Origin of the sequence: Streptomyces sp. NPDC002463 (genome assembly GCF_042889835.1) — a bacterium.
GTDB lineage: Bacteria > Actinomycetota > Actinomycetes > Streptomycetales > Streptomycetaceae > Streptomyces > Streptomyces nymphaeiformis.
Map to the genome: position 1 here is coordinate 222,338 of NZ_JBIARL010000011.1, position 54,736 is coordinate 277,073.

58 protein-coding genes, 1 tRNA gene and 1 pseudogene (2 of these 60 cut by a window edge) are annotated in these 54,736 nt (G+C 71.3%); 17 read left to right on the plus strand and 43 right to left on the minus strand.

The window, feature by feature from the left end:
* The 8 genes from ACFYX3_RS23365 to ACFYX3_RS23400 form a co-directional block, all read right to left on the minus strand.
* A protein-coding gene (locus ACFYX3_RS23365) for a cytochrome P450 (protein WP_376581914.1) crosses the window boundary here: on the minus strand, positions 1 to 1,109 show its 5' portion. Its footprint begins 88 nt before the window's first position; the window shows 1,109 of its 1,197 coding nt (coding positions 1-1,109); it begins with the start codon at positions 1,107 to 1,109; the stop codon falls past the left edge of the window.
* Between the two features lie 48 nt (positions 1,110 to 1,157).
* Complete coding sequence (locus tag ACFYX3_RS23370) at positions 1,158 to 1,817, minus strand: response regulator transcription factor (RefSeq protein WP_352027152.1); 660 nt, start codon at positions 1,815 to 1,817, stop codon at positions 1,158 to 1,160.
* Positions 1,814 to 3,139: a histidine kinase gene (locus tag ACFYX3_RS23375; protein ID WP_389016434.1), complete on the minus strand. Its 1,326-nt coding sequence runs from the start codon at positions 3,137 to 3,139 to the stop codon at positions 1,814 to 1,816. Before ACFYX3_RS23375 ends, ACFYX3_RS23370 begins: the two co-directional genes overlap by 4 nt.
* Positions 3,140 to 3,224: 85 nt before the next feature.
* Positions 3,225 to 5,447: an FG-GAP repeat domain-containing protein gene (locus ACFYX3_RS23380; RefSeq protein WP_389016437.1), complete on the minus strand. Its 2,223-nt coding sequence runs from the start codon at positions 5,445 to 5,447 to the stop codon at positions 3,225 to 3,227.
* Between the two features lie 125 nt (positions 5,448 to 5,572).
* The gene (locus ACFYX3_RS23385; RefSeq protein WP_376581922.1) at positions 5,573 to 6,442 is read right to left on the minus strand and encodes an alpha/beta hydrolase; all 870 of its coding nucleotides are present in this window, start codon (positions 6,440 to 6,442) and stop codon (positions 5,573 to 5,575) included.
* 98 nt (positions 6,443 to 6,540) lie between these two features.
* Complete coding sequence (gene kynU, locus ACFYX3_RS23390) at positions 6,541 to 7,737, minus strand: kynureninase (RefSeq protein ID WP_389016441.1); 1,197 nt, start codon at positions 7,735 to 7,737, stop codon at positions 6,541 to 6,543.
* Positions 7,730 to 8,581, minus strand: a complete 852-nt coding sequence (locus ACFYX3_RS23395) for a tryptophan 2,3-dioxygenase family protein (protein WP_116160197.1) — start codon at positions 8,579 to 8,581, stop codon at positions 7,730 to 7,732. Before ACFYX3_RS23395 ends, kynU begins: the two co-directional genes overlap by 8 nt.
* Before the next feature lie 119 nt (positions 8,582 to 8,700).
* The gene (locus tag ACFYX3_RS23400) at positions 8,701 to 9,477 is read right to left on the minus strand and encodes a DUF3152 domain-containing protein (RefSeq protein WP_389016444.1); all 777 of its coding nucleotides are present in this window, start codon (positions 9,475 to 9,477) and stop codon (positions 8,701 to 8,703) included.
* Between the two features lie 168 nt (positions 9,478 to 9,645).
* On the opposite strand from ACFYX3_RS23400, the gene ACFYX3_RS23405 reads away from it, so the two are divergent.
* Positions 9,646 to 10,062 carry a DUF3151 domain-containing protein gene (locus tag ACFYX3_RS23405; RefSeq protein ID WP_389016447.1) on the plus strand — a complete coding sequence of 139 codons (417 nt, stop codon included), beginning with the start codon at positions 9,646 to 9,648 and terminating at the stop codon, positions 10,060 to 10,062.
* Positions 10,063 to 10,113: 51 nt separating this feature from the next.
* On the opposite strand, the gene ACFYX3_RS23410 is transcribed toward ACFYX3_RS23405, so the two are convergent.
* From ACFYX3_RS23410 to ACFYX3_RS23455, 10 genes are all read right to left on the minus strand, one after another.
* The gene (locus ACFYX3_RS23410; protein ID WP_389016450.1) at positions 10,114 to 11,586 is read right to left on the minus strand and encodes an MFS transporter; all 1,473 of its coding nucleotides are present in this window, start codon (positions 11,584 to 11,586) and stop codon (positions 10,114 to 10,116) included.
* An 82-nt stretch (positions 11,587 to 11,668) separates the two neighbouring features.
* Positions 11,669 to 13,645, minus strand: a complete 1,977-nt coding sequence (locus ACFYX3_RS23415) for a YncE family protein (protein WP_389016453.1) — start codon at positions 13,643 to 13,645, stop codon at positions 11,669 to 11,671.
* A gap of 189 nt (positions 13,646 to 13,834) precedes the next feature.
* Positions 13,835 to 14,857: a class II fructose-bisphosphate aldolase gene (gene fbaA, locus ACFYX3_RS23420; RefSeq protein WP_389016456.1), complete on the minus strand. Its 1,023-nt coding sequence runs from the start codon at positions 14,855 to 14,857 to the stop codon at positions 13,835 to 13,837.
* Positions 14,858 to 15,099: 242 nt separating this feature from the next.
* A complete protein-coding gene (gene pyrE, locus ACFYX3_RS23425) occupies positions 15,100 to 15,648 on the minus strand; it encodes an orotate phosphoribosyltransferase (protein ID WP_376581935.1) in 549 nt (182 codons plus the stop codon).
* Positions 15,649 to 15,658: 10 nt separating this feature from the next.
* Positions 15,659 to 16,477 (minus strand): aldose 1-epimerase, encoded by an 819-nt coding sequence (locus ACFYX3_RS23430; RefSeq protein WP_389016709.1) that lies wholly within the window; start codon positions 16,475 to 16,477, stop codon positions 15,659 to 15,661.
* Between the two features lie 35 nt (positions 16,478 to 16,512).
* On the minus strand, positions 16,513 to 17,331 hold the full coding sequence (locus ACFYX3_RS23435; RefSeq protein ID WP_389016461.1) for an SRPBCC family protein: 819 nt from the start codon (positions 17,329 to 17,331) through the stop codon (positions 16,513 to 16,515).
* A gap of 59 nt (positions 17,332 to 17,390) precedes the next feature.
* Positions 17,391 to 19,109, minus strand: coding sequence for a spermidine synthase (locus ACFYX3_RS23440; RefSeq protein WP_389016464.1), 1,719 nt, complete (start codon positions 19,107 to 19,109; stop codon positions 17,391 to 17,393).
* Between the two features lie 75 nt (positions 19,110 to 19,184).
* Entirely contained in the window at positions 19,185 to 19,703 is a 519-nt protein-coding gene (locus ACFYX3_RS23445; RefSeq protein WP_116160188.1) for a DUF2617 family protein, read from the minus strand.
* Positions 19,704 to 19,921: 218 nt separating this feature from the next.
* Positions 19,922 to 20,137: a hypothetical protein gene (locus ACFYX3_RS23450; protein ID WP_389016467.1), complete on the minus strand. Its 216-nt coding sequence runs from the start codon at positions 20,135 to 20,137 to the stop codon at positions 19,922 to 19,924.
* Positions 20,138 to 20,189: 52 nt separating this feature from the next.
* Positions 20,190 to 20,378, minus strand: a complete 189-nt coding sequence (locus ACFYX3_RS23455; RefSeq protein ID WP_389016470.1) for a hypothetical protein — start codon at positions 20,376 to 20,378, stop codon at positions 20,190 to 20,192.
* A gap of 181 nt (positions 20,379 to 20,559) precedes the next feature.
* On the opposite strand from ACFYX3_RS23455, the gene ACFYX3_RS23460 reads away from it, so the two are divergent.
* Entirely contained in the window at positions 20,560 to 21,738 is a 1,179-nt protein-coding gene (locus ACFYX3_RS23460) for a pyridoxal phosphate-dependent aminotransferase (RefSeq protein ID WP_389016473.1), read from the plus strand.
* A gap of 197 nt (positions 21,739 to 21,935) precedes the next feature.
* Positions 21,936 to 23,060 carry a glycosyltransferase family 39 protein gene (locus tag ACFYX3_RS23465; RefSeq protein ID WP_389016712.1) on the plus strand — a complete coding sequence of 375 codons (1,125 nt, stop codon included), beginning with the start codon at positions 21,936 to 21,938 and terminating at the stop codon, positions 23,058 to 23,060.
* 12 nt (positions 23,061 to 23,072) lie between these two features.
* Here ACFYX3_RS23465 and ACFYX3_RS23470 read toward each other — a convergent pair whose 3' ends face one another.
* On the minus strand, positions 23,073 to 23,609 hold the full coding sequence (locus ACFYX3_RS23470; protein ID WP_376581947.1) for a YbjN domain-containing protein: 537 nt from the start codon (positions 23,607 to 23,609) through the stop codon (positions 23,073 to 23,075).
* 117 nt (positions 23,610 to 23,726) lie between these two features.
* Between ACFYX3_RS23470 and ACFYX3_RS23475 the strand changes: the two genes are divergently transcribed.
* Positions 23,727 to 24,155, plus strand: coding sequence for a hypothetical protein (locus tag ACFYX3_RS23475; protein WP_389016477.1), 429 nt, complete (start codon positions 23,727 to 23,729; stop codon positions 24,153 to 24,155).
* On the opposite strand, the gene clpB is transcribed toward ACFYX3_RS23475, so the two are convergent.
* A complete protein-coding gene (gene clpB, locus ACFYX3_RS23480; RefSeq protein WP_389016480.1) occupies positions 24,145 to 26,739 on the minus strand; it encodes an ATP-dependent chaperone ClpB in 2,595 nt (864 codons plus the stop codon). The two genes, ACFYX3_RS23475 and clpB, sit on opposite strands and share 11 nt — an antisense overlap.
* 122 nt (positions 26,740 to 26,861) lie before the next feature.
* On the opposite strand from clpB, the gene ACFYX3_RS23485 reads away from it, so the two are divergent.
* A complete protein-coding gene (locus tag ACFYX3_RS23485; protein WP_116160180.1) occupies positions 26,862 to 27,266 on the plus strand; it encodes a pyridoxamine 5'-phosphate oxidase family protein in 405 nt (134 codons plus the stop codon).
* A gap of 109 nt (positions 27,267 to 27,375) precedes the next feature.
* On the opposite strand, the gene ACFYX3_RS23490 is transcribed toward ACFYX3_RS23485, so the two are convergent.
* Positions 27,376 to 27,693: a (2Fe-2S)-binding protein gene (locus tag ACFYX3_RS23490; protein ID WP_078953989.1), complete on the minus strand. Its 318-nt coding sequence runs from the start codon at positions 27,691 to 27,693 to the stop codon at positions 27,376 to 27,378.
* 8 nt (positions 27,694 to 27,701) lie between these two features.
* Positions 27,702 to 27,914 (minus strand): hypothetical protein, encoded by a 213-nt coding sequence (locus tag ACFYX3_RS23495; protein ID WP_389016483.1) that lies wholly within the window; start codon positions 27,912 to 27,914, stop codon positions 27,702 to 27,704.
* Positions 27,915 to 28,047: 133 nt separating this feature from the next.
* Between ACFYX3_RS23495 and ACFYX3_RS23500 the strand changes: the two genes are divergently transcribed.
* Entirely contained in the window at positions 28,048 to 29,028 is a 981-nt protein-coding gene (locus ACFYX3_RS23500) for a helix-turn-helix transcriptional regulator (protein ID WP_389016486.1), read from the plus strand.
* A gap of 70 nt (positions 29,029 to 29,098) precedes the next feature.
* Here ACFYX3_RS23500 and ACFYX3_RS23505 read toward each other — a convergent pair whose 3' ends face one another.
* Genes ACFYX3_RS23505 through dnaK form a run of 4 tightly spaced genes read right to left on the minus strand, consistent with a single transcriptional unit; the run spans position 29,099 to position 33,219 of the window.
* On the minus strand, positions 29,099 to 29,542 hold the full coding sequence (locus tag ACFYX3_RS23505; RefSeq protein WP_116160178.1) for a heat shock protein transcriptional repressor HspR: 444 nt from the start codon (positions 29,540 to 29,542) through the stop codon (positions 29,099 to 29,101).
* Positions 29,543 to 29,545: 3 nt separating this feature from the next.
* Entirely contained in the window at positions 29,546 to 30,721 is a 1,176-nt protein-coding gene (gene dnaJ / locus ACFYX3_RS23510) for a molecular chaperone DnaJ (RefSeq protein WP_389016490.1), read from the minus strand.
* A 33-nt stretch (positions 30,722 to 30,754) separates the two neighbouring features.
* Positions 30,755 to 31,390 carry a nucleotide exchange factor GrpE gene (grpE, locus tag ACFYX3_RS23515; RefSeq protein ID WP_389016493.1) on the minus strand — a complete coding sequence of 212 codons (636 nt, stop codon included), beginning with the start codon at positions 31,388 to 31,390 and terminating at the stop codon, positions 30,755 to 30,757.
* Positions 31,387 to 33,219: a molecular chaperone DnaK gene (gene dnaK, locus ACFYX3_RS23520; RefSeq protein ID WP_389016496.1), complete on the minus strand. Its 1,833-nt coding sequence runs from the start codon at positions 33,217 to 33,219 to the stop codon at positions 31,387 to 31,389. Before dnaK ends, grpE begins: the two co-directional genes overlap by 4 nt.
* A 212-nt stretch (positions 33,220 to 33,431) precedes the next feature.
* Between dnaK and ACFYX3_RS23525 the strand changes: the two genes are divergently transcribed.
* The 3 genes from ACFYX3_RS23525 (at position 33,432) to ACFYX3_RS23535 (ending at position 37,307) form a co-directional block, all read left to right on the plus strand.
* The gene (locus ACFYX3_RS23525) at positions 33,432 to 33,947 is read left to right on the plus strand and encodes a sugar transferase (protein WP_389016499.1); all 516 of its coding nucleotides are present in this window, start codon (positions 33,432 to 33,434) and stop codon (positions 33,945 to 33,947) included.
* Positions 33,948 to 34,054: 107 nt separating this feature from the next.
* Positions 34,055 to 36,313 (plus strand): (Fe-S)-binding protein, encoded by a 2,259-nt coding sequence (locus ACFYX3_RS23530; RefSeq protein WP_389016502.1) that lies wholly within the window; start codon positions 34,055 to 34,057, stop codon positions 36,311 to 36,313.
* Between the two features lie 145 nt (positions 36,314 to 36,458).
* Complete coding sequence (locus ACFYX3_RS23535) at positions 36,459 to 37,307, plus strand: Yip1 family protein (protein WP_389016505.1); 849 nt, start codon at positions 36,459 to 36,461, stop codon at positions 37,305 to 37,307.
* Between the two features lie 79 nt (positions 37,308 to 37,386).
* Here ACFYX3_RS23535 and ACFYX3_RS23540 read toward each other — a convergent pair whose 3' ends face one another.
* Entirely contained in the window at positions 37,387 to 37,884 is a 498-nt protein-coding gene (locus tag ACFYX3_RS23540; protein ID WP_024755952.1) for a phosphoribosyltransferase, read from the minus strand.
* 13 nt (positions 37,885 to 37,897) lie between these two features.
* Complete coding sequence (dcd, locus tag ACFYX3_RS23545) at positions 37,898 to 38,473, minus strand: dCTP deaminase (protein WP_030690788.1); 576 nt, start codon at positions 38,471 to 38,473, stop codon at positions 37,898 to 37,900.
* A gap of 395 nt (positions 38,474 to 38,868) precedes the next feature.
* On the opposite strand from dcd, the gene ACFYX3_RS23550 reads away from it, so the two are divergent.
* Positions 38,869 to 38,939 (plus strand) — tRNA-Gly (locus ACFYX3_RS23550).
* A gap of 18 nt (positions 38,940 to 38,957) precedes the next feature.
* Here ACFYX3_RS23550 and ACFYX3_RS23555 read toward each other — a convergent pair.
* Positions 38,958 to 39,869, minus strand: a complete 912-nt coding sequence (locus tag ACFYX3_RS23555) for an aldo/keto reductase (protein WP_389016510.1) — start codon at positions 39,867 to 39,869, stop codon at positions 38,958 to 38,960.
* 57 nt (positions 39,870 to 39,926) lie between these two features.
* Here ACFYX3_RS23555 and ACFYX3_RS23560 point away from each other — a divergent pair, with 57 nt between their 5' ends.
* The 5 genes and pseudogenes from ACFYX3_RS23560 to ACFYX3_RS23580 all read left to right on the plus strand — a co-directional run bounded on the left by ACFYX3_RS23560 (position 39,927) and on the right by ACFYX3_RS23580 (position 43,404).
* Positions 39,927 to 40,589 carry a DNA-binding response regulator gene (locus ACFYX3_RS23560; protein WP_389016513.1) on the plus strand — a complete coding sequence of 221 codons (663 nt, stop codon included), beginning with the start codon at positions 39,927 to 39,929 and terminating at the stop codon, positions 40,587 to 40,589.
* A 447-nt stretch (positions 40,590 to 41,036) separates the two neighbouring features.
* Positions 41,037 to 41,384, plus strand: coding sequence for a transcriptional regulator (locus tag ACFYX3_RS23565; protein ID WP_389016516.1), 348 nt, complete (start codon positions 41,037 to 41,039; stop codon positions 41,382 to 41,384).
* A pseudogene (locus tag ACFYX3_RS23570) lies at positions 41,381 to 42,053 on the plus strand (nucleotidyl transferase AbiEii/AbiGii toxin family protein). The gene ACFYX3_RS23565 and the pseudogene ACFYX3_RS23570 overlap by 4 nt, the downstream one beginning before the upstream one ends.
* Positions 42,054 to 42,418: 365 nt before the next feature.
* A complete protein-coding gene (locus tag ACFYX3_RS23575) occupies positions 42,419 to 42,931 on the plus strand; it encodes a hypothetical protein (protein ID WP_389016519.1) in 513 nt (170 codons plus the stop codon).
* A 188-nt stretch (positions 42,932 to 43,119) separates the two neighbouring features.
* On the plus strand, positions 43,120 to 43,404 hold the full coding sequence (locus ACFYX3_RS23580; protein ID WP_389016522.1) for a hypothetical protein: 285 nt from the start codon (positions 43,120 to 43,122) through the stop codon (positions 43,402 to 43,404).
* 122 nt (positions 43,405 to 43,526) lie between these two features.
* On the opposite strand, the gene ACFYX3_RS23585 is transcribed toward ACFYX3_RS23580, so the two are convergent.
* The 13 genes from ACFYX3_RS23585 to ACFYX3_RS23645 form a co-directional block, all read right to left on the minus strand.
* Positions 43,527 to 43,892: a hypothetical protein gene (locus ACFYX3_RS23585; RefSeq protein ID WP_389016525.1), complete on the minus strand. Its 366-nt coding sequence runs from the start codon at positions 43,890 to 43,892 to the stop codon at positions 43,527 to 43,529.
* Positions 43,893 to 43,984: 92 nt separating this feature from the next.
* On the minus strand, positions 43,985 to 44,770 hold the full coding sequence (locus ACFYX3_RS23590) for a GNAT family N-acetyltransferase (protein ID WP_389016528.1): 786 nt from the start codon (positions 44,768 to 44,770) through the stop codon (positions 43,985 to 43,987).
* A 112-nt stretch (positions 44,771 to 44,882) separates the two neighbouring features.
* A complete protein-coding gene (locus tag ACFYX3_RS23595; RefSeq protein WP_389016531.1) occupies positions 44,883 to 45,095 on the minus strand; it encodes a DUF4287 domain-containing protein in 213 nt (70 codons plus the stop codon).
* Between the two features lie 65 nt (positions 45,096 to 45,160).
* The gene (locus tag ACFYX3_RS23600) at positions 45,161 to 45,805 is read right to left on the minus strand and encodes a DUF998 domain-containing protein (protein ID WP_389016534.1); all 645 of its coding nucleotides are present in this window, start codon (positions 45,803 to 45,805) and stop codon (positions 45,161 to 45,163) included.
* Positions 45,806 to 45,920: 115 nt separating this feature from the next.
* On the minus strand, positions 45,921 to 46,463 hold the full coding sequence (locus tag ACFYX3_RS23605; protein ID WP_389016537.1) for a hypothetical protein: 543 nt from the start codon (positions 46,461 to 46,463) through the stop codon (positions 45,921 to 45,923).
* A gap of 251 nt (positions 46,464 to 46,714) precedes the next feature.
* Complete coding sequence (locus ACFYX3_RS23610; RefSeq protein WP_389016540.1) at positions 46,715 to 47,134, minus strand: RNHCP domain-containing protein; 420 nt, start codon at positions 47,132 to 47,134, stop codon at positions 46,715 to 46,717.
* A 26-nt stretch (positions 47,135 to 47,160) separates the two neighbouring features.
* Positions 47,161 to 47,532 (minus strand): RNHCP domain-containing protein, encoded by a 372-nt coding sequence (locus tag ACFYX3_RS23615; protein WP_389016543.1) that lies wholly within the window; start codon positions 47,530 to 47,532, stop codon positions 47,161 to 47,163.
* A gap of 365 nt (positions 47,533 to 47,897) precedes the next feature.
* Entirely contained in the window at positions 47,898 to 48,743 is an 846-nt protein-coding gene (locus ACFYX3_RS23620) for a patatin-like phospholipase family protein (protein WP_389016546.1), read from the minus strand.
* 97 nt (positions 48,744 to 48,840) lie between these two features.
* Positions 48,841 to 49,347, minus strand: a complete 507-nt coding sequence (locus ACFYX3_RS23625) for a hypothetical protein (RefSeq protein WP_389016715.1) — start codon at positions 49,345 to 49,347, stop codon at positions 48,841 to 48,843.
* A 59-nt stretch (positions 49,348 to 49,406) separates the two neighbouring features.
* Positions 49,407 to 50,651 (minus strand): MAB_1171c family putative transporter, encoded by a 1,245-nt coding sequence (locus tag ACFYX3_RS23630; RefSeq protein WP_389016549.1) that lies wholly within the window; start codon positions 50,649 to 50,651, stop codon positions 49,407 to 49,409.
* Between the two features lie 81 nt (positions 50,652 to 50,732).
* Positions 50,733 to 51,290, minus strand: coding sequence for a toxin (locus ACFYX3_RS23635; protein WP_116160128.1), 558 nt, complete (start codon positions 51,288 to 51,290; stop codon positions 50,733 to 50,735).
* An 86-nt stretch (positions 51,291 to 51,376) separates the two neighbouring features.
* A complete protein-coding gene (locus tag ACFYX3_RS23640) occupies positions 51,377 to 51,820 on the minus strand; it encodes a hypothetical protein (protein ID WP_389016553.1) in 444 nt (147 codons plus the stop codon).
* Between the two features lie 247 nt (positions 51,821 to 52,067).
* A complete protein-coding gene (locus tag ACFYX3_RS23645) occupies positions 52,068 to 52,790 on the minus strand; it encodes a CGNR zinc finger domain-containing protein (RefSeq protein ID WP_389016556.1) in 723 nt (240 codons plus the stop codon).
* Positions 52,791 to 52,903: 113 nt separating this feature from the next.
* On the opposite strand from ACFYX3_RS23645, the gene ACFYX3_RS23650 reads away from it, so the two are divergent.
* Entirely contained in the window at positions 52,904 to 53,815 is a 912-nt protein-coding gene (locus ACFYX3_RS23650) for an arginase family protein (RefSeq protein ID WP_389016559.1), read from the plus strand.
* Positions 53,812 to 54,321, plus strand: a complete 510-nt coding sequence (locus ACFYX3_RS23655) for a hypothetical protein (RefSeq protein WP_389016562.1) — start codon at positions 53,812 to 53,814, stop codon at positions 54,319 to 54,321. Before ACFYX3_RS23650 ends, ACFYX3_RS23655 begins: the two co-directional genes overlap by 4 nt.
* Before the next feature lie 20 nt (positions 54,322 to 54,341).
* On the opposite strand, the gene ACFYX3_RS23660 is transcribed toward ACFYX3_RS23655, so the two are convergent.
* Positions 54,342 to 54,736, minus strand: partial view of a hypothetical protein gene (locus ACFYX3_RS23660; protein WP_376582023.1) — the 3' portion only. 43 nt of this gene lie beyond the right edge of the window; the window shows 395 of its 438 coding nt (coding positions 44-438); the start codon falls outside the window, past its right edge; it ends in the stop codon at positions 54,342 to 54,344.

Here is a 54,736-nt window from a genome sequence, read left to right on the forward strand (position 1 = left end):
TGTCGCAGCAACTCGCCGAAGACGGCGTGCAGTTCGAGGCGGGCGAGCGGTGCGCCGAGGCAGTAGTGGATGCCGGCGCCGAAGGTGATGTGCGGGTTGTCGGCGCGTTCGAGGTCGAGGACGTCGGCGGTGGGGCCGAAGCGGGCGGGGTCGCGGTTGGCGGAGCCGAAGAGGAGGGCGACCTCGGAGCCGCGCGGGAGGGTGACGCCGCCGAGCTCGATGTCGTCGAGGACCCAGCGCTCGAACATCTGGAGCGGGGTGTCGTACCGCAGAAGTTCTTCCACAGCTGTGGACAACTTTTCGAGATCCGGACGGACGCCCTCCCGGAGCAGCGTCCACCAGCCGTTGACCGTGGTGTTCACGGTGGCCTCGTGGCCGGCGTTCAGGAGCAGGACGCAGGTGGAGATCATCTCCTGTTCCGTCAGTTCCTCGACCGCGATCAGGGAGGAGATCAGGTCCTCCCCCGGGCTCTTCCGCCGCCGCGCGATGAGCTCCCTCAGATAGTCCGAGAACTCGACCGAGGCCTGGACCGCCCGCCGCGCCGTCTCCTCCGAGGGATTCAGCTCGAACATCCCGCAGATCGCCGCCGACCAGGGCCGCAGCCGCCCCCGCTCCTCGTCCTCCGCCGGGATGCCGAGCATCTCGGCGATCACCGCGACGGGCAGGGGCTCGGCGACCCGGGCGAGCAGATCGCCGCCGCCGTCCGCGACCAGTCCCCCGACGAGGTCGGCGGCCAGGCGCCGTACCGTCGGCGCCAGGTTCTCCACGGTCCTCGGGGTGAACGCCTTCGAGACGAGACGCCGGATCCGCGTGTGGTCGACCGCCTCCAGATCGAGCAGTCCGTGGTCGTTGAGCGTGTGGAACGGCTCGTACGCGGCGTCCGGTGCCGTCCGCCCGAACTCCTCGTGCGTGAAGCGATGGGTGTACGTGCGGCCCAGGCGCCGGTCCCGGAGGAGCGCCGACACGTCCTCGTAGTGCGGGATCAGCCACTGGCGGGTGGGGCCGTGCCAGTGCGCGCGGCCGGCGGCGCGCAGCCGGGCGTAGGCGGGATAGGGATCGGCGACGAACTCCGGCGACCAGGGGTCGTACACAGCGTCAACAGCGTCCATGGACGGACGCTACCCCCGGACCCCGGGCACCGCCCCCGTACCGGCGCCTCAGCCGCCGACCCGCACCAGTCCCGCCTCGTACGCGAAGACCGCCGCCTGCGTGCGGTCGCGCAGGCCCAGCTTCACCAGGATCCGGCTGACGTGGGTCTTGATCGTCGACTCGGCGACGACGAGGTGGTCGGCGATCTCGGCGTTCGACAGGCCCTGCGCGATGAGGACGAGGACCTCCGTCTCCCGCTCGGTCAGCTCCCCGATCTGCGCCATCGCGGGCGGGCGCGTGGCGCTCGGCGCCTTCGCGAACTCGGTGATCAGCCGCTTGGTGACGGTCGGCGCGAGCAGCGCCTCGCCGGCCGCGACCACCCGGACGCCGTCCGCGAGCTGCCGGGCCGAGGCGTCCTTGAGGAGGAAGCCGGAGGCCCCGGCGCGCAGCGCCTGGTACACGTACTCGTCGAGGTCGAAGGTCGTCAGGACGAGCACCTTCGCGTCCGCGTCGGCGGCGACGATCTCCCGGGTGGCCTCGATGCCGTTCAGCTCGGGCATCCGGATGTCCATGAGGACGACATCGGGGCGGAGGGCGGCGACCTGGGCGATCGCCTCCCGGCCGTTGACGGCCTCGCCGACGACCTCGATGTCCGGCATCGCGCCGAGCAGCACGGAGAAGCCCTCGCGGACCATCATCTGGTCGTCGACGATCAGTACGCGGATCACTGTCCGGCCCCCTCACGGATGTCCTCACGGCTCACGGGGACGAAGGCCGTCACCTCGTACCCACCGTCGTCGGTGGCCTCGGCGGTCATCTCCCCGCCGAGCATCGTCACACGCTCCCGCATACCGGTGATGCCGTGCCCTGCCCCGGGGGACGGTTTGACGAGACCGCGCGCCGGGCCGTTGGCGACCCGCAGGCCGAGACCCCCGAGGACGTAGCTGACCTCGACCTTCGCCGCCGCGCCCGGCGCGTGCCGGAGCACGTTCGACAGGGCTTCCTGGACGATCCGGTACGCGGAGAGCTCCACGCCCTGCGGCAGCTCGCGCACCGCGCCGGTCACGGTCTTCTCCACGTCGAGCCCGGCCTCGCGGACGTTGCCGACGAGCGCGTCCAGGTCGGCGAGGGTCGGCTGCGGGGCGTCGGGCGCCTCGTAGTCCTCGGCGCGGACGACCCCGAGGATGCGGCGCAGTTCGGTCAGCGCGGCGACGGCGTTCTCCCGGATCGTGAGGAAGGCCTGCTCCAGCTCCGGCGGCGGGTTCTCCACGCGGTAGGGCGCGGCCTCCGCCTGGATGGCGACCACCGACATGTGGTGGGCGACGACGTCGTGCAGTTCCCGCGCGATGGTCGTCCGCTCCTCCAGGAGGGTCCGCTTCGAACGCTCCTGCGCGGTGACGGTCTGCTGGGCGGTGACCTCGCGGGTCGCCTGGCGGCGGACCTGGAAGACGGTGACGGTGAGGAGGACGAGGGCGGCGACGAACAGCATCGGGATGGCGTCGGTGCCGCCGCCCATCCCGAGGAACGTCTCGGCGAAGACCGCGTAGCCCGCCGTCCCGACCCACATCCACACGGCGGTACGGGGCCGGGTGCGGGCGGCGACGACGGCGAGGACCACGAGGTGGGCGGCGAACGAGTTGGCCGCCCAGGGCCAGCCGGTGATGAAGCCGGAGAGGTACCCGATGAACGGCGTCGTGCCGAGCGACGCCCAGAAGGAGAGGACCGGCCGGACCAGGGTCAGCAGCACGATCACGGCCGGCGCGAGGGCGGACACGAGCCCGATGGGACCGATGGCGCCGCTGTAGCGCGCGAGGCCGACCATGAACACGATCAGCGCCGCGAAGGCGACGACCGCGTGCGGCAGCAGACCGGCGTACGCCCGTATCCGCTCCGGCAGGAACCGCGTCGGCCCGCTGTTCACGTCCATGCGCGGGAGCGGCCGGTAGGCGAAGGCGTCGTGGAAGAGTTCCTGGCGCAGCCCGCCGAGCGCCACCTGCACCAGGCGGAACTCGGGGCTGCGGCTCGTCTCGGGGGACTGTGTCTGGGTCACACCGAAACCGTACGGGCGGCGGGGGACCCGGTCGTCCCGCTGGATGCGGATCCTTCCGGGTCCCCCTTGAGGACTAGGGCAGCCTTCAGAGGACGCTGTTGAACTTGCTGCCCTCGCCCGCGTACAGCGACGTCGTCTGACGGCTGAAGGGGGCGGTGGCGACGCCCGTCGAACGGTAGACGTAGGTGCCGCCGGAGCCGTACGCGATCAGGTCCGGGCGGCCGTCGTTGTCGAGGTCGCCGGCGCCGACGAGCTGGGAGAAGGCGCCCCAGCCGCCGCCGATCCGCACGCGGAGCGAGAAGCCGCCGGTGCCGTTGCCCTGGTAGAGCCAGAGGACGCCGGAGGTGTCGCGGGCGATCAGGTCACCGGCGGCCGAGCCGGCGATGTTCCCGACGGCGGTGAGCTGGTTGTAGCCCTGCCAGCTGCCGCCGCGGCTCACACGGGCCGCGTACGGCTTCGCGTAGTTGCCCGTGCCCTTGTAGAACCACAGGGTGCCGGCGCCGTCCGTGGCCACCAGGTCGGCACGGCCGTCGCCGTCGAGGTCCGAACCGCCGGCGATCTTGTTGTAGATCTGCCAGCCCGTGCCGACCTTCACCCGGGTGGCGAAGGTGCCGTCGCCCTTGCCGAGGTAGAGCCACTGCACGCCGGCCGTGTCGACCGCGATCAGGTCGCCGGTGGCGGCGCCGCCGACGTTTCCGACGGACTCGATCTGCTTGTAGGTGTTCCAGCCGCCGCCGATCTTCGTCCGCAGCGCGGGCTTGACCTGGCCGTTCACCGGGCGGTCCCGCAGGTCGTCGCGCCACAGCACGCCGGCGGCGTCCCGGGCGAGGACGTCGGTGGAGCCGTTGTTCGTGTAGTCGTGCGGGTCGGCCGTCCGGGTGACGTTCATGAGCCAGCCCTGGGAGGCCGGCTCGCCGGTGCCGTCGACCGGCGTCGCCTCGGCCTCGACGGCGTACGTGCCGTTCGGCGCGTCCAGGCCGGCGATGACGCCGTCCCAGTCGAAGGAGAACCGGGTGCCGCTCGCGGGGGCGGTCAGGCGCTTGGTGAACTCCTTGCCGGTGGCGGTGTGCGTGAGGGTGACGTCCACGACGGCGTCGGCCCGCGACAGCGTCCAGCCCAGGGTCACCTTGCCGCCGGTCTGGTCGAGGTCGACCGCGTCGGGGACGTGGACCTGCTGGATCGACAGCGGCTCCCACACCTCCGGCGTCCCCGTCGCGGCGAGCTTGGTGACGACCGGGGTGCCGTCCGCGGCGGCCGCGACACGGAACAGGCCACTGCCGTCGGCGGCCCGGCTGCCCTGGAGCACCGCGCTGCCGTCCGCCGAGGCGGCCGAGGCCGACGCCGTGACACCGAGGTCGGTGACCGCGCCGGTGGCGAGGGAGACGGCCTTGGCAGGGGTCGACTCGTTGCCGTAGACCAGCGAGCCGCCCACGAGCTCGTAGTACCAGGGGGTCTGGCGGGAGCCGATGACGGTCTTCTCGACCTTGTGCGTCGTGCGGTCGACGGACGTCACGTACAGGCCGGTGCCGGCCGCGTAGTCGAGCCAGGCGACGTGCGAGCCGGAGAACATCAGGCTGGTGAAGTCGTACCCGGACTCGACGGAGGCGTAGGTCTCGGTCGCGGTCTCGGTGGCCAGGTCGATCAGCGCCCGGCCGCCGGTCCGCGCGTCCGCCGGGCCGGTCGCGTACCCGACGAGGATGTGGCCGTCCTTGACCGTCGAGCCGGTGAACTCGGTGGCGTCGGCGGGCAGCCCGGCGATCTTCCGGCTGGTCGTCGTGGTGCCGTTCTTGGTCACGACGTGCAGCTCCGCCGTGCCGTCGTCGTGCGTGATCTGCGCGAGGACGCTCGTCGGGCTCAGTACGGCGACGTAGTTGCCCTTCAGCGCGGCGAGGTCGATGTCGACGCCCGCGGCGAACGGGTCGGCCATGTTCCGCAGGGTGAGCTTGCGCATCTGGACGGTCCAGCTCGCGTCGCCGAGGACGACGACGTCGCCGCCGGACATGGCGAAGCCGCCGTCCTCGGGCTCCTGGATCCGGTGGGACTTCCCGCCGTCGTACGGCGTCCAGAGCAGGGTCCTGTTGTACGACTGGTCGAAGGACCAGCTGAGGAGACCGGTGGCGCCCATGCCCCCGAGCGTGGAGCCCTCGGGGAAGACGGGAGCGGCGGTGGCCTGGTCGGCGGAGGCCGTCGCCGACGTGGCCGCGAAGGCGGCCGGGGCGGTGGCCAGGGTGCCGGCGCCCAGGGCGGTGGCGGCGAGGACGACCGTGACGGCCAGAGCGAGACGGCTGCCGGTGGTGCGGAACTGCAAGGTGAACCCCCACGAGAAGATCGGACACGGGAGTGCCGTGCCCGATGAGACTCGCGATCAGTTCGAAGGGTTGTACGGAAACTCCGAGGAATCCGGTGTTCCGGTTCTGGCGTTCACTCCGCCGCTCACCAGGCCAGCTGGGCGATCTCCTCCGCCACCACCGCGCACGCGTCCGCCGCCGGGTCGATCAGCGGGAAGTGGCCGATGCCCTCCAGGAGCGTCAGGCCGACCTCCTCCCCCGCCTTCGACGCCGCCTCCGCGTACGCCTCGGCCACCGCGTACGGCACGACGATGTCCTCGCGGCCCTGGACGACCGTGGTCGCGATGCCGGTCGGGAGGAGGACGGACGGGTCCGTCGCGGCCGCACGTGCCGCGTACTCCGCCTCGCCGCCGAGGAGTTCCGTGACCGCGCCGCCGCACACCCCGAGCTCCACCGCCCGCCCGAAGTGGGAGATCGGGGCGAGCGCGACGACCCCGCGCAGCTCCGGCGGATCCGGCAGGCGCCACGGGGAGCCGGCGGGCAGGACGTGCCGGGCGGCGGCCCACAGCGCGAGGTGGCCGCCCGCCGAATGGCCGGTGAGGACGGTCCGCCGCGGGTCGGCCTGCGGAAGGTGCGCGGAGGCCAGCTCCGGTACGGCGTCGAGCGCCGCCGCCACGTCGTCGAAGGTCTCCGGCCAGCGCCCGGCGACCGGGGCCGTACCGCCCTGATGGGGGATGCCGGGCCCGCGCCGGTACTCGACGCTGGCCACGGCGAAGCCCCGGCGGGCCAGGAAGTCCACGAACGGGGTCAGATGCTGCCGGTCGTACGGTGCCCGCCAGGCTCCGCCGTGCAGGGCGACGACGAGCGGGGCCCGGGTGCGGCCGTCACGCGGCGCGTAGAAGTCGACCACCTGGTCCGGGTGGTCGCCGTACGCGGCGGTGGCGTCCGGGGCGACGGCCGGGTGCGAGAAGGCCGACGCCTCTTCGGCGGCATCGCGCGCGGCGGGGTCCGGCATGCTGTTCCAACCTCTCGGGTACGCGGCCGAATTGGCCTGACCTGCGGGGACGGTACCAGCACCGGAACCCCCGCAGATCAGGCGATCATCCGACGAGATCAGGCCTGCCGAAGAACCTCCGCGAGGGTCCTCGCCGCCCGCTCCGCGTCCGCGAAGCCCACGTACAGCGGCGTGAAGCCGAACCGCAGGATGTCCGGACGGCGCAGGTCCCCGACGACCCCGCGCTTGATCAGCTCCGCCATGACGGCGTGCGCGTCCGCGCAGCGCAGGGCCACCTGGCTGCCGCGCTCGCCGTGCGCCCCGGGGGTCACGGAGGTGACGCGGCCCTCGGGGACGTACGCCTCGACGCACTCCAGGAAGAAGTCCGTCAGCGCGAGCGACTTGGCGCGCACGTCCTCGACCGCGACCCCGTCCCAGACGTCGAGGGCCGCTTCGAGCGCCAGCATGGAGAGGATGTCGGGTGTGCCGACCCGGCCCCGGAGCGCACCGGACGCCGCCTCGTAGCCGGGGGTCATGCCGAACGGGTCGGCGTGCGAGTTCCAGCCGGGCAGCGGCGAGTCGAAGGCGGCCTGGTGCCGCTCGGCGACGTACAGGTACGCGGGCGAACCGGGGCCGCCGTTCAGGTACTTGTAGGTGCAGCCGACGGCCAGGTCGACCCCGTGCTCGTCCAGGCCGACGGGCAGGGCGCCCGCGCTGTGGCACAGGTCCCAGACGGCGAGCGCGCCCGCCGCGTGGAGCGCGGCGGTGAGCCCGGGCAGGTCCTGGAGGCGGCCCGTGCGGTAGTCGACGTGGTTGACGAGCGCGAGGGCCGTCCGGTCGCTCACCGCGGCCGCCATGTCTGCCGGATCGCAGGCCACGACGGCGTGACCCGTCATCCGCGCCGCGGACTGCGCGATGTACCCGTCCGTGGGAAAGGTCGTCGCGTCGACGAGGATCTCGTCCCGGTCGTCACCGTTCAGCCGGGCGGCCGCGACGACCGCCTTGAAGACGTTCACGCTGGTCGAGTCGCCGACCACGATCTGCCCGGGGGCGGCGCCGACGATCGGGGCGATCCGGTCTCCGATCCGCTCCGGCGCGGTCCACCAGCCGGACTCGTCCCAGGAGCGGATGCGGAGCTCGCCCCACTCGCGGGCGATGACGTCGGCCATGCGGGCCGGGACGTGCGCGGGAAGGGCGCCCAGCGAGTTGCCGTCGAGGTAGACGGTCTCCTCGTCCAGGGCGAACTTCGCACGGTGCCCGGCCAGTCCGTCGGCGGCGTCGAGACGCGCGGCCTTCTCCTCGTACGACTCAGACATGGCTGCGGGCCGTCCAGAGCTCGGGGAACACGTTCTTCTGGGCCCGCTTCTCCAGCCAGGCCACCCCGGCGGAGCCGCCGGTGCCGGTCTTCGCGCCCATCGCGCGCCGGGTCGCCACCAGGTGGTCGTTGCGCCAGCGCCAGATCAGTTCGGCGACGTCGCTGAGGGCCTCGCCGAGCCGGACGAGCTCGCCGTTCTGGTCGGCGTCCGCGTAGATCCCGGCCCAGACCGCCTCGACCTCGGGCGAGGGCTCGTACCGCTGCGCCAGGTCGCGGCCGAGGACCTCCTGCGGTACGGGCAGGCCGCGCCGGGCGAGGAACGCGAGGACCTCGTCGTACAGGCTCGGCTCCTGGAGCGCCTTCTCCAGCTCGGCGTGGACGCGGGGCGCGCCCCGGTGCGGGACCAGCATGGACGCGGACTTCTCGCCGAGCAGGAACTCCATCCGCCGGTACATGGCCGACTGGAACCCGGAGCCCTCGCCGAGCGCCGCCCGGTAGGCGTTGAACTGGCCGGGGGTGAGCTGGGCGAGCGGACGCCAGGAGTGGTTGAGCGCCTCCAGCTCGCGCACGGAGCGCTTGAGCGCGTCCATCGCCACGGGGACCCGGTCCTCGCGCAGGGCCCGGCTGGCGGTCTCCCACTCGTGGACGATCACCGTGAACCACAGCTCCATGACCTGGGTGGTGACCAGGAAGACCATCTCGCCGGGGTCGTCCGAGCGCAGGTGCTGGAGGTGGGTGAGGACGTCCGCCTGGACGTAGTCCTCGTACGGCGTCGTGCCCGCGAAGTCGAGGTTCGGGTCGTCGACGACCGAGCCGGCTCCGGAGGCATCGGGAAAGGCTGACATTTCTGTCTCCTCGATACGTGCTACCGGGTAGCGGTCCGCTCCACCGCGTGCGCGCTGCCGCGCCACGGGAGCTCCGGTCCCCTCGGGAGGCGTGCTTCTTCGCGCGCGTCCCAAGCGCATCATGACACGATCGGGCCCGTGATGTAGCTCCCCTCTTCGTCATACGGAAAAGCGTTCGATCGACAGCCGTTCAGGCCCTTGATCTGCTGCATCATCGCGGGCGCGAGCCTGCCCGGACCCGGGCAGCCCATGTGCGAACGGATGCCGATCTCGTGCCCGACCTCGTGGTTGATGATCAGGTGCCGGTACTCGGCCGGCGCCCCCGCGAAGGTCGGCGAGCCGAGCATCCACCGCTTGAGGTTCACCACGACCCCGTCGGTCGTCTCGCAGTTCAGCTCGCCGTGGGTGCGCAGGCCCTGCCGGGCGCAGAGCGCGTCGGCGGTGTCCGGGGTGGCGATCCGTATGACGAAGTCGGCGTTCTCCGAGACCAGCTGGAAACGGCCCCTGCCGTGCGCGGCCCAGCTGCGCGGATGGTCCAGGATCCGCTGGATCTCGGCGGCCGTGTCGCGGGCCGAGAGGTCGACGCCGTCCTCGACCTGGACCTGGTAGCGGCGCAGGACGCCGCTGTGGCCGACGGGCTCGCCGGAGGCGCGGGCGGTGGTGAAGGTGCCGGCACCGGACTGCGGGACGGTGGTCCTCTTCCGCGTGGGCTCGGGGCTCGGCTTCTTCTTGGGAGCCGGCTTCGGCGGCGGCTTCGGCTTCGGTGACGGCGTCCGTGTTCGCGTCGGCGTCGGTTCCGCCGTCGTCGGCCGGGGGCTCGGGGCGGCCGCCGTCCCCTCCCCGGCCTTGCTCTCCAGGTGCGCGAGAGTGGCTCCGGCGCCGAGCGAGACCGTCACCAGAGCGAGGACCGGCAGGACGAGACGGGTCCCCGACCTGCGTTTCTTCTGTAACCCCCGCCGTCCTGCACGTACGGCACGTTTCCCCACGACAGACTCCCCCCTGGGTTCTGCGATTCCGGGGATCGTACCCGCCGTCCGTTCGCCGCCGGGTGGCAGACTGCGCGCATGGACATTCACCAGAACCTGCTGAGCGGGCCGAACCCGACCTACCTGCCGGAGAACGAGGAGGCGAACCGCCTGCTCGCCGAGGCGAAGCCGGCCGTCGAGGTCGCCGCCGCGCACCCCACCTTCTCCCTGGCCTGGGCCCTGCTCGCCGACGAGGCCTGGGAGGCGGGCCGCGTGGTCGAGTCGTACGCCTACGCCCGCACCGGCTACCACCGGGGTCTCGACGCGCTGCGCCGCGCGGGCTGGAAGGGCCACGGCCCCATCCCCTGGGAGCACGAGGCCAACCGCGGCTTCCTGCGCTGCCTGGCCGCGCTCGCCCGCGCCGCCGAGGCGATCGGTGAGCAGGAGGAGGCGGAGCGCTGCGGACAGTTCCTGAAGGACAGCAGCGCGGAGGCGTACGCCGAGCTGTCGAAGTAACGACGGACGGCGCCGCGGGGACCCGCGGCCATGGGCCCTCGGGCCCGCAGGTCAAGGCCCCTCGGACCGAGGGGCCGCGTCCCGCTCCCCCGGGTCCAGGGGCGGGGCCTGCACCCCGCAGTGGACCTTGCACTCCGGGTGGCAGTCCGCCGCCGCGGCCGGGGTCCTCATCGTCGTCCAGGCGATGGCAGCGCCGACCACCAGGATCCCCGCGCACATCGGCATCGCCCGCCGGAACGTCGACGCGAACTCGTCCGCCGAGCGGTACGCCTCCGGGCCCATCCCGGCGAGCAGCGGCAGGGCGGCCACCGCGATCAGGCCGGCAGCGCGGGCGGCCGCGTTGTTGACGCCGCTCGCGAGGCCCGCCCGGGAGACGTCCACCGAGGCGAGGACGGTCGCGGTCAGCGGGGCGACCAGGGCCGTCATGCCGAGCCCGAGGACGAGCATCGCCGGCAGGACATCCCGTACGTACGAGGCGTCCTCCCCGACCCTCAGCATCAGCAGCATCCCGGCGGCGCAAAGCAGCGGCCCCACCGTGAGCGGGATCCGGGGCCCGATCTTCTCCCCCAGCTCCCCGGACCTCGCCGAGAGCAGCAGCATGAGCACGGTCGTCGGCAGCAGGGCCATGCCGGCGCCGAGCGCCGAGTAGCCGGCGACCACCTGGAGCTGGAGGGCCGCCAGGAAGAAGAAGCCGCCGAACGCCGCGTACACGCACAGGGTGACCAGGTTGACCGCGGTGAACGTCTTCGACCGGAAGATCGACGGAGGCACCATCGCCTGCTCCCCGCGCCGCCGCTCCACCAGCACGAACCCGGCCCCGACCGCCACGCCGGCGACCCCGGCCCACCAGGCGGCGGCGATCAGTGCGTACGTGACGAGTGCGAGCGCCGCCGCGCCCAGGAACGCGCCGAGCACGTCGAAGCGGCCGTGCGCGGTCTCGTCCCGCGACTCCGGCACGTGCCGGAGGGCGACCGGCACGCAGACGGCGGCGAGCGGCACGTTCAGCAGGAAGACCCACCGCCAGCCGGGCCCGTCCACCAGCCAGCCGCCCACGAACGGCCCGATCGCCGCGCCGACACCGCCGAAGCCCGACCAGAGCCCGACGGCCCGCGCCCGGTCGTCCGGGTGGAAGCTCGCCTGGATCAGCGCGAGGGAGCCGGGCGTGAGCAACGCCCCGCCCACGCCCTGGAGGGCGCGGGCGGCGATCAGCACCCCGGCGTTCGGGGCGAGCCCGCAGAGCAGCGAGGCCGCCGCGAACCAGGCCACACCGATCACGAAGACCCGGCGCCGCCCGTACCGGTCGCCGAGCGAGCCGCCGAGCAGGATCAGCCCGGCCAGGGTCAGCATGTAGGCGTTGACCGTCCACTGCAGGGCGCCGAGGTCGGCGCCCAGGTCCTCGCCGATGTGCGGCAGGGCGATGTTGACGACGGTCGAGTCGAGCAGCGCCATCCCGGACCCGAGGACGGTCGTGAACAGAACCCACCGGCCGGTCCCCGAGGCCATCCGCACGTCCCGCACGTCCATGCCTGACATGGTCCCGCGAACGCCGAAGCCCCGCCCACCGGAATCCGAGGAAACGGCGGACGGGGCAGCGGTGGCCGACGGGTCAGCGGGTGAAGTTGAGGTACTTCCACGCGCCGTAGACCGTGGTGTTCACGTTGTCGCCGGACGTGCCGTCCACGTACGCCGTGCGGACGCGGGCGCGGATTCCGGCCGCTCCGTCGCCGTCGAACGCGATGTACGCCATGCCGCCGCTGTTCAGCGGGACGTAGTCCTCGGCGCCGTAGCGCCAGGCGCCGTCGTACCAGACCTGGAGCTCGTACTTGGTCTTGCGGCCCGGGTACGGGTTGTTCCACGCGGTGACCAGCGGGTCGGTGGTCTGGTGGAACGTCTGGTACCAGATGGTGCCGATCTTCGACCACTTGTAGTGCCGGGACAGCGCGGTCGTCAGACCGGCCCGGGTGTACACGGTGGATCCGACGTGGGCCCTGCCGGAGCGCGTGTCACCGGCGAAGTCCGCGGTCACCCAGGTGTCGCGGGTCATCCTCATGGTCACCGACAGCTTGCCCGCCGAGTCGACCGTGCCGCGCTTGAGCAGCCGCTTGGGCTCCGACCCGTACGGGTCCGCCCAGATCTCCACCACCCGGTTCCGGTACGTCCAGCCGAGGGAGGCCGTGTACGTCACGTTGGTGCCGTAGGCGACCGTGCGGCGGTTCTGGTCCAGCTTCAGGTACGTCGGGAAGGGCGACACCTGCACGACGGCCGTCCTCGTGGAGTACGCGTGCCGGGCGTCGCCCATGTACGCCACCTTGTACGAGACCTTCCCGGCCGCGGGCGGGGTGTCCGGGAACGAGAACGTGCCGTTCGACGCGATCGCCCGCGTGCCGAGCGCCTTGCCGGCCGGGTTCTCGGCGTCGTACCGGGTCACGGTGAGCGGAGTACCGGCCGGCAGCCGCAGCGTGGAGGCGACCGAGCCGGAGACGGTGAGGGGCTTGTTGATCGGCGCGGTGGCCGGGGCCTTCACCGTCACGGAGACGGTGTGGAGCTTCGGCGACGTGTAGACCCGGAGCGAGTACGCCGACTGGCCCGGCTCCTGCACCGGCACGAAGAGCCGGGTGCTGTCGGGCGCCCACTCGATCCCGCCGTACGCGATCGCGCCGTACGCCGACCAGGCCTTCGTGTCCCGGACGCTCGGCGGGGTCGCGGAGCCGCCCGCGAAGACGAAGATGTCGCCGACGTCGTCACTGTCCCACGTCTCGCCGGCCACGGTGCCGTCCGGGGCGACGGCCACCTTCTCCGCGTCCCCGGACACCGGGAAGTGCTCCTGCTCGGAGAGGTCGGTCAGGCTGAGCCGGGTGAGCGAGGTGACCCGGTCCGCCGCGACGACGCTCTTGCCGTCGGGAGCGATCTCGATGTCCTTCACGAACCCCTGGCGCAGGGTGGACGTGCGGACGACCGGCGTGCCCGACCCGGTGTCGTACACGACGATCGGGCCCGAGCTGATGGTGCCGTCGGCGGCGACGAGCGCGTCCGGCGCCGCCGGGTCGGTGCGGAGCGTGGGCGGACTCGACCAGTCGGCGCCCGTCGTGAGCGCCAGGGCCACGGTCGGCGTGGCCGTGGTCAAATCGACGGACCCCAGATCCGAGTCCCAGTTCTCGCCGTAGCCGAACCAGAGCCGGCCGGCGGCGGCCGCGACGGTGGAGGGCTTGGTGCCCTCGCCCGTGGGGTACTCGGCGGTGACGGTCTGCTGCGCCGTGTCGATGGCGACGATCTTGTCCGCGTTCTGCACCGCCGCGTACAGCGTGGCCGAGTCGGCGGAGAGGTCGAGGTCGCGGACGTAGGGCAGGTTGCCGACGGTCTTGACGAGGTGGCCCCCGAAGTCGGTGACGACGACGCGGTTGTTGTACGTGTCGCTGAAGAACAGGCGCTGGTGGGCGCCGTCGACGACCATGTCGCCGACCGATCCGACGTTCAGCGGGACGACCGAGTCGGCCGCGGCCGGCGTCACCGTACCGGTGACGATCGCCGCCGAGCCGAACAGGACCGCGAGCGAGGTCGCGGCAGAGAGAGTGCGCTTGCGCACGGTGAAGAGACCCCCCAGAAACCATGGTCTCCGGCCCTCAGAGCGGGGCACGGTGCACGAAGACTAGGGCACGCCACCGACGCCGGTCCTCCCGGTATCGGTGTCCCGTCAGGTGCGGCGCGGCCTCCTGTCGACGGAAACCCGACGGGCCCGGCACCTCGGGAGGTGCCGGGCCCGTCGTTCAGGCGCTTACTTCAGCTTCGTGCCGGTCGAGCGCAGCGCGGCGCACGCCTCGGTCACGCGGACGGCCATGCCGGCCTCGGCCAGCTTGCCCCAGGTGCGCGGGTCGTAGGTGGACTTCTTGCCGACCTCGCCGTCGACCTTCAGGACACCGTCGTAGTTGCGGAACATGTGGTCCACGACCGGGCGGGTGAAGGCGTACTGGGTGTCGGTGTCGAGGTTCATCTTCACGACGCCGTTCTCCAGCGCGGTGGCGATCTCCTCGGCCGTCGAGCCCGAGCCGCCGTGGAAGACGAAGTCGAACGGGTCGGCCTTGCCGAACTTCGCCGCGACGCCCGCCTGGAGGTCCTTGAGGAGCTCGGGGCGGAGCACGACGTTGCCCGGCTTGTAGACGCCGTGCACGTTGCCGAAGGACGCGGCGAGCAGGTAGCGGCCCTTCTCGCCCAGGCCGAGGGCCTCGGCGGTGCGGATGGCGTCCTCGACGGTGGTGTACAGCTCGTCGTTGATCTCGTGGCTGACACCGTCCTCCTCGCCGCCGGTCGGGGTGATCTCGACCTCAAGGATGATCTTGGCGGCGGCGGCCTTCGCGAGCAGCTCCTGGCCGATGGCCAGGTTGTCGGCGAGGGTCTCGGCGGAGCCGTCCCACATGTGCGACTGGAACAGCGGGTTCTCGCCACGGGCGACGCGCTCGGCGGAGATGTCGAGCAGCGGACGGACGTAGCCGTCCAGCTTGTCCTTCGGGCAGTGGTCGGTGTGGAGGGCGACCGTGATGTCGTACTTCGCGGCGACGATGTGCGCGAACTCGGCCAGGGCAACGGCGCCCGTGACCATGTCCTTGTTGTACTGACCGCCCAGGAACTCGGCACCGCCGGTCGAGATCTGGATGATGCCGTCGCTCTCGGCCTCCGCGAAACCGCGCAGCGCAGCGTGCAGGGTCTGGGACGAGGTCACGTTGATGGCCGGGTAGGCGAACTTGCCTGCCTTCGCCCGGTCGAGCATCTCGTTGTAGACCTCGGGGGTTGCGATGGGCATTCGTCCGCTCCTTGTGATGTGCGGGGTGTGTGCGTTGCTGTCCCTGACCTAGGGGCGACGTCATCGTCGCGGCCCATCTTTCCAGACTCTTGTGCGGGCTCCCACGGGCGTGACATGCCGAGGGGCGGGGTGTTTCACGTGAAACACCCCGCCCCTCGATAAAAACGCAGGTCAGGACCGGTTTGCCGGGAAGCAGGAACCTAAGTCACGACTTCGCGGCGGTTACGCCGGGCCCCCGGCGGTCACGCCAGGCCCAGCTCGTCCAGCGCGTAGGCGTAGAGGTACGGAACGCCCGCCGTGCCGCTGATCTTCTCGCCGGCACCGGTGGCGCGGTCCACGATCGTGGCGACCGCGACCACCTCGGCACCGGCCGCACGCGCCGCCTCGACGGCGGTCAGCGGCGAACCGCCGGTGGTGGAGGTGTCCTCGACGATGAGGACGCGACGGCCCTTGATGTCCGGACCCTCGACCTGACGCTGCATCCCGTGGGCCTTGGCGGCCTTGCGGACGACGAAGGCGTCGAGGCGCTCGCCCCTCGCGGCGGCGGCATGCAGCATCGCCGTCGCGACGGGGTCGGCGCCCAGCGTCAGACCGCCGACCGCGTCGAAGTCGAGGTCCTTGGTCAGTTCGAGCATGACCTGACCGACCAGCGGCGATGCCGCGCCGTCCAGCGTGATCCGGCGCAGGTCCACGTAATAGTCGGCTTCCAGACCCGAGGAGAGGGTCACCTTGCCGTGCACCACGGCCTTGTCCTTGATCTGCTGGAGCAGCTCAGCGCGTACGTCAGTCATGCCCCTGAGCTTAAAGCCGCCGCCAGGTCCAGACGCTCTCGACCTCCAGGGGGTCGATCGGGGTGACCAGGCGCGGGAGGGTGTTGAGGCCGTTCGGCGGGCCGGACTGCGGCTCGACGCAGACGGCTTCCTCCTGCTCGTCGTAGATCACGACCCACTCGGCGCGGCTCGCGACCTTCAGCTCCAGCTCCTCCGGCCAGGTGAGGGTGACGTCGACGCCGTCGGGCATGCCGAAGCAGTCGTCCCAGGTGCCGGGAATGGGGTATCCCCTGCTCGAACGAAGTTGAGAGCTTGGGGAAGGGTCGATGCGGCGGCCGGTGGGGAGGTGGTTCTCCCCGCGCTCCTCCTGCCAGGCGGGCCTGAAGTCGACCCGTACGTCCTGACCGCCCAGGTTGCGCAGGAACCAGGGGTGCCAGCCGGCCTGCGCCGGGAACGAGTCGTCGTAGGCCTCGACGCCGAAGCGCAGGGTGAGGGAGTCCTCGGTCAGCTCGAAGATCTGCGTGACCCTGCCCCGGTACGGCCAGGGGTCGCCGAGCTCGCAGGTGAAGACGGCCTCGGTCTCCGAGGTCCTGGCGGTCTTCCAGGCGCGGTCGCGGACGGTGCCGTGGATGGCGTGCGGGGCGGCGTTGACCGGCAGCTGGTGCGTGGTGGCGCCGTTGCGGAAACGGCCGTTCTCGGTCCGCCCGCACCAGGGCACCATCGGGAAGCTTCCGAAGCGCTCGCCCTGGCGCAGCAGCTCGGTGCCGCCGATGCGCAGGCTTTCGATCCGGCAGCCGTGGTCGGGGTTGATGGTCAACTCGGCGTCGCCCGCCGTCAGTCGCGTCTGCATGCTCACGTCCTGACCCTAGCCCCGATGAGATCGTTTCAGCGGCGGCGGCGCAGGGCCCGGCCGACGACGACGGCCGAGGCGAGCGCGAGGGCAGCGGCGGGCGCGATCCAGCGCAGGGTGGCGCCGGCGCTCGTCGTCTCGGGTGCGGGGACGGGGGCGTACCGGCCGCGCGGCGGGGCGTGGTCGACCTCCTCGGCGCTCCGCCCGATCATGGTCCGGCGGGCGTGGGCGGCCTCGGCGGCGGGCTGCGGGGCGGGGAAGTCGATGGGGGTGCCGGTGAAGTCCTCGTCGAGGAGCGGGTCGAGGGAGGCGGGCGGCAGGGGCGCGTCGAAGACGGCGCTCCGGGCGGACGGCTCCTCCACCCCGTCGTCGACGCCGTCGTCGTCGGTGGCCTCCTCGGAGACCTCCTCCGGAACCGCGTCCGGCTCCTCCGAGAGCGCGGCCAGGGCCTCCACGAACTTGTCGAGGAGCTTGGCTCCGGCCGTGGAGCGCGCCTCGTCCGTCACGTCGGCGAGCCGGCCGACGGCCGTGAGGGCTCCGGTGAAGCTGAGGCTGGTCCCCTCGGCCACCGGAGTGAGGACGACGGTCAGGGACAGCTCGGCGGAGCCCTTGCCCCGGACCTCGGTGCCCTCCCCCTCGTAGGTGATGGCGCCGTCCCGCTCGACGACCCTGAGGGCGCCCCGGTAGGTGATGGTGTTGCCGCCGACCCGTACCTTCAGGCGGCCCGTGAGGGGGCCCGCCTCCGCGTCGGCGTCGCGCTGGAGGCCGGGCACGCAGCGCACCACGCGGGCGGGGTCCGTGAGCGTCGCGCGCAGGGACTCGGCCGGGACGGGAACGAACACCTCATGCTCCATGGAAGCCGAGCCTACTCAGGCGGGGGCGCGGCGTCGCCTGTTTGCGCCCGGCAGACGGGTCAGGCGCCGTACCGGGGGTGCACCAGGGTCGAGGGCGGGGGGTCGTCGGCGCCGCGGGTCCGTTCGGCGCGGCGCGCCGCGGCCTCCAGGGTCCCGGTGGTGAGCGAGCGCAGCCGGGGCGCGTCGGGGGCGAGGCCGAGGGCGGGCGGCCGGCCGCCCCGTACGGCGAGGAGGAAGCCCCAGTCCCCCGGGCCCCGCCCCGTACCGCTGGCGCGGTCGGCGCGGTCGGGTCCGGCGGCGAAGCCGGGGGTGCGGCCGGACGCGCTGTACGGGCGGGTCGCGAAGCCGGCGGCGCGCAGGGTGGCGTCGACGGTCCAGTAGGTGCGGGGCCGGTCGGTGGCCGATCCGGCGTGCACGGCGAACCGTCCGGTGGCGGTCAGCACGCGGGCCACGAGGCCGTAGAACTCCTCCGAGTAGAGCTTGGTGCTGGGGGTGATCCCGGGGTCGGGCAGATCGGAGATCACCACGTCGTACCGTTCCTGCAGACGATCGGCGGCGCCCCTCAGCCAGTTGAAGGCGTCCGCGTAGACCACGTGGACGCGCGGGTCGCGGAAGGCCTGTGCGTTGAGCGCGGCGAGCGCCGGGTCCGTACGGGCGAGGCGGACGACCCCCGGGTCGAGCTCGACGACGGTGACGGAGCGGACCCCGGCGTAGCGCAGGACCTCGCGGGCGGCCATCCCGTCGCCGCCGCCGACGATCAGGACGCGGGCGTGCTCGCCGTCCATCGCGGGGTGGACGAGCGCCTCGTGGTAGCGGTACTCGTCGCGGCCGGCGACCCGCAGGCGCCCGTCGAGGAACAGGTCGGGCGGCTCCGCGCGGCCCCCGGTCACCACGACCTCCTGGAGGTCGGTGCGGACGGCCACCCGCACCCGCTCCCCGTACACGGCGCGGCGCGCGGCCTGTTCGAAGTCGTCGACGAGGACGGTCGCGGTGGCGAGGACGGTCAGGACGCACAGGTTCACGGCGACGAGCAGGGCCCGGGAGCGGCGGGTGAGGTCGTGGCGGAAGACCCAGAGGACGAGGCCGCCGCCCGCGACCGCGTTGATCGCGCCGGTGACGAGCGCGCCGGTGAGCTGGCCGAGCCAGGGCAGCAGCAGGAAGGGGAAGGCGAGGCCGCCGACGAGCGCGCCGACGTAGTCGGCGGCGAAGAGGTCGGCCACCGTCCCCGCGGCGTCGTCCTGCTCGCCGAGCGAGGCCTGCCGTCCGGCCCGGCGCGTCCCGGAGCACGCCTCCCCCGGGGAAGCGCGCCCGGGAGCTCGCCCCGCGCCCTGTATGAGCGACATCAGGAGGGGGATCTCGGCGCCGATGAGCACGCCGATGGCGAGCGAGAACGCCACGAGCACGTATCGCGATTCGCCGAGCCAGGCGAAGGCCGCGTACAGCACCATCGCCGAGCAGCCGCCGATCAGCGCGAGGCCGGACTCGAGCAGGCCGAAGCCGACGGCGGCGCGGCAGCGCAGCCCCTTGGCGAGGAGCGAGCCGACACCCATCGCGAAGACCATCACGGAGAGCACGACGGAGGCCTGGGTGACCGAGTCGCCGATCAAGTACGAGGCGAGGGCGACCAGTTCGAGCTCGTAGACCAGGCCGCAGGCGGCGCAGACGAACACGACCACGAGGACCGGGAACCGCACCGCCTCACGCGGCGGCCGCACGGACCGCCGCGGGGGCGGCCGGCGCACCCTCGTGGGTGGCATGGTCACGGTCGGCTCGATCATGCCCGTAACGCTACGTCACGATTGTCGCACCCCATGTCACCCACACGAGTGCACATGGGGCTCCGAGAGGGCGCATCAGAGCGTTGCGGGCATACGTGCGCCGATGCGGGTCCTGGTCACCACCAGCTGCCCTTCCTGCGGGTAGGCGTGCCAGGTGCGCCAGCGCACCTGGCCCTCGTGGCGCTGGGCCAGCATCGCCGTGAAGGCGTGCGGGGAGCCGGGAAAGGTCCCCGCGAGTCCGTTGGGGTGGTCGGCGACGAGCGCGAGCAACTCCTGCGCGCGGCCCGCGAAGGCGCCCGGCGTGAGCGTCTCGACGCGCGCCCCGAACTCGTACTCCCATGCGCCGACGCGCTTGGAGACGCCGAGCGGGAGCGGGGTGCTGCTGCCCGGCATGCAGGCCACGGTCTCCGAGCAGTGGCGCCCCTCCTCGTCCAGGAGGACCTGATGGGAGGCGCCGAGCAGCCTCAACTGGAGCTTGGCGCCGGAGAGTTCGAGATCGAGCACGGCGAGCGCGGGCAGCGGCTCGCGCCCGAGGGCCCAGGCCAGGTCTGCCGCACGCGTATCGGTGTAGGAGGTCTTCAGGGTGGTGAGCATGGGTCGGCTCCGCAAACACGGTTTGACGGGTGGGCCGGGGGCGCCCCGGAGAAGGATTTCTACGGGAGTGGGGAATCGCCGGCTCGGGTCCACACACGGTCCGAGGGCTGTCTCTGTCAGGAGCGAGAGAACCACGGACGCCGGGCGACTCGCAGCGTTTTTACCCAACTTGCCGTGTTTTCCAACCCCTTCGGGGACCCAGCAGTTCACTTGTTCAATCAGCTGCCGCCACCACAGCCACCACCGCAGCCGGACCCGCAGCCGCCGCCCGACCCGCAGGAGCTTCCGCCGCCGCAGCCGCCACCGCTGCCCCCGTCGGCCCAGCTGCCACCCCTGCGCCCGCCCCGGCGCTTCTTGCCTCCGGCCGTCTTCCGGCGGCCGGAGAACAGGCCGATCACGACCAGCGCGAAGACGATGAAGATCACGAATTCCATGAGTACTGCCCCCGTTCTTCTGTGCGAGGGGGATGCCCGGTCCGACACCCCGTCAAAGCCGACTTGAGCGAGTCCAGAGCTTCAGCTGCACGAGGAGCTGGAGCAGGAGGACGAGGAGCAGGAGGAGCTCGAACACGAGGAGCTCGAACACGAGGAACCGGAGCAGGAGAACGACGAGGACGAGGAGCACGAGGACGACGAGGAGGAGGACGAGGAGCCCGAGGACGGCGCCCCGGCCCACCAGCTGTCACCACCGCGACTCACGCGCTTCGTCCCGCTCATCCCGCTCGCGACGAGCCACACCCCGAACGCGAGCACGGCCGCGATACCGAGGATGAAGAATGCGATGTTCATGCCAGGGCGATCCCCGCCCGGGACACCCGTCAAAGCGCACTTGAGCAAGTCCAGAGCTTGGCTCCAGGATGGCCGTCATGACACGACCGCTGCTCAATCGCCGCCTCGCCGAGTTCGGGACGACGATCTTCGCCGAGATGTCCGCGCTCGCCGCCAGGACCGGGTCGATCAACCTCGGCCAGGGCTTCCCCGACACCGACGGCCCGGAAGAGATCCGGGAGGCCGCGGTCCGCGCGCTGCGGGACGGCCGCGGCAACCAGTACCCGCCCGGCCCCGGCGTCCCCGAGCTGCGGTCGGCGATCGCCGACCACCAGCGGGAGCGCTACGGCCTCGCGTACGACCCCGACACCGAGGTCCTCGTCACGGCCGGCGCCACCGAGGCGATCGCGGCTGCCCTCCTCGCCCTCGTCGAGCCGGGCGACGAGGTGATCGCCCTGGAGCCGTACTACGACTCGTACGCGGCGTGCATCGCGATGGCCGGCGGCACCCGCGTCCCCGTCACCCTCCGCCCCCACGAGGGTGCCTACGTCCTCGACCTCGACGAGCTGCGGGCCGCCGTCACCGACCGGACCCGGCTGATCCTGCTCAACACCCCGCACAACCCCACCGGCACGGTCCTCACCCGGGCCGAACTGACCGCCGTCGCCGAGCTGGCGGCCGAGCGGGACCTCCTCGTCGTCACGGACGAGGTGTACGAGCACCTGGTCTTCGACGGGGCCGAGCACCTGCCGATCGCGAGCCTCCCCGGCATGCGGGAGCGCACGGTCACCATCGGTTCGAGCGGGAAGACGTTCTCGTTCACCGGCTGGAAGGTCGGCTGGGTCACCGCGAGCCCCGAGCTGACCTCCGCCGTCCGCTCGGCCAAGCAGTTCCTCACGTACGTCTCCTCGGGGCCCTTCCAGTACGCGATCGCCGAGGCCCTGCGCCTCCCGGCCGCCTACTTCGACGGCCTCCGCGCCGACCTGAGCGCCAAGCGGGACCTGCTGAGCGAGGGCCTCGCGCAGGCGGGCTTCGAGGTCTACCGCCCGGCCGGCACCTACTTCGTCACCACCGACATCCGCCCCCTCGGCGCCACCGACGGCTTCGACTTCTGCCGCTCCCTGCCGGAGCGCGCCGGCGTCGTCGCCATCCCCAACGCCGTCTTCTACGACCACCGCGAGGCCGGCGCCCCCTTCGTCCGCTTCGCCTTCTGCAAGAAGACCGAGGTCCTGGAGGAGGCCGTCTCGCGCCTGAAGCGGCTGGCCTGAGACACGGGCGGCCGTTCGGCCGGGTGGGGGGTGGGTGCCCCCACCCGCGCGCGCCCTCCGGGAGCCGGGACGATCGTCGGGTAGACCGATTTACCGGGTAATGATCGGTTTCCCGCGCCCGGAGGTGCACCCTGTCCGCCGAGACCCTCGACCGCACGGCACCCCCGGCCGCGGTCCGCAGCGGGCCCCGTGACCGTCTGCGGTTCCGGGGCCCGCTGCGCCGGGCGGCGCCCGCGCTCGGGCTGTTCGCCGCCGCCCGGCTCACCGGTCTGCTCGTCCTCGCCCTGTGGGCCCCGCGCACCGGCCGCTCGCCCCGGGCGCTCCTCGCGAGCTCCTGGGACTCCCGGTGGTACGCCGGGATCGCCGCGCACGGGTACGGGCGCGTCCTCCACGGCGCCCACGGCATGGTCCTGAACGACCTGGCCTTCTTCCCGCTCTACCCGGCGCTCGTCCGGGCCGTCACCACCGTGCTGCCCGTCGCCGGGGGCACCGCCGGGCTGCTGCTCTCCTGGCTCGCCGCCGGGGCCGCCGCCTGGGGCGTCTACCTCGTCGCGGAGCGGCTGCGCGGCCGCCGGACCGCCACCGTGCTCGTCCTCCTCTGGGGCCTGCTGCCGCACTCGATCGTGCTGACCATGGCGTACACCGAACCGGTGATGACCGCGTTCGCCGCCTTCGCGCTGTACGCGCTGCTCACCCGCCGCTGGCTCTCGGCGGCCGCCCTCGCGGGCCTCGCCGGGCTGACCCGGCCGAACGGGGTCGCGGTCGCCGCCGCCGTCGTCGTGGCCGCGGTCTGCGAGCTGTGGCGGACCCGCGGCCGGTCCGGGCCGCGGGTGTGGGCGGCGGGCCTGCTCGCGCCGGCGGGCTGGGTCTCGTACGTGCTCTGGGTGGGCGTCCGGCGCGGCGACCCGCTCGGCGGCTACTTCGCCGTGCAGGCCGGCTGGACGTCCCGGTTCGACTTCGGGAAGGGCGCGCTCGTCTTCGTACGGGACATGCTGGGCGGCCCCACCCAGTTCGGCTTCGTGATGGCGCTGCTCATCACCGGCGCGGGCGTGCTGCTCTTCGCGCTCGCGGTGTGGACGGAGCGACTGCCGCCGCCCGTGCTCGTGTACACGGCGGTGCTCGTGCTCATCGCCGTCGGCGGCTCGGGCTTCTTCGAGTCGAAGCCGCGTTTCCTGCTGCCGGCCTTCCCGCTGCTGCTGCCGCTCGCGGCGGCGCTGACGAAAGCCCGGCCGAGGGCCGCGATCCTGGTGGTCGCGGCCCTGGCCGGGCTCTCGTACTGCTACGGGGCCTACGCCCTGACGCTCGCGCGCATGGCGATCTGATCCCTGAGGGGCTCAGGCCTCGTCGTCGCCGGAGGCCTTGTCCTCGGGGGACTCCAGGCCGAACTGCTCGACGATCCACTTGTCGAACTCGATGGAGGCGCGGACCCAGCTGACCGTGGAGGACACGAAGTGCTCCAGGGCGACGCCGGTGCCGATCAGCATCTGCGCCTCGCCGATGAGGCGGAGGGTGGCGGAGCCGTCCTCCTCCTCGTGCAGGTGCGTGTACACCTTGGGCCACAGGGTGCGGCGGTTCCAGTCGTCGATCGCGTCGAGAACCTTCGCGCGGTCGTCGGCCGAGTGCGGGCGGTCGTAGAACGTCCGCACCGAGAAGACCTGCTGCTCGCCCTCGCCGCGGAACATGAAGTACGTGCGGAACTCCTCCCACGGCGCCGCGAGGTCACCCTCGTCGTCGACGACGTACTTGAGTTCCATCTGCTCGAGGAGCTGCTTGACGAGGTCCTGGTCGGGGACGACGGGGCCCGCCGGTCCTGCGGCCTGAGGCTGGGGCTGGCCCCCGAAATTCGGAATCGAGGACGGGTCGATGCTCACCGTGTATTTCCCTTCGTACGGATGCTCGCCATCCTCCCCCATGCCGGGCGGTACGTGGCAAGCCCCGCCGGGCCGGAAGCGGCAAGATCCGCTGCCAGCTGACATGATCTCTGGCCCATGGGGGACACGAAGAAGAAATCCCGGTGGTGGATCTGGCTCGGCGTGGGGCTCGTGGCGCTCTGCGGGCTGCCGATCTCCTTGTTGGTCTGGGGGGCCTACTCGTTCAGCGAGGCCGGGAAGCCGCAGCCGGTGGACTGCGCCGAGGCGATGGAGTTCGCCCACGGCCGGCTTCCGGCGTCCGCCGAGGACGCCCGGTGCACCGAGGCGCATTGGCAGGACTCGTATGTCACGGTGGACTTCCGCATGCCGCGCGCCGGGGTCGCCGACTGGCTGAAAGCCACCTATCCGGGCGGCGAACCACCGCCCTCCTGCGACAAGGACCTCTGCCTGGACGCGGACTACGACCAGGCGCTCTACGTGAACGTGAAGGTGGTGTACGAGGACGGCGGCACCGCCCTCGTACACCTCAGCTCCTTCAACGTGTAGCCGCGCCCACGATCAGCCCGTCCTCGACACGGTCCACGCGGACCGTGTCGCCGTCGACGACCTCGCCCGCCAGGATCTCCTTGGCGAGCCGGTCGCCGATCGCCGTCTGGATCAGGCGGCGCAGCGGCCGTGCGCCGTACGCGGGGTCGTTGCCCTCCTCGGCGAGCCACTCCAGGGCCTCCGGGGTGACGTCCAGGGTGAGGCGCCGCTCGGCGAGGCGCTGCGCGAGGCGGCCGATCTGGAGCTGCGCGATCCGGCCCAGCTCGGTCCGGTCGAGCGCCGAGAAGACGACCAGGTCGTCGAGCCGGTTGAGGAACTCGGGCTTGAAGCTCGCCCGCACGACCTCCAGGACCTGCTGCTTCTTCACGTCCTCCGAGGTCAGCGGCTCGACCAGGAACTGGCTGCCCAGGTTCGACGTCAGGATCAGGATGGTGTTGCGGAAGTCCACCGTCCGGCCCTGCCCGTCGGTCAGGCGTCCGTCGTCCAGGACCTGGAGCAGGACGTCGAAGACCTCCGGGTGCGCCTTCTCCACCTCGTCGAGCAGGACCACGCTGTACGGGCGGCGGCGGACCGCCTCCGTGAGCTGGCCGCCCTCCTCGTAGCCGACGTAGCCGGGGGGCGCGCCGACGAGCCGGGCGACGGAGTGCTTCTCGCCGTACTCCGACATGTCGATGCGGACCATGGCCCGCTCGTCGTCGAAGAGGAAGTCCGCGAGCGCCTTCGCCAGCTCGGTCTTGCCGACGCCGGTCGGGCCGAGGAAGAGGAAGGAGCCGGTGGGCCGGTCGGGGTCGGCGATCCCGGCGCGGGTGCGGCGCACCGCGTCGGAGACGGCCTGGACGGCCTCGGACTGGCCGATCAGCCGCTTGCCGAGCTCCTCCTCCATGCGGAGCAGCTTCTGCGTCTCGCCCTCCAGGAGGCGGCCGGCGGGGATGCCGGTCCAGGAGCCGACGACGTCCGCGATGTCGTCGGGACCGACCTCGTCCTTGACCATCGCGTCCTTCGCCGCCTCCTGCTGGGCCTCCGCCTCGGTGGCGGCCTCCAGCTCGCGCTCCAGGCCCGGGATCTCCCCGTACAGCAGCTTGGAGGCGGTGTCGAAGTCGCCGTCGCGCTGGGCGCGCTCGGCGCGGCCGCGGGTCTCGTCGAGGCGTTCCTTCAGCTCGCCGACCCGGTTGAGGGACTGCTTCTCCTTCTCCCAGCGGGCGGTGAGGCCGCGGAGCTCCTCCTCGCGGTCGGCGAGGTCGCGCCGCAGCTTCTCCAGGCGCTGCTTGCTCGCCGCGTCCGTCTCGTTCTTGAGGGCCAGCTCCTCCATGCGGAGCCGGTCCACGGAGCGCTGGAGCTCGTCGATCTCGACGGGCGAGGAGTCGATCTCCATGCGGAGCCGGGAGGCGGCCTCGTCGACGAGGTCGATGGCCTTGTCGGGGAGGAAGCGGGAGGTGATGTACCGGTCGGAGAGCGTCGCGGCGGCCACCAGGGCGGAGTCGTTGATCTGCACCTTGTGGTGGGCCTCGTACCGGCCCTTGAGTCCGCGGAGGATCGCGATGGTGTCCTCGACGGTCGGCTCGGCGACCAGGACCTGCTGGAAGCGGCGCTCCAGGGCGGGGTCCTTCTCGATCCGCTCGCGGTACTCGTCGAGGGTGGTCGCGCCGACCATGCGGAGCTCGCCGCGGGCCAGCATCGGCTTGAGCATGTTGCCCGCGTCCATGGCGGAGTCGCCGCCGGCGCCCGCGCCGACGACGGTGTGCAGCTCGTCGATGAAGGTGATGATCTGGCCGTCGCTCTCCTTGATCTCGGAGAGGACGGTCTTCAGGCGCTCCTCGAACTCGCCGCGGTACTTCGCGCCGGCGACCATCGCGCCGAGGTCGAGCGAGACGAGCCGCTTGTTCTTCAGGGACTCGGGGACGTCGCCCTTCACGATCCGCTGGGCGAGGCCCTCGACGACGGCGGTCTTGCCGACGCCGGGCTCGCCGATGAGGACCGGGTTGTTCTTGGTGCGGCGGGAGAGCACCTGGACGACACGGCGGATCTCGTGGTCGCGGCCGATGACCGGGTCCAGCTTGCCCTCGCGCGCGGCGGCGGTGAAGTCCGTGCCGAACTTCTCCAGCGCCTTGTACTGCCCCTCCGGGTCGGGTGTGGTCACCCGGCGTCCTCCCCTGCTCGTCTCGAAGGCGTCGAGCAGCTTCTTCGCGCTCGCGCCCTGCTCGTCGAGGATCTCACCGGCCCGGCCGCCCTTGGCCGCGATGCCGATGAGCAGGTGCTCGGTCGAGAGGAAGTCGTCGCCGAGCTCCTTGGCGCGCTTGTCGGCGTCGGCGAGGACGGCGAGGAAGTCGCGGTTGGGCTGCGGGGGCGCGACCGTGGACCCCGTGATGCTCGCCAGACCGGCGAGGAGGCGCTCCGCGCCGGCGCGCACGACCGCCTGGTCGGCACCGGCGGCGGCGAGCAGGTCGGTGATGTTCTCGTTGTCCTGACCGGTCAGCAGCGCGAGCAGCAGATGGGCGGGGGTCAGGTCGGCGTGTCCGTCGGACACGGCGCGGCTGCTCGCCGCGTTGATCGCGTCCCGGCTCCGGTTGGTCAGTTCGGCGTCCACGTGCGGTGCTCCTCCTGGGTTCTCGTGGGTCCTCTCCTTCTATGACTTCTCCAGGGTACACAAAGTTGAGTCGAAGCGGCTCAATGTTTCGGAGGGAGCTCGACCCCGGGTAGTTTCCGGGCATGGCCACAGACCCCAGGAACCCCTCCGACTCGTACCTGAGCTTCTGGCGCGAGTACCACATGTGCACCCTGACCACCCCTCGCCCGGACGGCACGCCGCACGTCGTCGCGGTCGGCGTCACGTACGACCCCGAGGGCGGGTACGCGCGCGTGATCACCAACAAGAACAGCCGGAAGGTCGCCAACGTCCTGGCGGCGGGCGCGGACGGCGCGCGGGTCGCGGTCTGCCAGGTCGACAAGGGGCGCTGGGCCACCCTGGAGGGCGTCGCCCACATCCGTACGGAGGCCGAGACGGTCGCGGACGCCGTCGACCGCTACGCCGAGCGCTACGGCCGCACGCCGTCGCCGAACCCGGACCGGGTCGTCATCGAGATCGCCCTCACCCGGGCGATGGGCCGCGCCTGATCCGTACGGGAGAAACGAAAAGCACAGCGGCACCATCGCGTTTCAGGTCCGCGATGGCGCCGCTGTGTGGGGGAAGTGCCGGAGCGATCTACAACGACGGGGGAATCGCTCAGGCACTGCGGGGGGTGGCGGTGATGGCCTCTGCTTCGATCAGCTGGTGGTCGCGCTGATCGAGGTTGACGAAGATCATGCCGTACCGGATGGCACAGCGGATGGGCTGTGGAGCGCCTCGGGGGCGGCGCAGACAGCGGTACGCACGGACGTCTTCGTCCTGTTCGCGGGCGACGACGATCGGCTCTCCGAAGAGGGTGACCTTCAGCGAGTCGCCACGGTGGGGGATTGCCGTGGCGAGATCGACGAAGTGCCAGCCGGAGCGGTAGGCCGAAGCCATCTCCCGGCGGAACCTGGGGTCATCGGGAACATTCATGTGCCCGACTAGTCCCAGTCAGGTTCCTGCACGGGGGCCACGCTCCAGCCCGGGTCGTCGACCACGGTGGGGGCGGCGAAGTGCCAACCCGGGTCGAGCTGAGCGGCCTGCACCTCCGCCGTCCCCGAGTGCCAGCCCGGGTCGAGCGCCACTCCCGCGCCCACTGTGGCGGCCGCGATGAAGGCGAGTCCGGCCGCCGCACGTATGAGCTTCTTCATCATCACCGAGCAACCTCACTTGAAGGCAACGTCTCTTTTCCAACCCCCGCGAGTAAGACGATGGCTTACTCTCTGCGCCTGCACCACCAAACCCAGGCATCATGTTCCTGAGATGCAGGAGCCTGGGGGTGTACATATGCGGAAACAAGCGGACGAAACAGGTCACCCACATTCGCACGCCGAACTGTGCGAAGCGGGCTCCGAGCTGTACGCGGCCGCTCTGCGCACCGGGCGAATACCCCGGTCAGAGGCGGTCGAGACGCCTTGCCTCCTCGACCTGTCCCTGCTCCACCCCGACCCCGACGACGCGCAGTGGCTGCGTCCGGTTCCCCCCTCAGCGGCGCTCGCCCAGCTGCTCCAGCCGATCGAACGGGAGATACTCGACCGCCGGCGGCGCACCGTCGCCCTGTCGGACGCCTTCGAGCCGTTCATGGCCATCAGCGCCCACGACTCCCCCACCACACACGCGATCAACGTCCTCGAGGGCATCGACCGCATCAACTCCACCCTGGACCGCGTCGTGGCCAACTGCCGCCACGAGCTCCTCACCGTCCAGCCGGGCGGCGGCCGCCCCGCGCAGGCCCTCAGCGAGGCCCTCGACCGCGTCTCCCCGCTCCTCGGGCGCGGCATCAGCATGCGGACGCTGTACCAGCACACCGCACGCCACACCGAGCTCACGCTCACCTACCTGGAGCACGTCGGCCCCGAGGTCCAGGTCCGCACCCTCGAAGAGATCATCGACCGGCTGATCATCGTCGACCGCGAGGTCGCCTTCATCCCGGCCCGCAGCGACCGCCAGGTCGCCCTGGAGCTGCGCCACCCCGGTCTGGTCGCCTACCTCGGCGGCGTCTTCGACCAGTTCTGGCATCTGGCGGTGCCGATACGGGAGGAGATCCCGTACGACATCAAGACCGACGGCATCGGCGGCGTCCAGCGCTCCATCGCCAAGCTCCTCGTCGAGGGGCACGTCGACGAGGCCATCGCCCGCCGGCTCGGGATGAACGTGCGGACCTGCCGGGCGCACATCGCCAAGCTCGCCGCCGCCCTCGGCAGCGGGAGCCGCGCTCAGCTCGGCTATCTGATCGCCCAGTCCGGCATCCTCGAACGGGACAGCTGAACGGCAAGAATACGGCCGAGGCCCCTTCACCGGTGGTGAAGGGGCCTCGGGCGTGACAGGGGAAGAAGGGCTACTCGCCGCGCTTCGGGCGCCACACCACGAGGGCGCTCGCCTGCTGCACGTCGGTGTACGGCACCAGATCCCGGCGGTACGAGGCGTGCACCTGGGCCTCGCGCTGGCGCATCGTCGCCGCCGCGCCCTCGACCGCCGCCGACAGCTCGGCCACCCGGGCCTGGAGCGCCGCGACCTGGTTCTCCAGTTCGATGATCCGCTTGATTCCGGCCAGGTTGATGCCCTCGTCCTGCGACAGCGCCTGCACCTGACGGAGCAGCTCGATGTCACGGGCCGAGTAGCGGCGGCCCCGTCCGGCCGTGCGGTCCGGAGAGACGAGCCCGAGGCGGTCGTACTGGCGCAGGGTCTGCGGATGCAGACCGGAGAGCTGGGCCGCCACCGAGATGACGTACACCGGCGACTCGTCGGTCAGTTCGAATGGATTGCGTCTGCGTCCTTCCACGGGTCACGCTCCCTTCGCGGCCTGGAACAGCTCGGCCCGCGGGTCCTCCGAGGCGGTCGCCTCGCGGAAGGTCTCCAGGGCCTCGCGTGCCTTGTCGTCCAGTTCCTTCGGCACCGCCACCTCGACCGTCACGAGGAGGTCGCCGCGCGTGCCGTCCTTGCGGACCGCGCCCTTGCCACGGGCGCGCATGGTCCGGCCGTTCGGGGTGCCCGCGGGCAGCTTGAGGGTGACCGCGGGGCCGCCGAGGGTCGGGACCTTGATCTCGCCGCCGAGCGCCGCCTCCGAGAAGGAGACCGGCACCGTGACGGTGAGGTTGTCGTCCTTGCGGCCGAAGACCGGGTGGGCGTCGACGTGCACGACGACGTACAGGTCGCCGTTCGGCCCGCCGCGCTCGCCCGGCGCTCCCTTGCCGCGCAGCCGGATCTTCTGGTTGTCGCTCACGCCCGCCGGGATGCGGACCTGCATGGTGCGGGAGGACTTGGCCCGCCCGCTGCCCTTGCAGACCTCGCAGGGGTTCTCGGCGATGAGGCCGCGGCCCTTGCAGTCCACGCAGGGGTCGGTGAGCGAGAAGCCGCCGCCGCTGCCGCGCGAGACCTGACCGGTGCCGACGCAGGTCGGGCACACCCGGGGCGTGCCGTTCTTGTCGCCGGTGCCCGAGCACGCCGTGCACGGCTGCTGGCTGGACATCCGCAGGGGCACGGTCGCGCCCTCGATGGCCTCGGTGAAGCTGAGCGTCACCTCGGACTCGATGTCCTGGCCGCGCCGCGGCTGGGTGCGGGTGGCACCCCCGCCGCGGTTGAACAGGCCGCCGAAGACGTCCCCGATGCCACCGCCGCCGAAACCGCCCCCGCCCGCCCCGCCCTGGGCGCCTCCGAAGAGGTCGCCCAGGTCGAAGTTGAACGAGCCGCCGGCGCCCGGGCCGCCGGCCCTGAAGCCGCCGTTCCCGAACAGGGCGCGGGCGTCGTCGTACTCCTTGCGCTTCTTGGGGTCGCCGAGGACGTCGTTCGCCTCGGAGATCTCCTTGAAGCGCGCCTCGGCGCTCGCGTCACCCTTGTTGGCGTCCGGATGGTTCTCGCGGGCGAGCTTCCGGTACGCCTTCTTGATCTCGGCCTCGGTGGCGTCCTTGGGGACGCCGAGAACCTTGTAGTAGTCCTTCTCGACGAAGTCCTTCGTACTCATCGACGTCCCTCCTCCCGCTTCCGGGTACGGCTGTTACTCGCTGTCCTTCTCGGACTTGTCGGGGTCTTCCGACTCCTCCGCCTTCGCCTGCGCGCCCGGCTGGGGCTCGGCGACGGCCACGCGGGCGGGCCGGATGGTCCGCTCGCCGATCCGGTACCCCGGCTGCAGGATCGCCACGCAGGTCGTCTCGGTGACGTCCGGCGCGTACGAGTGCATCAGGGCCTCGTGGATCGTCGGGTCGAAGGGCTCGCCCTCCTTGCCGAACTGCTGCAGACCCATCTTGGCGACGACGGTCTCCAGCGATTCGGCCACCGACTTGAACCCGCCCACGAGCTCGCCGTGGTCCCGGGCCCGGCCGACGTCGTCGAGCACGGGAAGGAGCTCGGACAGGAGGCTCGCGACGGCGATCTCCTTGACCGTGACCCGGTCCCGCTCCACGCGGCGGCGGTAGTTCTGGTACTCGGCCTGGAGCCGCTGGAGGTCACCGGTGCGCTCGGTGAGCGCGGTACGGGCCTGGTCCAGCTGCGCCAGGAGGGCTACGTCCGTAGCGTCCCCGGCCGGGGCCGTCGAGTCCTCCTCGGAGGTCTCGGCGGCCTCGGCGGCGTCGTCAGCGGTGGCGCCGGAGGGGACGTCGGACTTCTCCTCGAAGTCCGGGGTCTCCTCGGTCACGCCTGGCCGCCCTTCGGCTTCTCGTCGTCGATGATCTCGGCGTCGACGACGTCGTCGTCCTGCGCCTGGGCCTGACCGGCATCGCCGCCGGCGGCCTGGGCGTCGGCGTACATCGCCTGGCCGAGCTTCTGCGAGACGGCCGCGACCTTCTCGGTGGCGGTGCGGATCTCCGCGGTGTCCTCGCCCTTGAGCTTCTCCTTCAGCTCGGCGATCGCGGTCTCGACCTCGGTCTTGACCTCACCCGGGACCTTGTCCGCGTTCTCGGCGAGGAACTTCTCCGTCTGGTAGACGAGCTGCTCGCCCTGGTTGCGGGACTCGGCGGCCTCGCGGCGGCGGTGGTCCTCCTCCGCGTACTGCTCGGCCTCCTCGCGCATCCGGTTGACCTCGTCCTTCGGCAGCGAGGAGCCGCCGGTGACGGTCATCTTCTGCTCCTTGCCCGTGCCCAGGTCCTTCGCGGTCACGTGCATGATGCCGTTGGCGTCGATGTCGAACGCGACCTCGATCTGCGGGACGCCACGCGGGGCCGGCGGCAGACCGGTCAGCTCGAACATGCCGAGCTTCTTGTTGTACGCCGCGATCTCGCGCTCGCCCTGGTAGACCTGAATCTGCACGGACGGCTGGTTGTCCTCGGCCGTCGTGAAGATCTCGGACCGCTTGGTCGGGATCGTGGTGTTGCGCTCGATGAGCTTGGTCATGATGCCGCCCTTGGTCTCGATGCCGAGGGACAGCGGGGTCACGTCGAGGAGCAGGACGTCCTTGACCTCACCCTTGAGGACACCGGCCTGGAGCGCGGCGCCGATGGCGACGACCTCGTCCGGGTTGACGCCCTTGTTGGCCTCGCGGCCACCGGTCAGCTCCTTGACGAGCTCGGCGACGGCCGGCATGCGGGTCGAGCCACCGACGAGGACGACGTGGTCGATCTCGCCCAGGGCGATGCCCGCGTCCTTGATGACGTTGTGGAACGGCACCTTGCAGCGCTCGAGCAGGTCCGAGGTGAGCTGCTGGAACTGGGCGCGCGTGAGCTTCTCGTCCAGGTGCAGCGGGCCCTCGGCGGAGGCCGTGATGTAGGGCAGGTTGATCGTGGTCTCGGTCGAGGACGAGAGCTCGATCTTCGCCTTCTCCGCGGCCTCACGGAGACGCTGGAGAGCCATCTTGTCCTTGGCCAGGTCCACGCCGTGGCCGTTCTGGAACTGCGTCACCAGGTAGTCGACGACGCGCTGGTCCCAGTCGTCACCACCGAGGTGGTTGTCACCGTTGGTGGCCTTCACCTCGACGACGCCGTCGCCGATCTCCAGGAGGGACACGTCGAAGGTGCCGCCACCGAGGTCGAAGACGAGGATCGTCTGGTCGTCCTTGTCGAGGCCGTAGGCCAGGGCGGCCGCGGTCGGCTCGTTGACGATGCGCAGGACGTTGAGGCCCGCGATCTCACCGGCCTCCTTGGTGGCCTGACGCTCGGAGTCGTTGAAGTACGCCGGGACGGTGATGACCGCGTCGACGACCTTCTCGCCCAGGTACGCCTCGGCGTCGCGCTTGAGCTTCTGCAGGATGAAGGCGCTCATCTGCTGCGGGTTGAAGCTCTTGCCGTCGATGTCGATCTTCCAGTCGGTGCCCATGTGGCGCTTGACCGACCGGATGGTCCTGTCGACGTTGGTGACGGCCTGACGCTTGGCCACCTCGCCGACGAGCACCTCGCCGTTCTTCGCGAAGGCGACGACGGACGGCGTGGTCCTGGCGCCCTCGGCGTTGGTGATGACGGTGGGCTCGCCGCCTTCCAGAACGCTGACGACGGAGTTAGTCGTGCCCAGGTCGATGCCGACCGCACGTGCCATTTCGATTCCTCCAGCTGACTGACTTGAGTGGAACTGACTCAAGGATGCACGAGGAGGTCGCCTTCGTCAACAGACCTGAGTCGAGTCGACTCAACTCTTCACCCGACGGGACGCTCAACGGGCGCGTCGCTCCGCGTCGTTCCCCGGTTTGCCCGGGTTCACATGAAAGGGTCCGGACATATGCCAGGATTCCCGCCGGAGGGTATGACCGCATGACGGCGAAGCGCGTGATGACGGCCGAGCGCGCGCTGACGGCGAAGCGCGCGTTCGACGTGGCGGGCGGGACGCTCCTGCTGCTCGTCCTCGCACCCCTGATCGTCGGCACCGCCCTCTCCGTCACCCTCGGCGGCGGTGGCGCGGTGCTGCGCCGCCGGACGGTGGCCGGCCTCGGCGGGCGGCCCTTCACGATGCTGACCTTCCGCACGAAGAGCCCGCTGGCCGCACTGCCGCTGCTGCTGCACGTCGTCGTGGGCCGGATGTCGCTCGTCGGCCCGTGCCCGCTGACCCCGACCCACCGCGAGTGCGCGGGCGAGGGCCGCCGCCGGCTCTCCGTACGCCCCGGACTGACCGGACCGTGGCAGATCAGCGGCCGATCGGACCTGCCGTGGGAGGAGCGCGAGCTGCTCGATCTCCACTATGTGGACCACCACTGGCTGGGGATGGATCTGCTGATCCTTGCGCGTACGCTTCCAGCTGTACGCAGGCGTCGCGCGGCAAGGTTTGCCTGAGCGACACATATCACCGCGAGCGCCGCTACAGCGCGGCGCCGTGACCGGGTAATCTCAGCAGGAACTCAATAAGTTACCGCTTAGTAGGCCCGCCCGAGGAGCCCGTCATGCAACTCGCCGCGATCATCGTGTCGATCGCCATCACGGTGGTGGCCGTCGCGCTGTTCGGCCGCGCCACCGTGCAGATCTACCGCTTCGTGCGGCTCGGTCAGCCGGTCCCCGCCGGCACGCGCACCGGTGACCCCAAGCAGCGCACCATCACGCTGGTCAAGGAATTCCTCGGCCACACCCGCATGAACCGCTGGGGCATCGTCGGCTTCGCGCACTGGTTCGTCGCGGTGGGCTTCTTCTCGCTGCTCCTCACCATCGTGAACGCCTTCGGCCAGCTCTTCCAGGCCGACTGGCTGATCCCGATCATCGGCGACTGGCTGCCGTACGAGATCTTCACCGAGTTCCTCGGCCTGATGACGGTCCTCGGCATCGTGACGCTCATCGTCATCCGCCAGCTGAGCAAGCCGACCAAGGCCGGCCGCAAGTCCCGCTTCGCCGGCTCCAAGACCGGCCAGGCGTACTTCGTCGAGGCCGTCATCCTGATCGTCGGCGTCTGCATCATGACGCTCCGCGCCCTCGAGGGCGTCCAGCACCACGTGACAGGCTGGGAGCCGGGCTTCTTCGCCTCGTACCCGCTGATCGCGCTGCTCGACGGCCTGGACCTCAGCACGATCCAGTACCTCACCTACTTCTTCGCCTGCCTCAAGATCGTCACGTCCTTCACCTGGATGATCACGGTCTCGCTCAACACCAACATGGGCGTCGCCTGGCACCGCTTCCTCGGCTTCCCGAACATCTGGTTCAAGCGCAACGCCGACGGCTCCACCGCCCTGGGCGCGCTCCAGCCGATGACGACGGCCGGCAAGGAGATCGACTGGGAGGACCCGGCCGAGGACGCCGTCTTCGGCGTCTCCCAGGTCGAGCAGTTCTCCTGGAAGGGCATCCTCGACTTCTCCACCTGCACCGAGTGCGGCCGCTGCCAGTCGCAGTGCCCCGCCTGGAACACGGGCAAGCCGCTCTCCCCCAAGCTCCTGATCATGTCCCTCCGGGACCACGCCCACGCCAAGGCGCCGTACCTGCTCGCGGGCGGCGGCAAGGACATGGAGGGCAACGAGAAGGCGTCCGAGGAGCAGCTGAAGGACGTCCCCGCCTCCGCCCTGGCCGAGGCCGAGCGCCCCCTCATCGGCACCGCCGAGGAGAACGGCGTCATCGACCCCGACGTCCTGTGGTCCTGCACCACCTGCGGCGCCTGCGTCGAGCAGTGCCCGGTCGACATCGAGCACATCGACCACATCGTCGACATGCGCCGCTACCAGGTGATGATCGAGTCCGCGTTCCCGTCCGAGGCGGGCACGATGCTCAAGAACCTGGAGAAGAAGGGCAACCCCTGGGGCCTGGCGAAGAAGCAGCGCGTCGAGTGGACCAAGGAGGTCGACTTCGAGGTCCCGATCGTCGGCAAGGACGTCGAGGACCTCACCGAGGTCGACTACCTCTACTGGGTCGGCTGCGCCGGCGCCCTGGAGGACCGCGCCAAGAAGACCACCAAGGCCTTCGCCGAGCTGCTGCACATCGCGGGCGTCAAGTTCGCGATCATGGGCGGCGAGGAGAAGTGCACCGGTGACTCCCCGCGCCGTCTGGGCAACGAGCCGCTGTTCCAGCAGCTGGGCGCCGAGAACGTCGCGATGCTGAACATGGCGTTCGGCGAGGACGACGAGGACGAGTCGACGAAGAAGCCGAAGTCGGCGAAGAAGATCGTCTCGACCTGCCCGCACTGCTTCAACACCATCGCCAACGAGTACCCGCAGCTCGGCGGCGAGTACGAGGTCATCCACCACACCCAGCTGCTCCAGCACCTCATCGACGAGGGCAAGCTGATCCCGGTGACCCCGGTCGAGGGCCTCATCACGTACCACGACCCGTGCTACCTGGGCCGTCACAACAAGGTCTACACGCCGCCGCGCGAGATCATGTCCGCCGTCCCGGGCCTGCGCCAGCAGGAGATGCACCGCCACAAGGAGCGCGGCTTCTGCTGCGGCGCCGGCGGCGCGCGGATGTGGATGGAGGAGCGGATCGGCAAGCGCATCAACAACGAGCGCGTCGACGAGGCCCTGTCCCTCAACCCGGACATCGTCTCGACGGCCTGCCCGTTCTGCCTCGTCATGCTCACGGACTCCGTGAACGGCAAGAAGAACGAGGGCAAGGCCAAGGAGTCGGTCACGGTCGTCGACGTCGCCCAGCTCCTCCTCGACTCGGTGAAGACCCCGGTCGAGCCGGAGGAGCAGCCGGCGACCGAGGAGCCGGAGCCGGCGGTCTGATCCCGCACTGCCGAAAGGGCCGCCCCGCGTGAGAACGCGGGGCGGCCCTTCGCGTGCGTCAGGGGACCCCTAGGGGATGTCACAGGTCGGTGGCAAGGTCCGGCCTGGGGAGCGCCCGTACGGCGTCACCGGGTACGTTCAAGGCGTGGCTGGATTCAGGAACGGACGCGGCCGGGACAACCGCCCCCCGCAACAACAACCGCAGCAGGCGCCGTACGGGTACAACGCGGCCCCGCCGCCGTACCCGCAGCAGCAGTGGCAGCAGCCGCCGCAGGGGCAGTCGTACGGGCAGCAGGGGCAGGCGTACGGGGAGCCCGAGTACTTCGGCGACCCGCACCAGCACCACCAGCAGCAGCACGCGGCGGCGAACAACCCGGGCCACACCCAGATGTTCAGCGTCGACGACCCGTACGCCCAGGCCGGCGGCTACCAGGCACCTCCCGTCCCGACGGGCCCCCGGCTGCCCTGGAAGCAGCTCCTGAGCGGCATCGTGTTCCGCCCGGCGGACACGTTCCTCCAGATGCGGGACCACGCGGTCTGGGGCCCGGCGCTGAGCGTCACGTTCCTCTACGGGCTCCTCGCGATCTTCGGCTTCGACAAGGCCCGCGAAGAGGCGCTCAACGCGACGATCTCGACGACGGTCCCGTACGTCCTGATGACCGCCCTCGGCTTCGTGCTCGGCGGCCTGATCCTGGGCGCGGTCACGCACACCCTGGCGCGCCAGCTCGGCGGCGACGGGGCCTGGCAGCCCACGGTCGGCCTCTCGATGCTGATCATGTCGATCACGGACGCGCCGCGCCTGGTCTTCGCGCTCTTCCTGGGCGGCGAGAACGGCCTGGTGCAGATCCTCGGCTGGGCGACCTGGCTGGCGACGGGCGCGCTCCTCACCATCATGGTGAGCCGCTCCCACGACCTCCCCTGGCCGAAGGCCCTGGGCGCCTCGGCCATCCAGCTGGTGGCCCTGCTGAGCCTGATCAAGCTGGGCACGCTGTAAACGACGCACGGACGTACCGACGCACGAGAAGGGCCCCCGCCGAACCCGGCGGGGGCCCTTCTCATGCTCACGGGGCGGCTCAGGCGTCGAGAACCTGACCCTCACGCTTCACGACGGGCGGCTCGACCGACCAGGGGAAATTGATCCACTCGTCGGTCTTCTTCCACACGTACTCGCACTTCACGAGGGAGTGGGACTTCTCGTAGATGACCGCGGAGCGGACCTCGGCGACGTGGTCGACGCAGAAGTCGTGGACGAGCTTGAGCGTCTTGCCGGTGTCGGCGACGTCGTCCGTGATCAGGACCTTCTTGTCGGAGAAGTCGATCGCGTCCGGCACGGGCGCCAGCATGACCGGCATCTCCAGGGTGGTGCCCACCCCGGTGTAGAACTCGACGTTCACGAGGTGGATGTTCTTGCAGTCCAGCGCGTACGCCAGACCGCCGGCGACGAAGACGCCGCCGCGGGCGATGGAGAGCACGATGTCGGGCTCGTAGCCGTCGTCGGCGATGGTCTGCGCCAGCTCGCGGACGGCGGTGCCGAAGCCCTCGTACGTCAGGTTCTCGCGTACCTCACTCATGCCTGCGACCGCCTCACACCTGGGTCCGATGGAAGTTCATGTAGGAGCGGGAGGCCGTCGGCCCCCGCTGACCCTGGTACCGCGAGCCGTACCGCTCGCTCCCGTACGGGAACTCGGCGGGCGAGCTCAGCCGGAACATGCACAGCTGGCCGATCTTCATCCCCGGCCAGAGCTTGATCGGCAGGGTGGCGAGGTTCGACAGCTCCAGGGTCACGTGCCCCGAGAAACCGGGGTCGATGAACCCGGCGGTCGAGTGCGTGACCAGCCCGAGCCGCCCGAGGGAACTCTTCCCCTCAAGCCGCGAGGCGATGTCGTCCGGCAGGGTGATGACCTCGTACGTCGAGGCCAGGACGAACTCGCCCGGGTGCAGGATGAACGCCTCGTCGCCCTCCGGCTCGACCTCACGCGTCAGGTCGAGCTGCTCGACGGCGGGGTCGATGTGCGGGTAGCGGTGGTTCTCGAACACCCGGAAGAAGCGGTCAAGCCTCACGTCGATGCTCGAGGGCTGCACCATGGATTCGTCGTACGGGTCGATGCGCACCCGCCCGGCATCGATCTCGGCCCGGATGTCCTTGTCTGAGAGAAGCACGTCCCCCACGATACGCAGAGGGCGCGGACCTGCCCCAATCGGCAGGCACCCGCGCCCCGGCACCTCACGGCTCAGCGCCGCCCGGCCTCCACCGGCACCGCATGCCGCAACCGCGCACACCGCGGACACCGGATGAGCCGCCCGGGCCCGATCCGCCCGGCACCGAGCTGCTGAAGCGGGAACGAGGCGGTACTGAACACATGCCCTTCGGCACAACGGACGACGGTGCGCTCCATCGAAGCCATCAAGTCCCTTCCCCTACACGTGTGGTGGACGATCAGCCACATTAGGGGATGAAGGGGGCACCCCCAGCACACGCCACGGCGGGAGCTTCGCCTCAAGTGGCGCATGGGGTACAGTGTGCAACGATGCGGAACGGATCATCCGTCCGCTGTGCGGATGTAGTTTAATGGTAGAACATGAGCTTCCCAAGCTTATAGCGCGGGTTCGATTCCCGTCATCCGCTCTTCCACGAAGCCCCAGGTCAGCGGCCTGGGGCTTCGTCGTTGTTCCGACCCGCCACTCCGGTCGACGAAGTGTCCAGAGCGTCGAAGTCCTCCGGGTCGAGAAGCAGTTCGGCCGCCGCGATGTTGTCCTCCACGTGGGCCACCGAGGAAGTGCCGGGGATCGCGAGGACGACCGGTGACCTGGCCAGCATCCAGGCGAGCTTGACCTGCGCCGTGGTCACTTCGTGCCGGGCGGCGATACGGGTGAGCGGCTCGGCCGGTTCGGGACGGCCCAGGGTTTCCAGGGAGAAGAACGGCACGAACGCGATGCCCTGCCGGGTGCAGGCGTCGAGGACCTCCGAGTGCCGGCGGTGGAAGAGGCCGTACATGTTCTGCACCGCCGACACCGGGGCGATCCGCTGCGCAGCGGCGAGCTGCCCGGTGGTCGTGTTGCTGAGGCCGAGGTGCCGGATCAGCCCCGCCTCCCGTAGGGCGGCGAGCGCGCCGAAGCGTTCGGCCACCGTCTCGTCGTCGTCCTCGTGGAGCCGCAGATAGACGAGGTCGAGGCGGTCCAGGCCGAGTTCCCGCAGTGTGCGGTGGACGCCGGCGACGAGTTCCCGGGGGCCGGCCGGGGCACCCCAGCTGCCGTCCGGGTGGCGGACCGGGCCGACCTTGGCCGCCAGGACCAGATCCTCGGGATAGGGGTGCAGGACGCGGCGGATCAGGCCGTTGGCCGAGAGCCCGCCGTGGAAATAGAACCAGGCGGTGTCGATGTGGTTCACCCCGAGTTCGACGGCCCGCCTCAGCACGGCCGCCGACGTCTCGGGGTCGTTCGCGGGTCCGGCGATCTCCCTGGCCGGAAGCCGCATGGCACCGAAGCCCATGCGGGCGACGGGGAGGTCTCCGCCGAGGAGGAAGGCGGCGGGCGGGTTCTCACGGGTCGTGGTCATGCCTCCAGATCCTCGGGAAGCCTCGTACCGGGGGCCAACGACTGGCAGGTTGGTGCCATGACGGCGAAAGGCATCGTGACGCTGCGGGGCGAGGCCGAGCTGGCGCGGCGGGCGGGCGCCCTGTTCGAGGGGGTGCGGCGAGAGTTCCTCTGCGCCGCCGGAGAGACCGGGACGTGGTCGGCCGCCGCCCCTCGCGCGCGTCGCGCGCTCCCGCCGGGCCTCGTGGTGCGCAAGTTGTACGGCCCCGGCGTCTTCCGGGACCCCGGTGGTCAGGAGTTGCTGGGGCGCCTCGGCGAGGCCGGCGCGGAGGTCCGGATCTCGCCCGCGCCCGCGGCCCACGAGGTGATCGTCGTCGACCGGCGGCTCGCCGTACTGGCGGCCCCGCGGTCCGTTACGGGAGAACCTCGTACGTACAGCGTCGTCCAGGAGCCGGACGTGGTGGCAGGGGTGCGGGCCCTGTTCGAGACGGCCTGGGAGACCTCGACGGACCTCGCCGCGTACCGCCGTACGCCGTTCCCCCGTCTCGGTGACACCGAGCGGGCCGTCTTGCGGGCCCTGGCGGCCGGTCATACGGACGAGGCCGCGTCGCGCCGGCTGGGAGTGTCCCTGCGGACCTACCGCCGACGGGTCGCCGCCCTCATGACCGCCCTGGACGCCCGGTCCCGCTTCCAGGCCGGCCTGCGGGCCCGCGAGATCCTCGGCGGGCGCCCGGACGCCTGACACCGGAGGCGGACACGAGCCGTGCCACAACGTGCCGGCAGGGGCGGTGAACAGCGGTCGCAAAGGAGGGCGGGCGGAGGAGGCGGAACACTGCCACACCTCACGTCTTCGCAGGTCAGCGCCGCACACTGGCCCAAGCGCCGGGTGATTCCCAAGCTTATGGCGCGGGTTCGGTTCCCGTCATCCGCTCTTGGACGAAGCCCCAGGTCAGCGACCTGGGCTTGTTTGTCGACAGACGAGTGTCGCTGCCCGCACGCCCTTCAGTCCCGCGAGGTGGGGCACGCGGAGGGCATGAACCCCGCGTCGTCTCGCCGGAGGTCCCGCATGAGCCCTCTGACCTGTACCTATGCCGTCATCACCACCGCTGCGGCCGGTAGAAGCTCTGAGCCGGGGGTTCCCTGTACCGGAATCACCCGGCCGTCCCCCCTCCTGCGGAATAATCAAGGCATGGCAGCCACGCCCAGCGTCCCCGAGCTCCGCCGCACCAGATTCGCCCGACGGCTTCCTGCCGAGCTCTCGGAGCTCGTCGGCCCCGCCCACGGTCACGTCGACCTTCCGCTGCATCTCGCGTGGTCCGGCCTGTCCCGGTTCGATCTCGACCAGCCCCGCTTGCGGATGAGCTGTTACCGGATCGTCCTGGCCGAGGGACAGCATGCTGACCTGGTCCGTCACCTGAACCGGGAACTGCTCGTCGCCATGTGGCCCGTCCTGCGCACGCTGATCAGCCGGGACATCCGTGACGTCTGGGAGAACGCCTTCGACGAACTGCCCTCCGACGCCCAGGCTGCTGCGTGAATCTCACGGAACTGCACCGGCGGCTCCTCGCGGATGTCCTCGCCGTGGGCGACGCCTACCCGCTCGTGCTCACGGATGGCTACGCCGTCCAGGCGCACGGACTGGTCAACCGGCTCAGCAAGGACCTCGACGTCGCCACCGAGAACCCGGAGCCGATGGAGAAGATCGCCGCCGCCGTGCGCGCCGGGCTGGAACAACGCGGCTGGCGGGTAGAGACGTTGGAGACCGATCCACTGTCCCGCGCGGCTGATCGTCACCGACACCGCCACCGGCGAGGAGTGCGAGGTCGACGTCCTCAAGGAAGCACTCTGGCGTCCGCCGGTGAAGACCGAGCATGGGCTGGTGCTCTCGCTGGAGGACGTGGTGGGTACGAAGGTCCGTGCGCTGACGGACCGGGGCCTGGCCCGAGACCTGATCGACGTCCGGGCGGCCGCTGACCGCTGGAGCCACGCCGAGCTCGAAGAACTCGGCCGCCGCCACGCCCGCGACAGTTTCGACCTCTCCGACCTTCAGGCCCGGCTCGCCGGGGCGGACTGGATCGACGACACCGAATTCGCCGCGTACGGACTCGACGACCACCAGACCGTCGAACTGCGCCGGTGGGCTCAGGAGTGGGCCGATGACATCGCCGAGAGACTCCAGGAAGCGGAAGCCCCGCCCGACGACTGATCGCGTGGCACCGAACACGCGAGGAAGCGGCGCGTCCCGAGCCCCCGGACGGCTGACCGCCTACGGGTACCGGGTGCGGGACAGAATTCGGCACCATGCCCGCCAGGGCGCCGCTCGTGGTGTCCAGAAGCAGCAGCGGCGCCTGCCCCTCCTCATGGCGCGGGTTCGATTCCCGTCATCCGCTCTTGGGCGAAGGCCCCGGTCGGAGGCCAGGGCCTTCGTCGTTCTCTCGGCTTGCCGCACCGATCGGGCGTTCTGCCGCCGCACCGCGCGGCGGGCGGGTTCTCCGACGGGCTTCCATGCTGGAGGGAGGTTCTGTCGATGGCACCGCGGATTCGGCGGTCGGAAACCTGCTGGAGGCCGGAATGCGCCGAACCGAGGACGTCGCGGCCCGGAGGGCGGAGCGTCGTGAGCACGCCGACTACACCGGCGCCGTCTACGGGTCCATGCTCGCGGCCTCCGTCATCGTCGGCGCCGGCAGTCTGGGCCGGTTTCCGCGCCTGGAGCTCATCGCGCTCCTTCTGCTCACCGGCGCGGTGTTCTGGATCGCGCACGTGCACGCGACGCTGTTCGGTGAGCGGCTGGCGCAGCGGTCCCCGACCCGCCGGATCGTGCTGCGCGCCTGCCGCGACGAGTGGCCGATCCTCAAGGCGGCGATCCCGCCCGCCGTGGCAGTGGCGGTCAGTCCGCTCCTGGGTCTGGACATGCCCGGCACCCTCTGGCTGGCGCTCGGAGTCGCGATCGCCGGTCAGATCGGCTGGTCCGCGGCAGCCGCCCACCGGATCGGAGCCTCGTGGCGCCAGGTAGCCGTCACCGCCACGGTCAACTTGCTGCTCGGCCTGCTGATCGTCGGCTTCAAGCTGCTGCTGAAGCACTGACGCCGACCGGGGCTCGATCGAGCGCACTGTGCCGAGCGGGACTGATCGGCACGGGTCGATTGGGCCCATCGGCCCCCTGATCTGCCCTTCCGGCCGCTGGCGGCCCCGAGTGCGCCGCACCGAGGAACGGAGGCGAGGGCAGGTCGCCTGAGCAGGCGCGGAGATCCGGAGGCGAGGAGGCGAGGACGATGGATGAGCTCGGACGAGCGGACTGGCTCGTCATCGGCGTCGCAGGCATGGCGCTGGCCACAGCCGCCCATGCCGCGGTCGGCGCGGCACACATCGCCAGGGAGATGCTGCGGGCCCCGACCGGCGGCAACCCCGGTTCGGACGGTTCGGACTTCCAGGCGGACACCGGCCCTGGCGGCTGGATCCTGTTCGGCACCTTGGTCCTGGCGAGCGGAGCCGTTCTCCACCTGGTGTCCGGTGTCAGGACGGTCGCCAAGGAGATCGTGCACATGACGGCTCGATGACCGGGCCCACTCGACGCGGGCGCCACGAAGCCCGGAAAGCCGTCCTCCGCTCTTCGCACGAAGCCCCGGGTCAGCGACCTGGGGCTTCGTCATTGCCCTCCGGAGGGGTGGGGACGTGACCCCTACGCCGTTCGGTTCGGTACGGGTCCGGGGACGGGAGTTCGCGGATCGTCGATGTGGACTGCGATCTCGCACCCCGAGGTCGAGCTGAAGGTCGCCGTGCTTCCCGACAGCCGAATCCGATCGAATGGATTGGATTCCATGAAGAACATCGCCCACACCAGCGCACGGTCAGCGGTCAGACGCGCGATGAACCCCTCCGATCCGTACGAACCCTCGCCGCCCCACAGCAGCCCCTTCTCGCCCAGGTCGGCAGCGACGAGCCCGTCCACCGAAGACACCCAGGACGGATCGCCTGCCGGCAGCTCTTCGAGGTCGAAGGGGGCGAGCACCGTGAAGCCACTCGGTGCGCCGGGGTCGAGGACCACGTCGTAGGAGTGCCCGTCGGCGTGGTGGAGTGCGTCCCTGACGGGAAGCTCGAAGCCTCCCCACAGGCGTTCGATCGCAGTCACTCCGCGCCCTACCGCGACGGTGTCACGGGAACAGACGCCCACCAGGTCGAGGGCGCCGCGACGGTGTAGCCCAGCGACTCGTACAGCGGCCTGCCCAGCTTCGAGGCGGTGAGGGTGAGCGGGAGGTCCGTCAGGTGGGCGAGGGAGCCGAGCATGACGGCTCGCCCCACGCCGCGCGACCGGAAGGCCGGCGACGTGCCGACCCAGTAGTGGCTGCCGATGCCGTCGTCCACGACACTGACGCAGGCCCCCGCGGCCACGCCGTCGCACAGGGCGAGGAACACGTCCACGCCAGGCTGCTCGACGAACGCCGTCGGGAACAGCTCGCCGGGGCGGTAGGGCTCGAATCCGTCCAGCTCGAAGCCCTCGATCACGATCCGCTCCGCCGCCTGGAGGTCCTCGGGCTGCTTCACCCGGATCACGTCGAGGGCCGGTTCGCCGACGGGCCCCGGCCCGCGCAGCATGACCGGCATCTGCCAGTTGCGCATGCCCAGGTGGCTCAGGTCGGTCGAGCCGAACGGGTCCTCGGCGTTCACCGGACCCGCGGCACGGCGTACCAGCTCGCTCAACTCGGCCAGTTCGCCCGGGTCGAGGTCCGGCTCCTGGATCAGGATCCGCGTACCGGCGCGCTCGTCGCCCTCGACCGCGACGAACCCGCGGCGCCGGATGACCTCATGTCCCCGGGACCGGCCGGTCGCGATCCAGAGGGCGGCGGAGTTACGGGCCTGACGCATCGGCGCCTCGGCCAGAGACACGGACACGGGCCGGTCGGCCGAAGTAGGTCTTGTTGTCATTTCGCCTACGCTAGTGCGCAGTTGATCTCTCACACAGGGCAATTCCCTGCGATCCGACCGGGCCACCCGGCGAGCACGCACGGCTCCGTGTTCCGTACCGCCGATCCAGGGATCACTTGCCGCTGTCCTCGGCGAGGGTGTGGGCCACGAGGGCGTTGGCGTGGCCGTGGCCGAGGCCGTGTTCGGACTTGAGCCAGTCGACCAGCTCCATGTGCTTGGTCAGCGGGGAGGAGCGGATGAGGTCCTTCCACTCGGCGATCGGACGGCCGTACTTCTTCTCGATGGAGGGGAAGTAGCTGGCAGGACCCTTCACGGCGTCGGTCATGATGCCCCGTTTCGTATGGTGATGATCTTGATGGTGGCGATGATGCCGGAGAGAACGGCGGTCGGCTAGCGGTCGGTCAGGCGCGCCGTCACCGCGCTCAGCCACAGCAGGCCGAGGCCGGCGCCGGCGGTGAACGCCAGGACCGAGGCGGCCGATGCCATGAAACCGGCGAGGACGACCACGGGCACGACGCGGGACGCGACGGCCCAGCCCCGCAGGCCGCGGGCCGCCAGCGGGCGGCCCAGGACGGCGAACGCGGCGCACAGGGCCAGGTAGCCGATCATTCCGCCGAACATGTGGACGGCGCCGTGCCCGCTCATCACCGTCTCCTCCGGCGCCCCGGCCGGAAAGCCCGCACCGGCGTCCGCCGGGAACGCGCCCGCGATCCAGAAGGAGACGGCGAAGACGCCGACCAGGGCCGGGCCCCACGTCCCGCCCGGGCCGCCGCGCAGCGTCCGCCGCAGCGCCGTCGCGCCGGCGATCAGCAGCGCTCCGGTCAGCACGAAGCTCGCCGTCTGGATCCAGCCCGCCTCACCGAGGGCGAGCTGGCTGATCGCGTTCCGCGTGAAGTCGAAGCCGTCCCGCGCGAACCCCTGGGCGAGACCGGCCGCCAGGAACAGCGGGCCCGCCACCACGCCGCTGACCACGGCCCGTCGCGACGCGGGCGCGGCGGAAAGAACGTGACGGGGCGCGGTGAGCATGTCGGTCATGGCGGGGCCTTCCTCGCTTCGGTGTTGTCGCCCATATGACCGACGGCAGGGAGTGGAACTCATCGCCCCTGCCGGCGTGAACTGGATCACACCCGGGCGGAGCGGCCTCGTCGCGTCATGTGCCGCAGGTGCCGACCGGGCGGAGTGCCGTCACCTCGCCCAGCGGGATGTCCACCGTCCGCCCGCCGTCCGTGACCTCCAGGCCCGGGACGTCGCCGCCGCTCGGCCGCAGGGTGCCGCACCAGGTGCCCGCGGTGGTGGAGACCTCGGCCAGTGCCCCCGCCTCCGTCCCCGCCTGCGGGGTCCCTTCCTGCGGCCACCACGCCGTGCTGGCCGCGACCGCGACCAGGAGCACCGCGAGGAAGGTGAGGCCGATGCCGAGGCGGAGCCGCCGCCCGGCCCGTACCGCGTCCGCCGTCTGCGGTGCGTGCACCGGCCAGGCGATCCGCGCCACGAGGTACGTCGCCGCGCAGGCGACACCGAGGGCGAGCAGCACGAGGACCCCGGCCGCCGCCTCCACGGCGCGCGGAGCGCCCGAGCCGCCCGTACCGCCGCTCTTGAGCGCCCCGCACAGGCCCGCGAAGCCCAGCGTGGCGAGTTGGAGGGTCAGCCAGCCACGCGCGGAGGTCTGCAGCCGGGTGTCCGCGTCGTCTGTCATTCCGTGCGCTTCCCGTCATCCACTCGTGAGCCTCTCCTTCTGCTCGGGGTTCCGAGGCAGAGCGAGAACGGCGATTTCAGTGAATAGGCAGCACCTGGCCACCTCGCCCCGAGGCTGGCCAATCAGGAATCGGATTCATGAAACGCCGACGCCGGTTTTTCAGCCAACCGGAACCGGACGCCCCAAAACGCGAGAACAGGCGCCCCGTCGTCCTTCCGCATCAATCGTCTCGTGAGAAATGTGGGGGCGGCTCACAGGCTGCGCAGAGCGCGGTCGGCGGCCTTGGGGTCGGCGAGGGGTCTGAGGGCGAGGCGGACCAGGGCGAGCGGGTTGTCGTCACCCGCGATGCGGTTGGCGCTGAGTTCGCCGCAGGAGACGCACTGGTGGATGATCAGCCACTCGCCGTCGTCACGTACGGACATGCCCAGCGCCTCCATCCGGCCGCGGCAGTCCGCGTCGCGGTCGCCGGGGATCCTCCGGTCGACGTGCAGGCTCGCCAGGCAGTTCGGGCAGTGGTTGCGGTGCGCGGTGCCGGGTGCGTCCAGGGACACGTCGAGCCGGCAGGACGTGCACCGGAAGTCGTGGGCCCGGTGCCCGCCCTGGGTGTGCAGGACGTCCTTGTGCCGTTGCGGACGCCGCCGCCCGCGGCTGCCGTGGTTGTTGCGTGACATGACCGTGCTCCTTTCCTGCCGGGCGGTCAGAGGGTTCCGAACGCTTCGAGCGGGAAAGGGGGTTGGGCCAGCGGGCGGACCGCCATGCGCATCAGGACGAGCTGGTTGTCGTCGGCGCACACCGGGTTCGAGGTGAGCTCGTCGCAGCGTACGCAGCGGTGGATCACCCTCCAGTCGCCGGTGCGGAGCACGGCGACGGCGATCGGGGACATCCGGCCCTCGCAGTCGCTCCGACCGCCCTCGACGTGGTCGAGGACATGCCGGGAACGCAGGCAGGACGGGCAGTGGTTGCGCAGCGCGCCGTCAGCGGCGTGCGTGGACGCGGTCAGGCCGCACCACGCGCAGGCGAAGGTGCCGAGGCGGAGAGTGTCGGTGGTGGGAGAGGTGTGGCTGGACACCCGGGTGCTCCTTGCTGGGAAGTCGGTCAGGACAGCAAGAGCAGGCCGAGCGGCCTCGTCAGAGGGCAGCCCGATCGCGCCGAGGGCCGGCGGACAGGCAGGTCAGCGCACCGGATGGCACGTCCGGCAGCCGCCCGGAGGAACGGACGGCGGAAACCGACGGACGGTTACGCGGTGCGGCGAGGCGCACTCGGCGCGAGCCGGGACATCAACACCCTTTTCCAGGGCACACGGGCCCAGAACGACATCGGAACGACCGCTTGAGCCAACCGGACGCCTCCGAGGGAGTCAACGCATTATTCGAGCACCGAGCACGCCGCGGGCCGTGGCTCCCCGTGCGGAGCCACAGCCCGCAGTGCTGTCCCCTACGCCTCGCCCCACGCGATCTTCAGCCCGCGCCCCTGCGCGCGGCCCGCTTCGGCGGCCGGCCTACGGGTGGACGGGTCCAGGGGATTCGCGCCGATCGCGGCCAGGGACGCCTCGTCCGGGCCGACGACCACGACCTCGGCTCCGGCCGCCCGCAGCTCCTCGACCGCCTCGGCCAGCGGCTTCTCGCTCGGGAGGAGCTCGACCCCCTCCAGGGGCGCGATCACCAGCACCCGGGACGAGCCGGCGGCGTAGTCGGCGTTCTCACCCGCGCGGACGCCGCCGTCCACGTACCGTCGCCCGTCGATCGTGACGGGCGGCCACACGCCCGGCACCGCGCAGCTCGCCGTGACGGCGTCGACCAGGCTCACGCCCGACGCGCTGTCGAAGACCCGCGGTTCCCCGCTCTCGGCGTCCACCGCGACGATCTTCAGCGCGCGAGCGGGCCACTCGTGCGAAGGCAGCCGCGACTCGATCACCGCGCGCCGCTCGTGCTCCGGCACGGTCTCCGCGCCGAGCGCGAACCTGCCCACGGCGCGCCGGATCTCCGGTCCGGTCGTGGCGTCCTTCAGCACGTCGGCGATCCGCGTGCCGAAGCTCACCAGGTCCACACCGGCCATGATCTCCGTGGCCTGCAGCTCGGGTTCGGTCTGCCGGGCGTACAGCTCCTCCAGGCTCAGCCCGCTCACGAGCTGCGCGGCGACGGTCGATCCCGCGGAGGTCCCGATGATCAGGTCGGCCTCCGTGAGGCGGGACCGACCCGCGTCGGCCAGTCCCGCCAACAGCCCCGTGATCCAGGCGATCCCTGCGACTCCCCCGCCGCCCAGTACCAACGCCTCCGCCATGGCGTCCCCTTCCCCCGTCGATGCGTGAACTCGCAGCATAATGCGGGGTGTTGGACGACACCCGCTCCCTGCCGGGAGCTCGGTCGCGCGCGATCGGTCAGACGAAGAGGAACGCGCCCGCCGTCGCCGCGCCCAGTGCCGCTCCCGCGAGCGTCTGCGCCACCGTGTGGTACGTCAGCGCGACCCGGGACCAGCACACGGCGGCCGTGAGGGCGTACGCGAGCAGCCACCACGGCGAGTGGACCGCGGCCAGGAGGGCCACGACCGCCGAGGCCACCGCGGAGTCCACCGAGATCTTCCAGACGGTGTTCACGGCGAGCAGGCCGATCGTCATCACCCACAGGGCCAGCATCGCGACCAGGATGGCCGTCGGGGCCCCGCCCAGGAGCATGACCAGCGAACCCGTGCCGATGGAGCCGAGGATGACGAAGAAGATCGGCGCCCGCTGCGTGCGGTCGACCACGTGGCGGTCGCCCCAGGTGCCCCGCTTGCGCTCCCATTCGATGTAGCCGGCCGGGATCAGCCCGGCGCACAGGGCGCCGAGCAGGCCCCACAGCAGGCCGGTCCAGTGGCCGGACGCGGCCGCCAGGCCTATCCCGAGCATGCCCGCGAGCAGGACGTTGCGGGGCTGGAGGACGTCGGTGACGACGCGGGCCGTGCGGTTCACGCGCCGCCCTCCAGGCTCGACCGCAGGACGGCGCGGGTCCGCTGCTCCGGGATCGCCTTGTACGCGGCGGCCACCCGTACCAGCCAGGCGACCTCGCCGTCCTGGTCGGTGGCGTGCTTCGTCTCGAAGGCTGCGGCCTTCCCGGCGGGCGCGCCCTCGGCCTTGGCGGCCAGGGCCGCCTTGATCCAGTAGGCGTCGGCGAGCGAGCCGGCCCTCCCGGGGTCCTCGCCCGCCGCGGCCTCCTTGGCGGCGGCCAGCAGGCTGTCGGGCACGTAGTGGCGCAGCTTCTCGACCGCGTCCGCGATGTCGGCCGCCCAGCGGTCGACGCGCAGGTCGGCGGGGGTGTCGAAGCGGGTCAGCTCCCGGGCGAGCGAGGCCGGCGGGGCGAAGGGCTGGTCGGGGAAGGCCGTCATCAGCTCGCGCCACAGGGGGTGCAGGTTCACCTGGGCCCGCCACAGCCGGGCCCGCCGCCAGCCCTTGCTGAAGGCGGGGAGGGAGGCGCCGACGGCGAAGAAGGCGAAGAGGACCAGCTGGGCGGCCTCGGTGGCCTCGTCGAAGGTCAGCGCGAAGCCCTCGCTGGGCTTGTCGGCGACGCTGATCCACAGGAAAAGGGTCCGGCTGAGGGTGTAGCCGACGCCGATGAACATCGCGAAGGTCATCATGCCGAGGCCGAGCCGCAGGTGGAGCAGCTTGGCGTCGATCGTGGCGAGGGCCCACTGGTAGGCGCAGACGGCGGACGCGGCGCCCAGGTACAGGTAGAAGACGGTCATGTAGAGCGTGGCGCCCCACTCGCCGGCGTGTTCGGCCACGAACCGGTCCGCGGGGACCGAGCGGTCCACGACCGTGAAGAAGAGCACGGTGAGGAGGATGAGCGTGGCCACGGAGGCCTTGGTCGCCACCCGCTGGACGACCCGGGCGAACCGGACGTGGCGCGGGATGGCCCCGCCCTCGGGGAAGTGGCCGTAGATGGCGACGATGTAGCTGAGGATCGCCAGGATGGCGATGGTGGACGTGTAGTGCTTGATCAGCACCGCGAGGTCCACGATCTCGCTGTTGTTGAGGCCGATGCGGACCACCTGCGTCTTGGTCCACAGCGCCACGGCGAAGCCTGCGTAGCAGCCCCACAGGGCGCGGCGCCGCTTGTCCTCCTCGTCGCCCCAGAGTGCGGCCGGCATGCGCCACAGGGCGACGGCGGTCATCAGGCCGGCTATGAGGTAGCCGGCGAGGTCGAGTCCGGTCACGTGGGTTCCTCGGGTGTTCTGTGGGGGGTGTTCTCTTGCGCGGGGGGCTACGAGTACGCGGGGGTTACGAGTACGCGGGGGCTATGAGCGGCGGAAGAACGTGCGGCTGAAGAACGCCGGGCGTCGGTGCGCGACCGGCCGCGACAGCGAGTTGGCCAGCCGTCCGACCATGTCGTCGCTGGTCACGTCCCTCGCCATGCGCGGGATGAGGGACGCGCCGAACTCGGCGATCCGCTCGTCGTGCGTGTCGTACTGGGCACGGGCCTGGACCGTGTCGGAGGAGAGCACCCGTGTGATCAGCGAGGTGTCGAAGACCGGCAGCAGCGCCCGGAGCCGGTCCGCGTCGAGGCTGGTGCCGTGGTCGAACCACTCGTGGCACAGCTCGTGCAGGATCACGTGCTGGGTCTGGTACGCGGTGGGGCGGCGGCGGTAGAGCACGTAGCTGGTGGTGCCGGACTTCAGGCGCAGGCCGCAGGCCGCGTTGACCCGTGCCAGTCGCTCGGGCAGTTCCTGGAGGACGATGGTCCGGCCGCGGGCCGCCTCCATGTTCGCCACCAGGCCGTCGATGGTGAAGGGGGCGGGTATCGGAAGGTCGGCCAGGCCAGCTTCACATTCTTTGCGCAGCTCGCGCAGGGACATTGAGGCCTCTTGGTCGTCGTCACGCGTGTGTGACATGCGCTCGCCGAGTTTAGCCAACGCCGGACGTCCGTTCGGAGGCGCGTGCCCTAACGTTCCGGTTCCTCGTCGGGCTGCCGTCTGGCCTTGGTGTCCGCCAGGAGGGAGAGTGCGAACTCGAGCAGTTCCGCCGGGAGGCCGTCGTCGTCGACGCCCCGGCCCGCGACGCCGCTGATCTCGCCGGTCCGCCGCATCGCGAGGAACTGGAGCCCGGCGACCACGTCGCCGACGACCTCCGACTCCTCCTTGAAGAACCGCCAGTCCACGCCGAAGCCGAGACCGAGCGCCTTGAGGATCTCCTCGGAGGGCTGGGTGACCTTGCCGGCCAGGATGTTGGAGAAGTAGCTGTGGGAGAGGTGGCCGCCGCGCTCCTTGACCAGCTCGGCGAAGGTGCGCCCGGACACCTTCTGGCCGGGGAAGGTCTTCTCCAGCATGTACTCGACCTTCTGCTGCAAAGAGTGCAGTTCGGGCGTGCGTTCTTCTCCGATGTCCATCCTGTTTACCTACTGTTCGCATCAGGCACCGGCGCAAGTACCGGGCTTGCGTAAACACTCTACGTCACTGTTAACTACAAAAAACACGGCCGGGGGATCACGGGGGTGTCCCCTGGCCGTGTGTGACGTCGCAGAGATGTAGCCCTTCGCGACGGGGGATGCGCGAAGGGCTACTCGTGCAGTATGCCAGCCCGTCAGGGGCCGTTCCACAGTGCACCCCTGACACTCTGAAAACGCTCAGACTCCATCAAGTCGGGCCCGTCCCGGCGGCCCGCTTCCGCTGGTAGTGGGTCCGCCCCTTGGCGGCGTTTCCACACGTGCCCATGTCGCACCAGCGGCGGCGGCCCGCCCTCGATCCGTCGATGAACAGCCAGCCGCAGCGCTGCCCCGGGCAGACCCGGGTGCGTTCGCGGGGCAGCGCCCGGACCAGGTCGAGCGCCTGGAGGGCGATCTCGTCGTGGAGACGGTCGAGACCTGACGTCTCGACGGTGACCCGGAGCCCGGGCGTGCCCTCGTGGACGGTGAGGCGGGCGGCGGCGGCCGCGCTCTTCCAGTGACTCCCCACCCGCTCCACCGCCTCCTCGGGCGCCGCCTCGCCGTGGACGAGTGCCGCGATCAGGTCGTGCAGGGCCTCGCGCAGCTCGCGGACGCGGGCGAGGGCCTGCTCGGCCGCGGCGGGCCCGGAGGCCGAAGCGAGCCCGGAGATCGCGGAGGCCCCGGAGGCCCCGGAGGCCCCAGACGTCGCGGAGGCCCCCGTCGGCCCGGACTCCGCCAGGCGGCCCAGGGTCGCGAGGTCTTCGGGTGCGAAGTGGCCGGTGAGGGCCGCCCATTCCAGGAGGCGGGGGTATCCGTCGAGCCAGTCGAGCGGCTCCGCGTCCCGCGCCGTGACCGTGTTCAGCAGGTCGATGACGAGGTGCCCGCCCACCAGGTCACGTGGCCTGAAGGTGTGGGGCGTGATCGTTGCCGCCACGCGTCACCGCCTCTCCTGAGCTTGCCCCCGTCTATCCAACCGGTGTACTGATGTTATCCGGTTGGAATGCTGGACGGAACACCGGATGGACGCCCCGGATGTGAGGAGACGCCATGGCCACCGCCGTCGAGGTCATCACCGCGCCCTGGAACCTCGGGCTGCGACCGCCCGGGCCGGGGCGCGAGCCCGGCACCTGGCGGGCCCCCGACGCGCTGCTCTCGGCCGGCCTGGAGGCACGGCTGCGGCCGGCCCGGGTGGTGGAGCTCGACCGCCCGCCCTACGACGTCGATCCCCAGCCGGCGACCCGCATCCGCAACGGGGTGACCCTCCGCGAACACACCCTGCTGCTCGGCGACGCCGTCGGGGCCGCGCTCGCCGCCTCCCGCTTCCCGCTGGTGGTGGGCGGCGACTGCAGCATCCTGCTCGGCTGCCTCCTGGGCGCCCGGCGCCACGGGCGCTGCGGCCTGGTCCACCTCGACGGGCACAGCGACTTCCGGCACCCCGGCAACCACGACGCCGGAGCGGTCCTCGGCACGGCCGCCGGCATGGACCTGGCCCTGGCCACCGGCCGCGGCGAACTGCTCCTCACCCACTGGCCCGTGGTGGGCGGCCCGCTGGTCGCCGACGAGGACGTGATCCAGATCGGCGACCGTACGGACGAGCACAAGCCCCCGGTCGTCCGCTTCACCGCCCGGGAGGTCCGGGAGATCGGGATCGCAGGCCTCGCCGAGCGGGTCGAACACCGTCTGATGCGGCGCGAGCTCGACCGCGTCTGGCTCCACCTCGACCTCGACGTGCTCGACGAGCGCGTGCTGCCCGCCGTGGACTCCCCCGGCCGCCCCGGCCTCGACCTCCCCCGGCTCGCCGAACTCGTCGCGGGCCTCGTCGGCACCGGGCGGGTCGTCGGGCTCGACGTCGCCATCTACGACCCCGAGCGCGACCCGCACGGCCTGTACGCCGCTCCCCTCGTCGACTGCCTCGCCGCCTCCCTGTCCCCTCTCGCCACCACGGAGACGCCCGTATGAAGACGCTGCTCGCCGACGGCCCCGACCGCCGGTACGCCTCCGAGATGGAGCAGTTCGGACGCCTGGCGGGGCAGTGGTCGACCCTGATCACGTACTACTCCGCCGACGGCTCGCCGGTCCGCCGTCTCCTCGGCGCCTGGGAGTTCGGCTACGCCCTGGAGGGCCGGGCCGTCGTGGACGTCTGGCAGTGGCCCGGGCAGGACGATCTGCCGTCCGAGGGGCGCGCCCCGGACGAGGAGTGCGGTCTGTGCGTACGGATCTGGGACCCGCGCCTGCAGCTGTGGCGGTTCACCTTCCACGGGACCGCCCGCGGCGACGTGGTGCAGATGTACGCCCGGCAGATCGGCGACGAGATCGTCATGGAGCGCGCGGTCGGCGGCGACCTGGTCCGCTGGACCTTCGCCGACATCACCGCCGACACCTTCCGCTGGCGCAACGAACGGTCGGCCGACGGCGGACACACCTGGCACCTCGACCAGGACGTCCACGCCCACCGCCCGCACTGAGGGACCCGGCCCCTCCGAGGTCAGCCCGCCGCCTGCTTCAGGAGCGCCGCGATGCGCTCCTCCGTGGCCGGGGTCAGGCTCGTGAGGGCGTACGAGGTGGGCCAGAGGGTGTCCTCGTCGAGGGCGGCCTGGTCGCTGAACCCCAGCGTGGCGTAACGGGACTTGAACTTCGCGGCGCTCTGGAAGTGGCAGACGACCTTGCCGTCCCGGGCGTAGGCCGGCATGCCGTACCAGAGCTTCGCGGTGAGGCCCGGGGCGTTCTCCTTGACGAGGGCGTGGACGCGCTCGGCGAGGACGCGGTCCGCGTCCTCCATCTCGGCGATCTTCGCGAGCACGTCGGGCTCGGTGTCCGCCTTCGCGCCGCGGCGCGCGGACGCCTTCATCTCCTTGGCGTGCTCCTTCATCGCGGCGCGCT

Coding starts and splice junctions, on each gene's coding strand:
- ACFYX3_RS23605 (WP_389016537.1), bottom strand. CDS start 46,463: ATGACAGACGACGCGGACACCCGGCTGCAGACCTCCGCGCGTGGCTGG.
- ACFYX3_RS23635 (WP_116160128.1), bottom strand. CDS start 51,290: ATGTCCCTGCGCGAGCTGCGCAAAGAATGTGAAGCTGGCCTGGCCGAC.
- ACFYX3_RS23440 (WP_389016464.1), bottom strand. CDS start 19,109: ATGATCGAGCCGACCGTGACCATGCCACCCACGAGGGTGCGCCGGCCG.
- ACFYX3_RS23625 (WP_389016715.1), bottom strand. CDS start 49,347: ATGCTCGGGATAGGCCTGGCGGCCGCGTCCGGCCACTGGACCGGCCTG.
- ACFYX3_RS23395 (WP_116160197.1), bottom strand. CDS start 8,581: ATGTCAGCCTTTCCCGATGCCTCCGGAGCCGGCTCGGTCGTCGACGAC.
- ACFYX3_RS23495 (WP_389016483.1), bottom strand. CDS start 27,914: ATGATGAAGAAGCTCATACGTGCGGCGGCCGGACTCGCCTTCATCGCG.
- ACFYX3_RS23430 (WP_389016709.1), bottom strand. CDS start 16,477: ATGCAGACGCGACTGACGGCGGGCGACGCCGAGTTGACCATCAACCCC.
- ACFYX3_RS23590 (WP_389016528.1), bottom strand. CDS start 44,770: ATGACAACAAGACCTACTTCGGCCGACCGGCCCGTGTCCGTGTCTCTG.
- ACFYX3_RS23410 (WP_389016450.1), bottom strand. CDS start 11,586: ATGGACGTGCGGGACGTGCGGATGGCCTCGGGGACCGGCCGGTGGGTT.
- ACFYX3_RS23445 (WP_116160188.1), bottom strand. CDS start 19,703: ATGCTCACCACCCTGAAGACCTCCTACACCGATACGCGTGCGGCAGAC.
- ACFYX3_RS23600 (WP_389016534.1), bottom strand. CDS start 45,805: ATGACCGACATGCTCACCGCGCCCCGTCACGTTCTTTCCGCCGCGCCC.
- ACFYX3_RS23385 (WP_376581922.1), bottom strand. CDS start 6,442: ATGCCGGACCCCGCCGCGCGCGATGCCGCCGAAGAGGCGTCGGCCTTC.
- ACFYX3_RS23435 (WP_389016461.1), bottom strand. CDS start 17,331: ATGGAGCATGAGGTGTTCGTTCCCGTCCCGGCCGAGTCCCTGCGCGCG.
- ACFYX3_RS23595 (WP_389016531.1), bottom strand. CDS start 45,095: ATGACCGACGCCGTGAAGGGTCCTGCCAGCTACTTCCCCTCCATCGAG.
- ACFYX3_RS23560 (WP_389016513.1), top strand. CDS start 39,927: ATGACGGCGAAAGGCATCGTGACGCTGCGGGGCGAGGCCGAGCTGGCG.
- ACFYX3_RS23540 (WP_024755952.1), bottom strand. CDS start 37,884: ATGAGTGAGGTACGCGAGAACCTGACGTACGAGGGCTTCGGCACCGCC.
- ACFYX3_RS23555 (WP_389016510.1), bottom strand. CDS start 39,869: ATGACCACGACCCGTGAGAACCCGCCCGCCGCCTTCCTCCTCGGCGGA.
- ACFYX3_RS23530 (WP_389016502.1), top strand. CDS start 34,055: ATGCAACTCGCCGCGATCATCGTGTCGATCGCCATCACGGTGGTGGCC.
- dnaK (WP_389016496.1), bottom strand. CDS start 33,219: ATGGCACGTGCGGTCGGCATCGACCTGGGCACGACTAACTCCGTCGTC.
- ACFYX3_RS23485 (WP_116160180.1), top strand. CDS start 26,862: ATGGCCACAGACCCCAGGAACCCCTCCGACTCGTACCTGAGCTTCTGG.
- ACFYX3_RS23460 (WP_389016473.1), top strand. CDS start 20,560: ATGGCCGTCATGACACGACCGCTGCTCAATCGCCGCCTCGCCGAGTTC.
- ACFYX3_RS23525 (WP_389016499.1), top strand. CDS start 33,432: ATGACGGCGAAGCGCGTGATGACGGCCGAGCGCGCGCTGACGGCGAAG.
- pyrE (WP_376581935.1), bottom strand. CDS start 15,648: ATGACTGACGTACGCGCTGAGCTGCTCCAGCAGATCAAGGACAAGGCC.
- ACFYX3_RS23620 (WP_389016546.1), bottom strand. CDS start 48,743: ATGGCGGAGGCGTTGGTACTGGGCGGCGGGGGAGTCGCAGGGATCGCC.
- ACFYX3_RS23500 (WP_389016486.1), top strand. CDS start 28,048: ATGCGGAAACAAGCGGACGAAACAGGTCACCCACATTCGCACGCCGAA.
- ACFYX3_RS23655 (WP_389016562.1), top strand. CDS start 53,812: ATGAAGACGCTGCTCGCCGACGGCCCCGACCGCCGGTACGCCTCCGAG.
- ACFYX3_RS23490 (WP_078953989.1), bottom strand. CDS start 27,693: ATGAATGTTCCCGATGACCCCAGGTTCCGCCGGGAGATGGCTTCGGCC.
- ACFYX3_RS23475 (WP_389016477.1), top strand. CDS start 23,727: ATGGGGGACACGAAGAAGAAATCCCGGTGGTGGATCTGGCTCGGCGTG.
- dnaJ (WP_389016490.1), bottom strand. CDS start 30,721: ATGAGTACGAAGGACTTCGTCGAGAAGGACTACTACAAGGTTCTCGGC.
- ACFYX3_RS23405 (WP_389016447.1), top strand. CDS start 9,646: ATGGACATTCACCAGAACCTGCTGAGCGGGCCGAACCCGACCTACCTG.
- ACFYX3_RS23575 (WP_389016519.1), top strand. CDS start 42,419: ATGCGCCGAACCGAGGACGTCGCGGCCCGGAGGGCGGAGCGTCGTGAG.
- ACFYX3_RS23565 (WP_389016516.1), top strand. CDS start 41,037: ATGGCAGCCACGCCCAGCGTCCCCGAGCTCCGCCGCACCAGATTCGCC.
- fbaA (WP_389016456.1), bottom strand. CDS start 14,857: ATGCCCATCGCAACCCCCGAGGTCTACAACGAGATGCTCGACCGGGCG.
- ACFYX3_RS23640 (WP_389016553.1), bottom strand. CDS start 51,820: ATGGACATCGGAGAAGAACGCACGCCCGAACTGCACTCTTTGCAGCAG.
- ACFYX3_RS23610 (WP_389016540.1), bottom strand. CDS start 47,134: ATGTCACGCAACAACCACGGCAGCCGCGGGCGGCGGCGTCCGCAACGG.
- ACFYX3_RS23580 (WP_389016522.1), top strand. CDS start 43,120: ATGGATGAGCTCGGACGAGCGGACTGGCTCGTCATCGGCGTCGCAGGC.
- ACFYX3_RS23450 (WP_389016467.1), bottom strand. CDS start 20,137: ATGGAATTCGTGATCTTCATCGTCTTCGCGCTGGTCGTGATCGGCCTG.
- ACFYX3_RS23650 (WP_389016559.1), top strand. CDS start 52,904: ATGGCCACCGCCGTCGAGGTCATCACCGCGCCCTGGAACCTCGGGCTG.
- kynU (WP_389016441.1), bottom strand. CDS start 7,737: ATGTCTGAGTCGTACGAGGAGAAGGCCGCGCGTCTCGACGCCGCCGAC.